This is a genomic window from Paenibacillus marchantiophytorum (assembly GCF_014640555.1).
Taxonomy (GTDB): Bacteria; Bacillota; Bacilli; order Paenibacillales; family NBRC-103111; genus Paenibacillus_E; species Paenibacillus_E marchantiophytorum.
In genome coordinates, this window is record NZ_BMHE01000008.1 from 179158 (window position 1) to 230141 (window position 50984).

General features: G+C 41.2%; 46 protein-coding genes, 6 pseudogenes and 1 riboswitch. Of the genes and pseudogenes, 6 read left to right on the plus strand and 46 right to left on the minus strand.

From position 1 onward, the window contains the following. The 9 genes and pseudogenes from IEY34_RS10805 to IEY34_RS10845 form a co-directional block, all read right to left on the minus strand. Nucleotides 1–423 (minus strand): ABC transporter ATP-binding protein (locus tag IEY34_RS10805; RefSeq protein WP_189011242.1); only part of this gene is annotated, 423 nt, incomplete at its 3' end. A 95-nt stretch (nucleotides 424–518) separates the two neighbouring features. Next, a complete protein-coding gene (gene sigK, locus IEY34_RS10810; protein ID WP_373291224.1) occupies nucleotides 519–1088 on the minus strand; it encodes an RNA polymerase sporulation sigma factor SigK in 570 nt (189 codons plus the stop codon). A gap of 203 nt (nucleotides 1089–1291) precedes the next feature. Then, nucleotides 1292–1759: a GNAT family N-acetyltransferase gene (locus IEY34_RS10815; RefSeq protein WP_189011244.1), complete on the minus strand. Its 468-nt coding sequence runs from the start codon at nucleotides 1757–1759 to the stop codon at nucleotides 1292–1294. Nucleotides 1760–2468: 709 nt separating this feature from the next. After that, nucleotides 2469–2888, minus strand: coding sequence for a hypothetical protein (locus tag IEY34_RS10820; RefSeq protein ID WP_189011246.1), 420 nt, complete (start codon nucleotides 2886–2888; stop codon nucleotides 2469–2471). Between the two features lie 41 nt (nucleotides 2889–2929). Further along, a complete protein-coding gene (locus IEY34_RS10825; protein WP_189011248.1) occupies nucleotides 2930–3607 on the minus strand; it encodes a hypothetical protein in 678 nt (225 codons plus the stop codon). Between the two features lie 9 nt (nucleotides 3608–3616). Further along, nucleotides 3617–3844: a hypothetical protein gene (locus IEY34_RS10830; RefSeq protein ID WP_189011250.1), complete on the minus strand. Its 228-nt coding sequence runs from the start codon at nucleotides 3842–3844 to the stop codon at nucleotides 3617–3619. Between the two features lie 31 nt (nucleotides 3845–3875). Continuing rightward, nucleotides 3876–4472: a hypothetical protein gene (locus IEY34_RS10835; RefSeq protein WP_189011252.1), complete on the minus strand. Its 597-nt coding sequence runs from the start codon at nucleotides 4470–4472 to the stop codon at nucleotides 3876–3878. Between the two features lie 273 nt (nucleotides 4473–4745). Continuing rightward, nucleotides 4746–5027 (minus strand): annotated as a pseudogene (locus IEY34_RS37795) (chorismate mutase). A gap of 133 nt (nucleotides 5028–5160) precedes the next feature. Then, nucleotides 5161–5652 (minus strand): annotated as a pseudogene (locus tag IEY34_RS10845) (GrpB family protein). Between the two features lie 266 nt (nucleotides 5653–5918). Here IEY34_RS10845 and IEY34_RS10850 point away from each other — a divergent pair. Further along, the gene (locus tag IEY34_RS10850; RefSeq protein WP_373291220.1) at nucleotides 5919–7310 is read left to right on the plus strand and encodes an IS4 family transposase; all 1392 of its coding nucleotides are present in this window, start codon (nucleotides 5919–5921) and stop codon (nucleotides 7308–7310) included. 25 nt (nucleotides 7311–7335) lie between these two features. Here the strand turns inward: IEY34_RS10850 and IEY34_RS10855 are convergent, their stop codons facing one another. The 14 genes and pseudogenes from IEY34_RS10855 to IEY34_RS10920 all read right to left on the minus strand — a co-directional run bounded on the left by IEY34_RS10855 (nucleotide 7336) and on the right by IEY34_RS10920 (nucleotide 20347). After that, nucleotides 7336–7857 carry a GNAT family N-acetyltransferase gene (locus tag IEY34_RS10855; protein WP_229757574.1) on the minus strand — a complete coding sequence of 174 codons (522 nt, stop codon included), beginning with the start codon at nucleotides 7855–7857 and terminating at the stop codon, nucleotides 7336–7338. A 150-nt stretch (nucleotides 7858–8007) separates the two neighbouring features. Then, nucleotides 8008–9036 (minus strand): aminoglycoside phosphotransferase family protein, encoded by a 1029-nt coding sequence (locus IEY34_RS10860; protein WP_189011256.1) that lies wholly within the window; start codon nucleotides 9034–9036, stop codon nucleotides 8008–8010. 289 nt (nucleotides 9037–9325) lie between these two features. Next, complete coding sequence (locus IEY34_RS10865; protein WP_189011258.1) at nucleotides 9326–9727, minus strand: hypothetical protein; 402 nt, start codon at nucleotides 9725–9727, stop codon at nucleotides 9326–9328. A gap of 132 nt (nucleotides 9728–9859) precedes the next feature. Then, the gene (locus tag IEY34_RS10870) at nucleotides 9860–11335 is read right to left on the minus strand and encodes an amidase family protein (protein WP_189011260.1); all 1476 of its coding nucleotides are present in this window, start codon (nucleotides 11333–11335) and stop codon (nucleotides 9860–9862) included. A gap of 294 nt (nucleotides 11336–11629) precedes the next feature. Continuing rightward, nucleotides 11630–12107: pseudogene (locus IEY34_RS10875) on the minus strand (GNAT family N-acetyltransferase). A 209-nt stretch (nucleotides 12108–12316) separates the two neighbouring features. After that, nucleotides 12317–13618: a serine hydrolase domain-containing protein gene (locus tag IEY34_RS10880; protein WP_189011355.1), complete on the minus strand. Its 1302-nt coding sequence runs from the start codon at nucleotides 13616–13618 to the stop codon at nucleotides 12317–12319. Between the two features lie 371 nt (nucleotides 13619–13989). Then, nucleotides 13990–14238, minus strand: coding sequence for a CPCC family cysteine-rich protein (locus IEY34_RS10885; RefSeq protein ID WP_229757584.1), 249 nt, complete (start codon nucleotides 14236–14238; stop codon nucleotides 13990–13992). Nucleotides 14239–14338: 100 nt separating this feature from the next. After that, entirely contained in the window at nucleotides 14339–14887 is a 549-nt protein-coding gene (locus tag IEY34_RS10890; RefSeq protein WP_229757576.1) for a VOC family protein, read from the minus strand. 64 nt (nucleotides 14888–14951) lie between these two features. Beyond that, nucleotides 14952–15314 (minus strand): VOC family protein, encoded by a 363-nt coding sequence (locus IEY34_RS10895; RefSeq protein WP_189011262.1) that lies wholly within the window; start codon nucleotides 15312–15314, stop codon nucleotides 14952–14954. Between the two features lie 181 nt (nucleotides 15315–15495). Then, on the minus strand, nucleotides 15496–15975 hold the full coding sequence (locus IEY34_RS10900) for a DinB family protein (RefSeq protein ID WP_189011264.1): 480 nt from the start codon (nucleotides 15973–15975) through the stop codon (nucleotides 15496–15498). 512 nt (nucleotides 15976–16487) lie between these two features. Then, on the minus strand, nucleotides 16488–17207 hold the full coding sequence (locus IEY34_RS10905; RefSeq protein ID WP_189011267.1) for a Stf0 family sulfotransferase: 720 nt from the start codon (nucleotides 17205–17207) through the stop codon (nucleotides 16488–16490). Between the two features lie 13 nt (nucleotides 17208–17220). After that, nucleotides 17221–17790, minus strand: a complete 570-nt coding sequence (gene cysC / locus IEY34_RS10910) for an adenylyl-sulfate kinase (protein WP_189011269.1) — start codon at nucleotides 17788–17790, stop codon at nucleotides 17221–17223. A 776-nt stretch (nucleotides 17791–18566) separates the two neighbouring features. Next, nucleotides 18567–19367, minus strand: a complete 801-nt coding sequence (locus IEY34_RS10915; protein ID WP_189011271.1) for a class I SAM-dependent methyltransferase — start codon at nucleotides 19365–19367, stop codon at nucleotides 18567–18569. A 380-nt stretch (nucleotides 19368–19747) separates the two neighbouring features. Next, nucleotides 19748–20347, minus strand: coding sequence for a DJ-1/PfpI family protein (locus IEY34_RS10920; RefSeq protein ID WP_189011273.1), 600 nt, complete (start codon nucleotides 20345–20347; stop codon nucleotides 19748–19750). Between the two features lie 58 nt (nucleotides 20348–20405). After that, nucleotides 20406–20485, minus strand: a riboswitch (ZMP/ZTP riboswitch). Nucleotides 20486–21621: 1136 nt separating this feature from the next. Here IEY34_RS10920 and IEY34_RS10925 point away from each other — a divergent pair. Beyond that, nucleotides 21622–23766: an alginate lyase family protein gene (locus tag IEY34_RS10925; RefSeq protein WP_189011275.1), complete on the plus strand. Its 2145-nt coding sequence runs from the start codon at nucleotides 21622–21624 to the stop codon at nucleotides 23764–23766. A 455-nt stretch (nucleotides 23767–24221) separates the two neighbouring features. Further along, nucleotides 24222–24614, plus strand: a complete 393-nt coding sequence (locus tag IEY34_RS10930) for a hypothetical protein (protein ID WP_189011277.1) — start codon at nucleotides 24222–24224, stop codon at nucleotides 24612–24614. 186 nt (nucleotides 24615–24800) lie between these two features. On the opposite strand, the gene IEY34_RS10935 is transcribed toward IEY34_RS10930, so the two are convergent. The 12 genes and pseudogenes from IEY34_RS10935 to IEY34_RS10990 all read right to left on the minus strand — a co-directional run bounded on the left by IEY34_RS10935 (nucleotide 24801) and on the right by IEY34_RS10990 (nucleotide 38549). Then, nucleotides 24801–25382 carry an HIT family protein gene (locus IEY34_RS10935; RefSeq protein ID WP_229757577.1) on the minus strand — a complete coding sequence of 194 codons (582 nt, stop codon included), beginning with the start codon at nucleotides 25380–25382 and terminating at the stop codon, nucleotides 24801–24803. Nucleotides 25383–25535: 153 nt separating this feature from the next. Next, nucleotides 25536–25946, minus strand: coding sequence for a GNAT family N-acetyltransferase (locus IEY34_RS10940; RefSeq protein WP_189011279.1), 411 nt, complete (start codon nucleotides 25944–25946; stop codon nucleotides 25536–25538). A gap of 139 nt (nucleotides 25947–26085) precedes the next feature. Then, entirely contained in the window at nucleotides 26086–26544 is a 459-nt protein-coding gene (locus tag IEY34_RS10945; RefSeq protein ID WP_229757578.1) for a GNAT family N-acetyltransferase, read from the minus strand. A gap of 130 nt (nucleotides 26545–26674) precedes the next feature. Beyond that, nucleotides 26675–27391, minus strand: coding sequence for an SGNH/GDSL hydrolase family protein (locus IEY34_RS10950; RefSeq protein ID WP_189011283.1), 717 nt, complete (start codon nucleotides 27389–27391; stop codon nucleotides 26675–26677). A 208-nt stretch (nucleotides 27392–27599) separates the two neighbouring features. Further along, nucleotides 27600–27851, minus strand: a complete 252-nt coding sequence (locus tag IEY34_RS10955; RefSeq protein ID WP_189011285.1) for a hypothetical protein — start codon at nucleotides 27849–27851, stop codon at nucleotides 27600–27602. 499 nt (nucleotides 27852–28350) lie between these two features. Continuing rightward, entirely contained in the window at nucleotides 28351–29637 is a 1287-nt protein-coding gene (locus IEY34_RS10960) for an IS110 family RNA-guided transposase (protein WP_189011286.1), read from the minus strand. 120 nt (nucleotides 29638–29757) lie between these two features. After that, complete coding sequence (locus IEY34_RS10965; protein WP_189011287.1) at nucleotides 29758–30264, minus strand: DinB family protein; 507 nt, start codon at nucleotides 30262–30264, stop codon at nucleotides 29758–29760. Between the two features lie 175 nt (nucleotides 30265–30439). Further along, nucleotides 30440–30895 (minus strand): DinB family protein, encoded by a 456-nt coding sequence (locus IEY34_RS10970; RefSeq protein WP_189011288.1) that lies wholly within the window; start codon nucleotides 30893–30895, stop codon nucleotides 30440–30442. A gap of 115 nt (nucleotides 30896–31010) precedes the next feature. Further along, nucleotides 31011–31478 (minus strand): GNAT family N-acetyltransferase, encoded by a 468-nt coding sequence (locus IEY34_RS10975; protein WP_189011289.1) that lies wholly within the window; start codon nucleotides 31476–31478, stop codon nucleotides 31011–31013. Nucleotides 31479–31957: 479 nt separating this feature from the next. After that, nucleotides 31958–32696, minus strand: a pseudogene (locus IEY34_RS10980) (IS6 family transposase). 90 nt (nucleotides 32697–32786) lie between these two features. Continuing rightward, nucleotides 32787–35825 carry an InlB B-repeat-containing protein gene (locus IEY34_RS10985; RefSeq protein WP_189011290.1) on the minus strand — a complete coding sequence of 1013 codons (3039 nt, stop codon included), beginning with the start codon at nucleotides 35823–35825 and terminating at the stop codon, nucleotides 32787–32789. A 165-nt stretch (nucleotides 35826–35990) separates the two neighbouring features. After that, nucleotides 35991–38549, minus strand: a complete 2559-nt coding sequence (locus IEY34_RS10990) for a winged helix-turn-helix domain-containing protein (protein ID WP_189011292.1) — start codon at nucleotides 38547–38549, stop codon at nucleotides 35991–35993. A gap of 464 nt (nucleotides 38550–39013) precedes the next feature. Here IEY34_RS10990 and IEY34_RS10995 point away from each other — a divergent pair. Both IEY34_RS10995 and IEY34_RS11000 read left to right on the plus strand, forming a co-directional pair. Beyond that, nucleotides 39014–39604 (plus strand): annotated as a pseudogene (locus IEY34_RS10995) (IS6 family transposase); the annotation flags it as partial. 38 nt (nucleotides 39605–39642) lie between these two features. Then, on the plus strand, nucleotides 39643–40344 hold the full coding sequence (locus IEY34_RS11000) for an IS6 family transposase (RefSeq protein WP_189011294.1): 702 nt from the start codon (nucleotides 39643–39645) through the stop codon (nucleotides 40342–40344). A gap of 301 nt (nucleotides 40345–40645) precedes the next feature. Here IEY34_RS11000 and IEY34_RS11005 read toward each other — a convergent pair whose 3' ends face one another. The 5 genes and pseudogenes from IEY34_RS11005 to IEY34_RS11025 form a co-directional block, all read right to left on the minus strand. Then, nucleotides 40646–41719: a hypothetical protein gene (locus IEY34_RS11005; protein ID WP_189011296.1), complete on the minus strand. Its 1074-nt coding sequence runs from the start codon at nucleotides 41717–41719 to the stop codon at nucleotides 40646–40648. Between the two features lie 852 nt (nucleotides 41720–42571). Then, a pseudogene (locus tag IEY34_RS11010) lies at nucleotides 42572–43003 on the minus strand (glutamate ligase domain-containing protein); the annotation flags it as partial. Further along, entirely contained in the window at nucleotides 42985–43188 is a 204-nt protein-coding gene (locus tag IEY34_RS37800; protein ID WP_189011298.1) for an Imm53 family immunity protein, read from the minus strand. The gene IEY34_RS37800 and the pseudogene IEY34_RS11010, both read right to left, overlap by 19 nt. A 278-nt stretch (nucleotides 43189–43466) precedes the next feature. Further along, nucleotides 43467–44111 carry a phospholipase D-like domain-containing protein gene (locus tag IEY34_RS11020; protein WP_189011300.1) on the minus strand — a complete coding sequence of 215 codons (645 nt, stop codon included), beginning with the start codon at nucleotides 44109–44111 and terminating at the stop codon, nucleotides 43467–43469. Nucleotides 44112–44340: 229 nt separating this feature from the next. After that, the gene (locus IEY34_RS11025) at nucleotides 44341–45207 is read right to left on the minus strand and encodes a LysR family transcriptional regulator (protein WP_189011302.1); all 867 of its coding nucleotides are present in this window, start codon (nucleotides 45205–45207) and stop codon (nucleotides 44341–44343) included. Nucleotides 45208–45365: 158 nt separating this feature from the next. Between IEY34_RS11025 and IEY34_RS11030 the strand changes: the two genes are divergently transcribed. Beyond that, entirely contained in the window at nucleotides 45366–46457 is a 1092-nt protein-coding gene (locus IEY34_RS11030; RefSeq protein ID WP_189011304.1) for an oxidoreductase, read from the plus strand. 202 nt (nucleotides 46458–46659) lie between these two features. Here the strand turns inward: IEY34_RS11030 and IEY34_RS11035 are convergent, their stop codons facing one another. From IEY34_RS11035 to IEY34_RS11060, 6 genes are all read right to left on the minus strand, one after another. After that, the gene (locus IEY34_RS11035; protein WP_189011306.1) at nucleotides 46660–47016 is read right to left on the minus strand and encodes a hypothetical protein; all 357 of its coding nucleotides are present in this window, start codon (nucleotides 47014–47016) and stop codon (nucleotides 46660–46662) included. Between the two features lie 139 nt (nucleotides 47017–47155). Beyond that, on the minus strand, nucleotides 47156–47620 hold the full coding sequence (locus IEY34_RS11040) for a hypothetical protein (protein WP_189011308.1): 465 nt from the start codon (nucleotides 47618–47620) through the stop codon (nucleotides 47156–47158). 175 nt (nucleotides 47621–47795) lie between these two features. Beyond that, the gene (locus IEY34_RS11045) at nucleotides 47796–48647 is read right to left on the minus strand and encodes a phosphotransferase (protein ID WP_189011310.1); all 852 of its coding nucleotides are present in this window, start codon (nucleotides 48645–48647) and stop codon (nucleotides 47796–47798) included. Between the two features lie 147 nt (nucleotides 48648–48794). Continuing rightward, entirely contained in the window at nucleotides 48795–49619 is an 825-nt protein-coding gene (locus tag IEY34_RS11050; RefSeq protein ID WP_189011312.1) for a protein kinase family protein, read from the minus strand. A 247-nt stretch (nucleotides 49620–49866) separates the two neighbouring features. After that, a complete protein-coding gene (locus IEY34_RS11055) occupies nucleotides 49867–50529 on the minus strand; it encodes a 3'-5' exonuclease (protein WP_189011314.1) in 663 nt (220 codons plus the stop codon). 240 nt (nucleotides 50530–50769) lie between these two features. Then, nucleotides 50770–50984: GrpB family protein (locus IEY34_RS11060; protein WP_189011316.1), on the minus strand; the 215-nt coding region annotated here is incomplete at its 5' end.

Below are 50984 nucleotides of genomic sequence, written 5' to 3' on the forward strand. Positions count from 1 at the left end.
AGGCAAATGCTTCCTGCGATCCACCAAATCGACGGCTTCCAAAGCTTTCAAAGCAAGTGGCTCTCGTTCTTTCCGCGTCATCCCCCGATAAATTAAAGGCAACTCCACGTTCTCATATGCACTTAATCGGGGTAGTAAATTAAAGTTTTGAAACACGAATCCAATTTTCCGATTCCGTATCTCGGCCAGCTGCCAATCCTTCATCTGGTTAATCGCTTTGCCGTCAAGAACGTACGATCCCGTGTCAGACATATCCAAACACCCTATAATGTTCATCAGTGTCGACTTCCCCGAACCTGATGGCCCCATAATCGCGACAAATTCTCCTTGTTCAATTACTAATGACACATCATCCAACGCGCGGATCGTTTCCCCACCCATCACATATTGCTTACAGACATGATCAATTTGAATTAGGCTCATATCCTTCGCCTCCATTCTGCGATCCCAAGATCCCTAACAATGAAGAATGCGACTATACGAAACGTGTTGAAAATGATAATCCTAACCTAGCAGTCTTAACGTTTGGCCTTATAAAATTCATGATATAGCTTCATCAAGGCCCGCTTCTCAATCCGCGACACATACGAACGCGAAATCCCCAGCTCCTTCGCGATCTCCCGCTGCGTCCGTTCTTCGCCGCCAAGCTCCAAACCAAACCGACCGACAACAACTTCCTTCTCGCGGTCATCCAAAATCTCTAAATTTTTATATATCTTCGACTTCTCAATCTTTAACTGTACCGCATCCACCACATCGTCAGCCTCGCTCCCGAGGATGTCGATGAGCGTAATCTCGTTCCCCTCTTTGTCTGTTCCGATCGGGTCGTGCAAGGATACGTCTTTACGTGTTTTCTTCAAGGAGCGCAGATGCATCAAGATCTCATTTTCGATGCAACGTGCAGCAAAAGTCGCCAGCTTCGTGCCCTTATTCGGTGAAAAAGATTCGATAGCTTTAATCAGACCAATCGTGCCGATGGAGATCAAATCTTCCAAATCTTCACCTGTGTTGTCGAATTTTTTGAGGTTATGGACACGAAGCAACGTAAATTTCTTCAGATAATAAAATGTTAGACTGATTCTCCATATTTAAAAACGGCAGCCATGGACTAAAAAATGAAGTCTAGACTGCCGCTTGTATTAAACTATTGTTTCCGTTAGAGCTCAACGAGTTAGTCATTCTTAAATTTAGAACGATGCTACTCATTAATTGAGAAGGCAACCGACCAATTTACGTCAGTAGCAATTTCATATATAAGATATAGGTTCTCATGATTACGGAAACGTGGTAATTATATCGCTTTCTTCATTACTACAGTCTTTACTGGGAAACCATTTGGATTATCTACTACTTCTTCTTTTGTAACAATAAATCCAACTGATTTATATAACTGTATGTTTTGTGGCATAGACATCCGAACCCTGCATGTAATCTCTGATTTTCCATGCTTTTCAGCGTATTCTTCGAGCCAATTTATTATTGATTTAGCAATGCCTATCCCTCTTGCTTCAGGAGAGACGGAAAGACGTGAGAAATAAAGTGATTTCTCCTCAGTTTTAAATCTAACAGAACCCAAAGGAATCTCATCACTAAAATAAAGCAACGCTTTTTCAGTTCCATTTTTTAATGACTCTTCAATTGAAACAATCGTCTCATTAAGAGCACTTGAAGGAACATCAATATTTCTAAATTCCTCGAACGCAAGTAACATAATTTTATGGACCAAATAAGCATCTTTCTCTTCCGCCAGTCGAATCATCGGTTATCCTCCAAAAAATATTATTTCATAATTATTCCATTTCCAATTCTGGAATTCCTCCATGGTTACTTCAGTATTCTGCCCGTTACTTGAACGAACAAAAAATAGGAGCCCCGCGAGGCAAGCTCCTTCACTATCGGTTTGCGTTAGCGGAATAAGCTACTCATATTACCTTTTACCCTAGCCAAGCCTCTTTTGGTGATGTCAGTAAATAATACTTCCAAATTATTCCCCAGTAATTTGGAGGCCACTGAAAAAGTCCGTTTTTTTAAAGAAAATAAAATATCAGAAAAAAACGAGCCTCCAGAATCGCTTCTAAGGCTCGTTTCGTATTTAGGGAGACATTTTTGATCCCCCTAATTTCTTAGTTTTTTCAAAAACATTGGTTTTTCAGTGGCCTCAGTAATTTGACATCCTCTTTTTGTTTTATTCATTACTGTAACGGTTTTTCTGGCACCCACACGATGCCGCTGTAAGTTGAAATATGATACCAATTGCCCCCTTGTGGGGAAACCCCACTTTGCAAAAGACATGGCATCTTGATCTTTAAGTTATGCTTTAACATATCTTTCCTCCGGTAATCTGCAATTTAGCTCAACAAGGCCGCCGTTGCGCCGGCAGCCTCATCCTGTTTGTTTATTAAAATCTCGTTCCTGTTAACTAATCAACTTATCCATGGCGTAGAGCTGAGCAAGTAAGCTACGCCCCATCACTCTTCTTTCACCGAGATCGTCTGCTTCCAAACGATCCGCTCACCGACACTCACAACCACGTCCACCTGGTGCTGACCAGGCGGTAGTGGACGTGATGCGGTCAGCCGAAACAGCGACGTTACCGCATCCGGACCGCGGTTCGACCCGGATACGACGGCATCCTCGAGCGATATGAGGCTGTCTCCTCCGTGGTCGCCATCGACCTCGAGCGACATCAGCATCGGGATGCGCCCGGCCGCTTTTTCCGACGGGCTAAGCCATTCGTACAAGAACGCCTGCAGGTTAATGTGCCCGCCGCTTATGGGGTCCGAGAGCGTCCCCAGCTCCACCTTATAGTCTTTCTCATACAAATAGAAAATGTTCGCATTGTCCGGTACGGTTTGCTCGAGTCCGAACAATGTGCGCGCATCGCGCAAGCTGACGTACCAGTCGTTGTCTGTATGCCGAGGGAAGTCCTTCAATTGGGCGATGCGCTGTATGGAGCCGTGCCAATACACCGTGGCGGTGCGAAAGCCGACTCCAGCATGAACGAATAGTCTCCCTGACTGTAGGTGACGGCATCTGCATAAGGCACCTTAACCGCTTCAAAACGAAGCTCATTTGCAAGCAGGCCAGCTTCCAAATAATGTGTTCCATCTTCGGTATACCCGATCTTCTTTTCATTAAAGACCTTCAGTTTGCCTTCAATGTCCTTCACTATGCCAACTCCGAGTATAGTGCCGGGCAAAACCTGAATGGCCGTATTCGCGTCCTCATCCCATATTCGTAATTGCTCGCCATATGAAGGCGAGATCCAGCCCGTGCGACCATCAACACTTACCCTCAGCCATTTGATTCCACTTGGATCATCCCATGCCTCCGCCGCTTCCACTGTCTGCTGTCGCAGTAGCAGTGTAGAGCCAGTAAACGGCACGCCAGGATAACGCTCTAGCTCGTACTGATCCTTCAGAGCTACCTTCCAATGTACGGGCACCGCCGACTCAGGTTCGGCATACCCCTTGTTGATCCACCCCGTCCCTTTTGAACTGTGCACATGGTACCATGTCCCTGCAGGCCAGTTTGAATAGTATCCGAAGCCTACCCACAGCGGCTCCTCTATTTTTTCGAAAGTCGTGACTTCCTCGTCTTTCAGCAAGGCAAGCTCCTACAATTTCTCATCCCAAATGTCAGCGATGAGCGGAGTCTCACTTGTCAACCGCACCGTCTCGCCTTTCGAGATCATCTCTATGCCTTTGTCGCGAGTCCATACCTGACCGCCGTCAGTTTGGATTTCGTAACCCCGGTCGTACACCGTCGAATACTCGCCGATGACGGTGTAGTCACCCTTAAGAGCAACCGCTTTGGTGTCGTCAGGAGAGTAGACCCCCAGCAAGCCGGTAGTATCGCGTTTTGCGTACTGCCCGTTATAATGTATTTTCCGTTGCACCTTCTGTACCGAACCCAATTCGATTGATCGGAATATGCGCCCATAGATCGCCGAGCCATGTCGTATGAATTTGAATCCAGGCCTTGCTCTTCGGATCGTTCGTGTAAAACCACTGTTTCTCCGCACCTACGACCTGAACTGCTTGCGGAGAGAGTGTTGCTACCGAGCCGCCGTCTTCGCTTTGGCTCTCATACAGCGGCGTCTCCTCCAGAAGCGTGACGCTCTCAGGCGGAGCGATGTCGATGTCCCACGGTTTCGGGATAATCCAGCGTGGTCCGAACATCGTCTCGATTTGCCACGTGGTTCCGCTGACCGACCACGAGGGCTCAGTCTTCAGCACTTTGACCATCTGCGGTGCGAATACTCCCTCCGGTTTGTCGTCCGACCGATTGGGGGGACTAGCATAATAGGGCGTATCGGATAGCAGCTCAATCTCCGCTGGAATGCGAAGTCCGTCCGGAGCGTAAGGGCCGCCGAGCAATGCCTCGGCATGTACTCTCGGTATTCCGCAGGTAAAGCTGACACCGGCGATCAGCATCGCTGTGGCAATGACAAGCATTGAATTTCTAATCATTGAGATTTCCATCCTCGCTTCATGATTTTTCCAATAAATAGACTTCGGGAACCGACCAACTCCTAAATGTTTATCTAAAATAATGCCAATTAACTTTCATTTCTCTTCTCTAAACGTTTCTCGATCAAAACACACGAAAAATTATCGCCTAAAATTTGGAATATAGTATTAGACGTTATTCTGTTACAAAAGTTTCAATAACAACTTAAAAGGAACAGTTACCAATCGGCAAACTACTCCTTTTTGTTAAAACTATTGTACTCGTTAGCGCAATCATCTTTCCATTGTTAATAACTCTTGATGCCGAGAAATTACCATATCTATAATACGTCTATATATTTCAGATGAGTAATCAGGATTTAAACCATTCTGATTCGAAAGCTGAATGATCCTCTGAAACTGTTGAGATTCACGGTTAGTATCTTAGGCATTTAGATGATTCTTCGATTTATATATTCCAACTTCTTCTGTATATTTAAACCTTTGAGCTAATAAAGTAATTATTTTTTGGTCAATTTCGTCAATGTTCTTCCTCAGTTCATCTAGCTGTGTCATAAAATGCACCTCCCTTTACAGAAAACTCTGTAATACAATTTATTCCATGCTAAATTGCCTTATCCTGCCCGTTACATCAAAAAACACAAATAAGGATCTGACGTGAAGCAGATCCTTAACTATCGTTCTTTCGTTAGCTTAACAACTGATTCCTTCTGCGTTCTCCCCAAGTTAATGCTTCTTCAACCAATTTATCTATTTTCTTTTCTTTCTCTTGTTGATATTCTTCATTTGGTAATGATTCTAATATTTTCAACTTTAGTTGACCGTATTTTTCAGCTTCTTGAGGATGTGCTAATAAGTATGCTTTAAAAAGTACATGATGTGTTCGTGGAAAATCCCCTTTTGTGAAATATCTCCTATTAGGTATTCCATTTTCTCCTCTTACTCGCTAACCCGCTTTTATCATTTGTTCGTTATACAAATTCACTTGCTCGATATCTTTTACTATTATCAAAATGTCGATGATTGGTTTTGCATAAACAATTGATGGAACAGAGGTACTACCAACATGGTGTATTTCAAATATTTCTGCTTGAAAAATATCCGTTAAAGCTTTTGACTCAATCTCATATTGATGCTTCCATTCGTTTGTCCAAGGTGTAATTTCCCATTTTCTTTTCATGGTTTACTCCCTCCATAGGTCAACAATACCACTTAAATCTTTATGGCTACAAGATTACCTTTTTATTTCGCATAACGGCCCGTTAGCAGAACGCAGCTGCCGAATCTACGCCGGCAGCCGCGTTTTAATTAATTATTGACTCAACTTTCTCACTTTAAAATGCTCAATGAACCCTTGATCTAACAAGGAATTGTCACGAAAAAGAACAGAAAAACACCCATTCCTTTGGTAAAATTAAGATACCACTCTAAACCCACCAAGGAAGGATGTTTTCCATGTCTATCGTATCAAATCCCTCGGCTTCTGAACAGCAGTTAACTTCACAAGTAGATCAATTTTTCGTACAGCACCGAATTAGCAAATTACTCAAGCAATCTAATTTTTTCAAAGAATGTGGATTTACATGCTTTGAACTCTTTAAATTCATCTTTCTGTTGGTCTTTGGCAACAAGAATCTGTATCAAACTTTGAAAAAGGAAGATGACACAGCACGTCCAGGAAAAGATAGTCTCTACCGTTTTCTGAATTCAAGTCGGTTCAACTGGCGTAAATTCTTGCTGCGTTTAAGCTGTGGACTCATTCAAACCAAGTTAAGTCCCTTATCATCGGGCGAATGTGTGAAGGTACTTATTCTCGATGATTCGCTCTTTTCACGCGCACGTAGTAAAGCCGTTGAATTACTTGCTAACGTACATGACCATACAACTGGCAAGTTTGTTCGTGGATTTCGCATGCTGACCCTAGGCTGGTCAGATGGAAATACATTTGTTCCGCTTTGTTTTTCGCTGCTGAGCTCACATAAGCAAGAGAATCGCTATGTTGAAATGAGCACGGACAACGACAAACGAACGGTTGGTTACAAACGCCGTGAAGAAAGTATGATGAAATCCTCGGTGGCTTTATTGGAGTTGTTAGAGCAGGCACTTGCTGCTGGCGTTCAGGCTTCCTATTTACTTTTTGACAGTTGGTTCAGCTTTCCATCCACCATCATGAATGTTTTAAAGCAAGGCATTCACGTTATTTGTATGCTTAAAGCAATGCCCAAAGTGTTCTATACCTACAATGGAGCCAAATTCAACTTGAATGGGCTGTACAAAGAAGTGCGCAAAAAGCGAGGAAAGGCAAAGATATTAGCCTCCGTCGTCGTCATTCTTGGAGTCGACGAGAGCGATCAAGAAGTCAACGCTAGGATCGTATTTGTTCGAGACCGAAATCGGTCGAAACAATGGCTAGCCCTGCTCTCCACCGACATCAACCTGACTGATGAAGAAATAGTTCGCATCTACGGTAAACGCTGGGATATCGAGGTTTTCTTCAAGATGAACAAATCCTATTTGCGACTGGCTAAAGAATTTCAAGGGCGTTCCTACGATATGATGTTTGCTCATACGACCCTTGTTTTTACACGCTATCTTTTTCTTGCGATGGAAACCAGAGAGAACAAAGATCAACGCACTTTAGGTCATTTATTCTATGTATGCTGTGACGAACTTGAGGATATCAAGCTAGCCACAACTTTAATGCTCTTAGTTGATTTGTTAAAACAAGCCATTCAAGAAGTTCTTTTGCTCACTGAAGAACAATTTCAGGAGATATTTGATAGGTTTACAGCCAGTTTGCCCAAGTTCTACAAGGGTTTATTAGGTATTTCAGGGTGAGAAAGTTGAGTTATTGAGCTATCGTTCACCGTCCCCAATGTTCTCGAAGCAAGAAATAATATATCAACTGGTCTCTTAATTCTATTTCTCTTTCAAAATTTAGTTTTCGAAGTAAGTTTATTGATCTGTCATTTTCTTGCTCCACCGTAGCTTCAATTATATTCAAGCTCATCTCTTTGAAACCAAACTCTATTACAGGCTTCAATGCTTCTTGCATAATTCCTTTTCCCCAATATCCTCTTGCTAGATCAAACCCGATTTCAGCTCTAGGTTGTTCTCCCTGAAACCAGCAATGGAAGCCACAAGTTCCAATAAACTCAGCATCACTCTTGCTATAAATCCCCCAGCGACAACCCGAATCTTCTATGTGAAATCTTATGATTTCTTCAGCTTCGTTTCTATCTTTACATGGACTTATATCCATAAATCTTGTAACATTTTCATCTGAAAAGTGATTAAAGACGGATTCGATGTCGTCTAAAGTAAGAATAGCCAGTTTCAACCTGTCTGTCTCAATATCAGGAAATATAAGATTTGAATTGGACAATCTTTTGCCCTCCATTAAGTAAATTTTGTTATCTAAATAATACCACATTTTGGAACTTACCAGGCAATTTACTTCAACGGACAACGGCAGCCGATAGTATGCCGGCTGCCGTCGTGTTGTGATTGAACTATCGTTTTGCGTTAGTTCAGGCTATGTAACCAGATGTGACCATCCAGGGTTGGTCTTCATTTCATAGATTTTTTGGAGAGTATGGACATGCTTCGTCTTCTCGTCATCAGCTTCTGTGTGGAGATACCCCTCTACAAGCCTGTACCCGAATACGAGAAGAATTATCTCATAGACACAATGATCGGCGATTCGGGATACATGTGCATACTCCGAAAAGCCTTTGTAATACGCGGGGGCGCATCGCTGGTAGTATTCGACCATGTGATCGATATCCGGTTCATCCGCGATCAGGCTTGCGAGATCCTCGCCCAGGTAGCCCCATCCGCTGGTATCCCAGTCGATGAGCGCGATATTCCCTTCAGCATAGATCAGGTTGGTTACCCAGAAGTCCCGGTGGCATAGCACGAGGGGCAATTTTTCGATACGGGCGAATATCTCGTCTGCTTGTTCATCGATGTCGATGAGCATTTGCCGCACGTGCAGCGGGAATTCGCAGTCCTCCGAGCGTATATAATCGTAGACGACCGGCCATGACCGATAATGCAGGTACGTATTCTTCATGAGATCCGCATGGCTCAGGTTGGTCAGGCTCTGCAGCACGGCGGGCTGCTCCGCATACAACTTGCCTTGAAAGCGCCCTAACTCCAGCGCGGCCTTTTCATACATGTCACCGGTCAAGTCTAAACCGGTTACGCCATCGATATATTCCAGCCACAGCTGGTATTCATTTTCTTCGGCATTGAGCTCGGCGTGATAACATGTCGGCCAGCGGAGGGCTTGCGAGAACGTCGCTCCCAAGTCAGACGAATAGAGATCATATTCCCGACGCCATGAGCCCGGATCGCCGTAACGCTCCCATTTATTCTGGATTTTCAGCACTATACGGTACGGCAATCTTTTGCCATCCACGCTTTCGGCGATCCCCGTTACTAGGTACACATTTCCCACAGTTCCGCCCTGTAACGGCATAGTTTGGCAGTCGGCAGAGATGATATCCGTCTTGAACCGTTGGTTTAAAGCGTAAATCAGCTTTTCAAGTTCAATATTCATTTATTCCTCCGTTTGCATACTCCACATGGCGAGAGTTTTGTTTCGAGTTCTCTTGTCGATGAGGTAGCTCGTATTATCCTGGATATACTCGTTATCATGCTGCGGGGCATAGAAACCCATCTATTGAGAAGAAAACAGCCGTTAAACCAGCTGCTTAGATGATTATATCAAATGTAATCCCTAATTTTGGGAAGACTTTAGTTATAACTATTCTGCCCGTTAACGTAATGGAGACTGCCATTTGTGCCGGCAGCCTCGTTTCTGTATTGAGCTATAGTTATCCGTTAGTTTAGTAAACGTACTTGGAAAAAAGCCCCCAGTAGGCATAATCATAGGTCTTTGGTTGCTGAATAAGGTACTTAGAGCGTTTGATCCAGTCATTTAGTTTTACCGATTTAGCTGTCATTTCCACTTTTTCTAATAACACAGATAGCCTCGCTGTTTCTTTAATTTCTCCTGACTTAACGATATCTCCTGTGAAAACGTAGAGGCTGCTAAGAAAAAATGAAGTGTGATATTCATTGCAGTTCTCGTCGTCAATAAATGAACAGATCATCGGTATATTTTCAAAACTATTTACAGCCAACTCCCAATCTTGATCTGGAATCTTCTCATCACTGTATGCCCATGCTCTTATTTCTTCCGGAGTAGGATTCCAGGCATGTTGTGCGTCTCTAAAAATAATCTCCATCCCCTTTCATTTTCCTTATTTGTGTAAATAACCAATATTACCATAATTGGTTATTGTTCATTACGATACTTGAACAGGCTAAGGAATATGCCGGCAAGCTGTTTTATTATTGAGCTATAGTTCCTCGTTAGCTTAGCCCATTTCTGGCTGAAGACGGAATAGTGTTGCCTGCTCAAAACTATAAGCGATGCTGATTAGCGTGGGCTCACTGAAAGCCCTCCCGGAAAAGACAACACCAAATGGACCCTGCGTCGAATCGCCATCAGCATCAATTGTTCCTTTTGCTGAATAACCGGCGGGCACCGTGATAAGGGGATACCCTAACCGGGCAGCAATGTACATGCCATCAATGTCACCGGGTAACATTAAAGCATCTAAGCCGTGTTGATCGAGTACATAGTCAATCCCTTGCGTTACAGCCGGATGGTTATATTCTTGTCGTTTAAGTTGATATGTTATCTCGTTTAGCGCATTTTGTTCCGAGCGAATCAGATTATCTTGGCCAAACTTCAATGCGGATGCAGCGTGTTTCTGATTATAAGCTATTAGATCTTGAAGAGAGTGCACGGGCATATCCGAGTTCAACTTAGATAAATAGCGATTCAGGCCTGTTTTGAATTCGTAGCAGATAACATCATTGTTCCATGGATGCTGTTCCAAATGGAGGTCCACAAGATCGATAACTGTAGCACCTTGCTCACGCAGAACATTAATGGCGGATTCCATGATGGAAAGTCTTTCTTCATCCAACGACCGATAGTAATGTCTGGGAATCCCAATACGAGTTTTACGCAGAAAGTCTCGGTCGAGATAAGTTGTGTAATCATGAAAAGTACGATGCGGGTTAGTCCAAGTTGCCTTATCGTTTTCGTCAATCCCGACGATTGCCCCAAGTAGAATCGCTGCATCTGTGACTGTCTTTGAAATCGGTCCTGGCGTATCCTGACTTATAGAGATTGGGATAATGCCGCTGCGGCTCGCAAGCCCTACAGTAGGTTTTATTCCGACGAGAAAGTGTTGGCTGGCCGGCCCAATAATCGAACCTGCGGTTTCTGTTCCGATCGCTGCTGCTGTCAAGCTCGCCGCTACGGCTGCAGCCGAGCCTGAACTTGATCCGCTGACGAAGAGCTTGCCAGGTCCATATGGATTCAAAACATATCCTCCTCTGGAACTGTATCCAGCTGGCATACGATTGGACATAAAATTCGACCACTCGGTCATATTGGCCTTACCTAGAAGAACAGCACCTGCAGCCCGGATTTTTGCGGCTACGAACGCATCTTCAGGAGCAAACGACTCAGCTAATGCGATTGAACCAGCGCTCGTATGCAACCGGTCGTGCGTGTCGATGTTATCCTTGAGCAGGATAGGAATTCCGTGCAGAGGCCCCCTACTACCTGTTGTATTTCGCTCAAGATCAAGATTCCTTGCTATTTCAAGAGCATCTGGATTGATCTCTAATATGGCATTTATCAGAGGATTATACCTATGAATGCGTTCGATATATGCAAGCACGAGGGCTTCGGATGTACATTCACCCGATGACATTGCCTTTTGCATACTCACCAAATCGGCTTCATGTATCCAATCTTGTAAGTTGATACCCATATATTAAAATACCTCCGGTACTGGTAAATTTTCGGACAACAGTAATATGGTAACATGCTGCCTTGCCAAGAGTATAGGTAAAGTTTTGATTAGATAAGAATGTATCGGTTGAGCATCGTAGTAAAGCTTGTATTTTGCCGAACGTCAATGTTGTAACTAAAGTAATCTGCCCGTTACTTCAATGAAACAAGGGACAGCTGCCTGCCGCGGCGATCTGTCCCTTGTTTTTGCACTACAGTTCCTCGTTAGCGGAATGGCCCTTCCTTTGAGCTCGCTTAATGGTGTGACAGCAAATTAGAGGCACAAAACGGTTATTGATTCGTAGTTGAAGACTTCACCGTTGTCACGGAAGCCGAAACTTTCATAAAGCCTTTTGGCAGCGACGTTTTCGGATTTATAAGGGATCCAGCAGTAATGTGCTGGCCCTGCTGGAAAGGTGCGAATAAATTCCAAGATTTTTTTCATAGCTTCCCGACCATAACCCCGGTTCTGGTATTGCTTGTCAATCATCAGTCGCATGATGCAATAGTTATCTTCTGCGATTGACGGTTCTTCGTATCCAGTGATTCCATAAGCCAACATAACAAACCCGACCGGCTGTTCATCCGGCGTAAATGACAAATGGGAATGGATGTCCTCCATTGGTTACAAGGACATAACAAGAAGCAACGCTTGACAGATTAGACGCAACAAAGTGTCGTTGGTCCTCTGAAACTTCCAATTTAAACATGGCACGCCGATTTTCCAGTGTGATTTTTCTGAGCGTAATCATGCAGGACTTCTCCCTTCTTCCCTTTTATTGTAATTCAAACTTTTGCCAACAACTCGCATACGGAATTTAAGACAAATATCTACTTCTGTAAATATAAAGATTGCTGCGCGATGGAAGCTGCTCAACTATCGTTCCTCGTTAGAATTCCTGTATAGTGATATGTCTTATAGCAGGGATCGGGGGAAGTTCCCCTGAGAGGGACTTCCATGTTAAATTGTTCCTTCCGCTAAATTATCTTTCCTTGCACGATCCTGCAATGTATACCCGAAGAACTGCGGCTTGTTATTTTGATCAAATGTTATCTGGTAAGGCTTAAACTGGTCGTAATATCTTCTTGCAAATTGATCTTCCCCTACCGGGTATATTTCAATATGCAAATTGCCTTTAAATCTAGTAAAATAAAACTTTCCGTTAATGAGCTCGATCTGAATTTTGTTTTTCAAATAAGTGCCGCAATAATGTTCCTGCTTATTTTGACTTAGCGAGATTTCTTGAAACTTGGCAGGAGCATCCACTTCAACACCATGTAAAATATCTGAAATGACATTGCCCAACTTGTACTGATTGATGCATTCGTTATTGGAAAGAATGATGATGCAAAGATCCTCATCGAAGAAGCTTTGCATGTAGGTTGTAATCCCCATATTATCCCCTCCATGCGAAAACTTGTCTGTACCGTACATATATGAATGTTCTAGGCCATAACAGTAATGATTGAGATTTTCCCTGAAAAATCGGTTGTGAGCTTCTTCCGATAACATTTTTCGGTCCCTCAAACATTGATACCACTTAAATAGGTCTTCGCAGTTTGACACTATTGCACCTGCACCAATACTGAATTTTTCGTTGCTATATGGTGCTTTGATATAACGATCATAATCTATGACATAGTTAAATGATCTGCCGTCAATAATTTTATCCCCATCATCAACAGTTGTATGGGCCATATGTAATGGCTCAAATATGTTCCTGCTCAGAAATTCGTCATAGCTCATATCGGACACATGCTCAATAATCCAAGCAAGCAAATGATAGTTGGAATTATTGTAGTCATATCGTTCACTCGGATTGTGTGTTGGCTGCCTATTAATATACTTTGCGAAAAACTCATCCTTCGAATAACTCAACCGATTCTCTTCGCCAAAAAAATTACTTTCAAAGTTTATATAATTATAAAGGCCGGAGGTATGCGAGAGAAGATGATGGACGGTAATTTGGTCTGAAATCTTCATGTTCGGTGGAAGGTACCGATTGGCGGGCTGATCAATGTCCAGCTGTTTCCTGTCATGCAAGAGCATTATGGCAAAAGCGGTAAATTGCTTTGACACAGAAGCTAGGGAAAACCGCGACTCCACATGATTTGTGATACCAAGCTCGAGGCAGGCATAGCCGCCGCTTCTTTCGAACACTACTTCCCCTTTCTGAATCACCTGGATCACTCCAAAAAAGTCCCACGAATCCAAGTATTGATTGACATACTTCTGGAGTTTATCAATGTATGACTTGTTCATTAAATTCACCTCACATTTTAGTGTTTGGATTGTTACCCCAACCCAATGTAAGGATACTGGTTTTTGCAATAAAGATATAGACTTATGTTTTTCTGTCGTTTATAATATTATTGTAAGGGGCTGGAAATTGCCCCCTTGCTTAAATTATGTCTAAAAAAGATCGCGCCACAATTTATGTGGCGTTTTTTGTTAATTTTTGTTACGTAGACATATTTCATCAGAATAGTACTTAATCCACTTTGTTCGCACTAACCTGCCAGTTACTTGAATGATCAAAAAAAGGAGCTGCCCCGATGCAAGCTCCTTCACTATCGTTTTTCGTTAGCGCAACAGGTAGTAAATTATAATTTGCTACCGTACTCTTAGCTGAATTACTTTATGTTGTTTATAGGAAGTTCTTCTAAAGGTTCTCTTACCACTCCTTTGAATTGTTCCTTACAAACGCCAAATTTATTGAAGTTTACTCTTGCTTGGTTCAAAGAAATGCGATTTGCACCACTTATTTTTTCAGGCTTATCATGCGCTACTCCATCATACTGCCAGAAGCATACCCCACAGATTTCAAAGAAAGCCTCTTCCATGCTAGCGAAAGTAAAATAGTCGCAACAAGGACATTGCACTCTCAATATTCTTGCCCCTTCCTCATTAGTACAACTTAGTTTTACTTACAATTTTTCGTTCACATTTAGCTATCGTATCCGTTAGTTCAATACGACCTTCTTAAAAAGTTAACTCGCAATCTCTATTTTCCCATACATCAAATAAGTTTCCATCTAAGTCCTCAAAGACAAAAAACTTACCGTAGATACCTTCATCACAGATATTCCTTACAGTAACTCCTTCTAAAGATAATCGATTATGTATTGATGCAATGTCATCAGTAAAGAATGTAATAACCCATCTAGTTCGCCCTTTTACTTCAAAAACAGCTCTTGTGTCATTATCCGTTTCAGTCAAAACAAGTATTGGGCGGTTCTCTTTGAATAAACTTAAATCAGTACCTCTATCATTTCTGATATTAAAGCCAAAATGATTTACAAACCATTCCCCTGATTTTTTGACATCCGCAACAGGAACTACATTATAGGCAATTCCCATAATTCTCCCATTCTCCATATAATCACTCCTTAAAAGTTCTAGAGCAATTAATTTCAGCAATCGCGTCAATTTGAACCATGAAACCCATATCCGAATGAGCAATAGTCCTTGCAGGGTACGGCTGCTTAAAATACTTCTTAATAATACTCTGCCCGTTACTTCAACAGACAAGACAACGGCTCTTGGTTGTGTGCCGACTGCCATCGTGTCGTGATTGAACTATAGTTTCCGTTAGTTACAATTGAATGACACTGATCATATTTCCGTTATTATCAGTAAGATCAAACCGTTTAGGTTCACCGTTCCTTACCTCTGAAACCGTCACTCCATCTTTCTCGAGTCTAGCTCGCACTTCTTCTACATCCTTCACAACAAAATTGAATGGAGTGTATTTATTAATTGGTTCAAAGTCTGAGATTTGCACTAAATGAAATCCGCAGTTAGGGGCTATTGCTAATCCAGCCATTCTTTCATTACTCCAACGCAAACCGAACCCAAACATGGTTTGGTACCACACTAACGAATCCTGAAGATTCTTCACAGGTAAAAAGACTGCATCAATACGGTCAACAAACTGTTCAACAACTTGTTTACTCACTGAAAAACCACCTTATATAGAAAGTATGTTTCCTCATCATAATACAGCACATTTGTTCCTATGTAAATTTTTCCCTTTTTGTAATTAAACTGCCCGTTAGTTGAGAAAAGGCAGCCGATTCATATGGCCGGCTGCCTCGTGTTTTATTGATTGAACTACCATTCCTCGTTAGTGGAAAGAGTTATAATACCGTTAAAATTTGATTTTTATGATGATTGTCGTGATCGTTAAATTCATGAATGATGTAAAGCAGAGAATAGGGTGTGCCGGTGTGCGGGCAAGTTTCTATTCCGTTCGCGGTAACATGTTTAGCAACAACGTCAGGCTCGGTTAACAGGATTTCAACCAGCTTAGTACGAGTTTGCTTAAATTCATCGAGCAGAAAATTTCCAGAAATTCCCGATCTGGCATATTCATAAGCTATTTTGTTAAACGAATCGAAATCTGGAAATACCATTCCTTCTCCATTTTTAATCGCAGGTATAATCGTAGAGATGAGATAAGTATCCCAATTTTTAAGATGCGAAATAATTTCTCCTACTGATGCTTTTCCTTCAGCAATCGGTTGTAACCAGATTTTTTCGTGTATATTATGTAAGGTATCCGTCCACTCTGTAAATTCATTATACCGAAGAATCGTATTTTCACCTAAGCTAATCATATTGGAACCTCCAATTATATAGATAAAAATTTGGTAATCAATCCTGTTTGGAATTCTAACCCATTTCAATAATACCGAATATACGTTCGATTGTATAGGTGGAATTTTTGAACTATACTGCCCGTCCCTCGGTTTAGCTTAACGCCCACCAGTACATCTGTACAAAAACCGTTATTTGGTGAAGATCTATAAAAAGCAGAAAGAGACCCACATCAACGGGATGTGGGTCTTAATTTTTATATTTTAAAAGGGGGTCGGGTTCTATTATATGCTTGATTCATTAACGCCAGATGAAAACTAGATTTCATTTTGATTACAAATGCCACAGCTCACATGTACACAAAACCTGATGTTTTTGTGTACATGTCTTGTTATGGAACTAACGATCCCAAAATAGTTTGAAGTCGCTGTTGCAGCAGGTTATGTTGTTTCAATAACGCTCCCCAGTAGCTCAACTTTCTCAATATCCGAGCCCCATCCCAGTTTAACGGTAGCTCAGATATCGAACATAATTACCATCCAAGGTTCTCCCAACCGGCTTGCCGTTCTTTCCGGAAACGTTGAACCCAACTTTCAGCAACATCGTCAGCTATTTGATCAAAGAACGGGGGAGCCACATCAACTTCTTCTGCAGGTATACTTAAGTAATCTAATACTTGCCGGACAGTAGTCTCATATTTTTGCACAAAATCTTCATACACGATCGTAAGCGGCACGATGTCTTCCTCTGAAAAAAAATCTTCCATCGCTGCCTCCCGAAAGTTACATTCCACCAGCAAATGATTGATAGCGTTGAAATTATAATTGTCTATAATGTCCTCCTGTTGCGGTTTTTCCCCATGGACACGATGCCATTCTCCCGATACTATCGCTCTCCACCAAGATACGGCAAGCCTTACTTTGTTACGCCTAGTCATATAGATATGTTTGCACTCGGGAAAAGCCGATTCCCAGATGCGCGGTCGAGACAAACCTTGTGGCAACTGTAATTCTTTTTGCAATATCTCAATCCATACCTGATTTAAAGAACATTTCATTCCAAACACACCATTTGGTGTCGTCCCTTCTCCCCAAATTCGCTGGATTTGTTGGATATTGATTACTTTTGGATCAAGATCATTCATCCATTCTCTTGGAACACCTGCGACTCCGGTTGATTCGAGTGCTTTATATAACAAGGTGCTTCCTGTTCTTTGTGCAAACCATATCGTGTAGCAACGTTTGGGTTTCATTCAACATTCTCCTCTATTGTGGGTTTATTATCTTTCTCATCTTTAAATAATTAACGAGGTTGCTTACGCAATACCGTAAATCGCCGCTCTCTGTATCCAGAATTAAATCAGGGTTTACTGGCGGCTCATAAGGGGCTGAAATACCAGTGAAAAATGGAATATCACCTGCTTTTGCCAAATGGTACATTCCTTTAGGATCACGACGCTCACATTCCGCTAATGAACATCTTACATATAACTCCACATAATCTTGCCTACTAAATCGCTGTCTGACTATTGCGCGACTGGTTTCAGTAGGGGATATCATCGGTACCAAAACGAGAAAACCTGCTTCGATGAACATAAAAGCCACTTCCGCAGCGCGGCGCAAGTTCTCCTTTCGATGTTCATCGCTAAAACCGAGATCTCGGTTTAACCCTTTTCTTAAACTATCCCCGTCTAATACAAAGCATCTAATGCCACGTTGACATAGCTCTTTTTCCACTTCTAACGCCAATGTGGTTTTACCGGAACCAGGTAGACCCGAAAACCAAACAACACCGCTCGAATGTCCATTTATAGTCTCACGGTCAGCCCTTTGCATTGAAACATCTCCTCTAATTAATTATTTTTTGAAATAGAAAAAAGCCGCTGAATGAACATAGTTCACCCACGGCTTCTATAAACGATAACCACAAATAGACGCACTTCATTTGCGGTATTGTATACGGGAGCAATGATGATGATTTGGTTCATGACAGATTAAACATGAACGAAGACATAGCAAAGCTTACCCCTCTAAACAGAGTAAGGTTCATTGGTCAGGTTCACGCGTTATTCAGTTAATTGATTAACCGAAAACTACTGTCAGGAACACATTCATCATCATCAAAACACTAATCCCACCTAATCATATAATTTTTTCCATTATAGCCCATTTGAGGAGATAATCAAAGAGAAATTTTATTATTCTGACTATTCAGCTATACTTCCCATTAGCGGAGTGAAAATAAATTTGATAAAGTATCAGCTTTAAATGAGGACATATGTATAAAATCGCTTATTATGTGAACATGTAAAAAGGAGCTGCCGTGGCAGCTCCTTCATCGTTTGTATAGAATCCTTTATTCAACTAACGTTCTCCATTAGCGTAGTGAGTTGAGTTTTCTCTGTGATACGGTTCTCCGTATATCGCTCACTGGTACAGCAGAATACTCTTTCTGTCTGCCTCCATATGGATTTCCTTTATCAACGCCCTTAGCAACGTGCCTTGTACACCTATCACCCAACATTTCTTAAGCGAAAATGCCACATCCCATTATAATTTCGAATCATCAATATTGAGCACTCCACATGTATTTACATATTCAATAAAGGTGACTATGCTTTTTTCCCAATCATAGTGTAGCTCATGGGGAGCTTCGCTTCTTTTTCCAAATGGGTAAAAATACAAGAAATATCATGGTTATGTTCCTCATATTCAGTGATATGGATGCCACTTTTAATGACTGCATTGAAAATGGAAGCCAGTGTATGACTGAAGCTGTAATTGGTTGCAGATTCGTAGGTCGTGTTTCCAACATAATCAATACCGATATTGTTAATCCACGGCTCGCTTTTGAAATAAGAAAAGGCGATTTTCATGGGATCTTCAAATTCAGGCTCATCTTCCATAGCCAGCATGTTCAACATTGGATGCATTTCATAAATAACGAGCAAACCGCCTTTTTTAAGCAAGGTAGAGGCAATCTTAAAAAATTTGTTCAAATCAGGAAGCCACGTCAGAGCTCCGATAGATATGTATATCAGATCATATTGATTACTATGTACACTATCAATGTCGTAAACATCCATACGGACGAATGTGCAGGGCAAGCCGGAAGTTGTGGCAAGCCCCTTGGCTTCCTCAATGGCGTGATCAGAAATGTCAAACCCAGTGCCGCTTTGTGCACCTAGGTTGACCAGAGACAATACTTCCCTACCGTTGTTGCAGCAGAGCTGCGCCACGTTACGTCCTTGCAACCCTAGTCGGAGAAATGTACGAGTGATGTGTTCATCAAGCGTGGAGTAGCCTTTTGCTTGAAAAGCCTCACTTAATTGAATCGGGTTATGCTTCTGATGAATGGGATTTACTTCATTCCAAGCTTCACGGTTGGATTCTGTATATGTTTTGATGTTCAATCGAGCCACTCCTTGATTATTAGGTTTATTGCTTCTCCTGTAATTTCATATACTTCAGTAAAAAAGCTAATATTATCCATTGATACGCACCTGACCTTAAAAAGTTCCAATTATAGAATCATTCGACAAAAATGGACTCAATGTCTTGAGCCGTACTGTCACATCTCATTTATTGATTCAGAACCATCAATATTAAGCACTCCGCTTGTGTCATTACGGTACTAAACTATTAATTGAACACTAGTGATTCTATACATATTCAATTTTTCGCTGTATCAGTATGTGCGATACGCATCTCCGCGCTGTCTGTAACGGCAAGTTTTAAAAAAGGCCATCCGCTAAAAGGATGGCCTACAGTCTATAGAAAGTTAATGTATCTGTTATTCGTACGGCATGAAAACATTGGATAAATTGCCCGAGCGATAGTAAGGGTAGTCCATCATGTTCTGGACCTTTTTCGCCATATCCGCATTCGTTAATGATTCAACAAGGTACAAACCTAAATCAATAGAAGCTGAAACACCGCCACCCGTAAAAGTATCCCCGTCCCGTACAATACGGGCTTTAATAACCTCTGAGCAATAAGGAGTCAACAATTCGTAAGCATTTGGGTTCGTTGTCGCCATTTTCCCACTTAAGAATCCTGCGGCCCCTAAAAGCAATGCTCCTGTACAGACAGATACTTTGTACTGTACATCGCGTGCCCTTTGGATCCATGAAACAAATTCCGTATCATATCTCAGTTCTCTAGTAGGCATACCACCAGGAATAAATATCAAATCATATCCGGATAAATCTGGGCAAACATGCTTTATTTTTATTGTCATACCTCGATCGTCTGTAATCTCCTCTTTGTTTGCACAGAGATCCCACGATACTCCTTCTTTGGCCTTTAGAATTCTTAACCAAGATACCGCATTGTAAAAACCAACAAAATCTAATGTTGTCATCTTGTCAAACAGAATGTAAGCCATCTTCATCCCTGAGCACCTAACCTTTCATTATTTGAAATAAAAAAAGCATCTGATCTAAGATCAAATACTTTGCCCAGGCGTACGGCTATTTATCTGTGTGCTCCCTCATGGTTCTCCATGTTTACGCCAGTCACACACAGTATTGAGTTAAGAATAATCATGCTTAAAAATTCCAATATTTACAAGACATATCATTGTGTATATTAAGTAAACTACTCCATTATCCTGCCCAATAGCTTAATGACAAAAAGAGCAGCTGCCGCGGCGTTCTGCTCTCAAGTTTGTTTCAACTAACGTACCCGCGTAACGAACTTTCTTATTCCGAGGAGGATGCTTTGCGATGAAATGCTTTTATCAATGAGTAATATTTTTCAGCGCCGAACGCTCAGGTTGAAATAATGTCCCGATAAAAAAAGGATGTCGATCCAGTTACATAATACGAACTTTGCCAATTCAAACCGTAATTACAAATTCCATACTGTTTAACAATTTCAGGAGAGCCATAAAAACCCTATCGTTTTTGAACCGGGGGTCAGCTTAAACGCATGCGTTTTTTCGCTGACCGAACAAGAGAGCGGAGCAACTAAAATCAACGAGGCGTCAGGATTTTCCTCGGCATGAGAAATGAACTGACTTCATCAGATGGGCGTCGATATTCTTCAATTGTGAAACACTCAATAAGGAAGTCCATTTTTTAAATGTACAGATAGATTTACAAACTGTTCCTTACATATATTCAACAATTTCACCACCTATAACTTCTAACGCTACCATCTGATTGTATACCAATACCCCTATATAAACATTACATATTTTTGTAACACAGATATTCCCGTATATCTCACCGTTAGTAAAATAATTGCCGATTCATATTGCTTCCATTTAAATAAATCCAATTTCGTTTCCAAAGCACTTTGCTACGTTATCATGAATTAGAACTTTGCACCACAACCCTCAATTTCACTCCTTCATATATTGCTGTTCAATTTGATGGCTCTAATATCATGATTATGAAATTTATACGGCACAACGAGGTATGGATTTTACCGGAGTGAAAAGCCAATTCGAATTACACCATTTGTGTGAAGCAGCGTGCCTTTGAGCTTCAATCCTACTACAAGCAGATCGAAGCTTCCAAATTTAAGGCCATCTATATCAAATCCGCTCCCGCTGTTAGGTGGTTTGACGCTCATCAAGAAATTAATGTAGAATATTCAAAATAGATGGACACTTTCTTTGTTTGGTATATAAAAGTGTATTTATAGGGGGCAATGGAGTAAATGAATGGTGATTATGATAAATTGATAGAATTGCTTGAACTTGGGCATCCCGGGTTACAAGAAGTGCGAGAAGCGGCTTCGAACCGTGACACCGAGAGGGCGATTGAAGCATTAAAGCGGCATTTCTTGCTTAGATCGTCACCAGTGCTGTTCATACGTGACGAAGATAAGCCGGAATTAATTGAGTACGTTAATCGAAATTGTCAGCACGACGTTACCGAAACACTGCAGATTGCAGACGAAGTCGTCCGCCAAACATTCCTATTTCGTTATCGTTGGGATATGGAGCGGACGCATGTTCCCGTTACATTTGAAGGCCCTATTCAATGGGACCATGTTCCTGCATACGACGAAGAATGGGCGTACATGCTGAACCGTCATCGATATTGGTTATCGCTCGGCCAAGCATACTGGCTTACCGGCGATGAGATTTATGCGGAAACATTCTCCCGTCAACTGGAGGACTGGATTGATCGCACCCCGCTGACGCCTGAGGCGCAGGCGATCACATGGCGTACGATCGAGGCCGGCATCCGCTGCGAGAACTGGATCAAAGCTTTTCAATATTTCAAACATAGCCCCCATTTCACGTCCAAGCTTTTTGCCAAAATGTTGTTGTCGCTATATGAGCACGGCTCGTACATTGCAGCACACAATGATGGATGGCGAAACATTAGCAATTGGGGCGTGCTGGAAAACCATGGCTTGTTCGAATTGTCTGTTTTTGCGCCTGAGTTCAAGCATAGTATGGAATGGCGCGAGCTTGCCGTTCGCAGGCTGAAAGAGATGGCCCGCCTGCAGGTGGCTGCAGACGGTATGCATTGGGAGCAGTCGCCGATGTACCATAACGAGGTTTTTCACTGCTTGCTCGATAATTTAATTTTATCGCAAAAAAATAACATTCCTTTCGATAAATCCGTCAGCGCAACGGCACACAGAATGGCCTACGCCGATCTGTATATGGCGAAACCAAACGGCCATCAGCCGATGCAGGGCGACAGCGATAATACCGATGTGCGGGATTTGCTAACATTAGCAGCTATATATTTTAACGATGGCGCACTAAAATTTGGCGCGTATCCGCGTGTCGATTTCGATAGCGTATGGAGCTTCGGGCCGGAAAGCATTCAGGCTTATGAGCGGCTGAAGGCAGAGACCCCCCCGCATGCTTCGCATGCTTTCAAGCAATCCGGCAATTTCGTTATGCGTTCGGGTTGGGACGAGGAAGCGCTGTACTTATATTTCCACTGCGGTCACCTCGGTGGTGGTCACGGGCATGCCGATATGCTGCATATCGATCTGTACGCTTATGGAAGGGATCTGCTCACCGATCTCGGCCGATATACCTACAGTAATCATTTCGAGCTGCGCAACTATCTCAAAGCGAATAGCAGCCACAATACGACGCAAGTGGACGGTATAGATTTTACCGAATGCAAGGATTCTTGGACGTTCGGCCGCATCGCCAGACCTGTCGGTGCCGATTGGATTTCGAGCCCGAAGTTCGATTATGCGGAAGGCAGTCACGATGGCTATCATCACTTGAATGATCCTGTCTATCCGCTGCGCCGCATTTTGTTCGTCAAGCCTGGATACTGGGTGCTATCGGACAGTTTTGACAGCAAGGAAGAGCATACCTTCGCGCAATTCTTCCATTTCGCACCGGGTGAGATCGTCGTCGATCCCTCAAGCAAAACGTGCTTCACGAATGAGAAAAAAGCGACCAACCTCTGCATCATCCCTGTGCATCCCGATCCACTTCAAGCACACTTGCAGGAAGGGTACATTTCCTATTCGTACAACTCGGTTGAAACCAACAAATCGGTAGCCTATGAAACCCGAGCCAAAGGTTTTGCTTCGATGATGTGCGTGCTATATCCGCAAAAACCAGGCGAAACGGAAGCCCCCTTCGTCGAATCGCTAAGCGTGCACAAGTATAACGGCGATACCGTCAATCCAACTTATGCGCAAGCATGTAAAATAAAGTCGCCTGGATCCGACGAGGAACATATCGTCGTCATCTGCCACCGCAGGCCGTCCGTTCATTTGGAATCTTACCTTGTCGATGGCATTCAAATTTTCGGCGAGGTCGTACTGATCAAAAAACGAGGAGAAACAGATGTGGAAGTGATGGTTGTTAAGTAGGTACAAGCCTAGAGGGATTCATGATTTTTTCTACCTAAAATGATTGAATGTCCCTTTTAGTTTATGTAACAGCTTCTTCGCTGTTACATCGCTTTTTATAATGCCAGTTTATTTCAATATATCGCAATTGATTCCGTAATTCCTTAAGAGATATTGTCAAGAAAAGTCGAACAAAAATAAACTTATATCAATTTTTGCGAATGACAAACAACCCTCTCCACAACGAAGAGGGTTGTTTGTCATTCGCCTATTTTACTGGGCTTTTTCTCTATATCCTTACCACGCACTCCACATGTGTCGAGACCGTGAAAGGGATATAAGTGATGCCTTATGAAATCTTGTTTTCATTCGCTTCACTTTCATTCTGACCTTGATAATCGATAGAGGAATTTGTAATTATATGTCGAAAATACCTATCAGGGTAAACATACTGACACAAGAAAGGATTAATAAAAATGAATACTATACATTCAGACCACAACGTCCTCCAGTACGACGAAAGTTTAAAAACCGTGATACTCACAAGAAAAATATTTGTAACTGGTGATCAATACCGCGATCCTCTTTTGAAAGGTTTGCAGCTTATGGAAGATAATAATTCTTGCAAATTCATTTCAGATATCCACGATCTAGGAGTAATATCGCAAGATGACCAAGATTGGTTTGTAAAAAATTGGATTACTTTGGCAACGAAATCAGGTTTAAAATATTTTGCAGTGGTACACCCGGCGAAAATGATTGGTCAAATCTCTGTTCGTAAAATGGAAAGCAATGCAGGCGAATTTCCTTTCCAGTATCTACAATTTCATGATATCGATGAAGCAAAAACATGGATCTCTTCCATATAATCGTCCATATAGGACGATTTTTTAATATAGTTTAAAATCATCGTTTTAATATTCGTCCTCTTCCATTCAAACGATGGTTCATGTACTTTCTTGTATTGCCAAGTCTATCATGGTCAACAATAGAACTAAACAATTCAAGCAGTTCACCCCTATGAAACTTCTCTTTTATTGAGCTATAGTTCTCCGTTAGCGTAATGAATCTTGATTAGAATCCTTGTCATTAGCAATTACTTTATTCAATTCAAGTAGTATTTTTTTCTTTAATTCCTCCAATGCACCTTTACTAGGTTTTACACTTTCAGAGTACATTGTTTCTCTTGGAGTAGCCCAAACAGGATAACGAGGGAAAGGTTCCGTTAAGCGTCTAGGGAAGATATGCCAATGCATGTGAGAATCTCCATTTCCAAGAAGTTCATAATTAAGTTTATCTGGTTTAAACGCTCTATAAACTGCTTCGGAGACATAGCTCATTTCAAGTAGAAATTTCTGCTTATATTCACTATCAAGTTCATGAAGCTCATGTTTATGTTCTTTACATATAAACATTGTATAACCTTCAAAATACTGGTAACGTCCCATCACAACATAACCAGTCTCGAGTTCAGTTATAAAACGATCATTTGTTCCTTCTTTAATCATTCTAATATGGTTACAGATTGAGCAGTTTTCCATATTTGCCTCCCTAAAATGCTTTCTATGAGCAATACCTAAATGAGGTTTTAAAGCATTGATATCCGATATTTTTTTACTTACTTCGTAAATCACCATGCCTAAGGAGTTCGGCGAAATGATTGAACTATCCTCCCTTTAGTTTAATGTAAAAGGAGCAGTCACCGCGGCGGCAAACTGCTCCTGTATTGCTGAACTAACGTTCCCCGTTAGCGGAATGCTACTGCCCAAACTGGTTCTTCTATAAGTTGATTAAGGTCTATTAAACATAAATTTATAACAATCCTCTTCTTTAAATCCACTCTTTAAATATAATTCTTCAGCATATTTTGTCCAAAGAACTTTGGTAGTTTCTTTTAATCTTGGATGATTATTAATAAATTCAATTAGCTTCTTTCCCAAGCCATTACCTCTATACTTTTCATCAATGATTACGTCTAATATTAAACTATAAACAGCATAATCACTTACAACCCTCGCAAATCCAATTTGTTTATCATTGTGAAAAACCAAAAAACAATGTGAAGTTTCAATTGTTTTAGCAATAATTTCGATAGGACGGTTTTTAGCCCAATGTGATTGCTTCAACAAATTGTAAACTTCATCTAATTTAATTTGCTTAGTATTATCCGTAAACGTGTACTCATTGTCTATGAAATCCATAAAAGCTTCTATACCCCCGCCCCCATTTTAGGTGTATCTACTGTGTATTGATTCGAGAAATTACTACGCAATCCTGCCCGTTAGCTTAAAGACTGCCGATTGATTCAGCAGTCTGTTGTCGTTATGCTATCGTTCTGCGTTAGTTCAGTAATGACCACTCGAAAATACATTTCGCCCTCTCTCCCTCAAGGTACATGTCATTATGTGAAGGGAGGTCAACAATTACATTCAATTTTGCTCCTATGTGCTCACAAGTTTTTCTCGAAGGGAAATTATCTGGGTTACATGTAATTATTAATTTCTCCATACCATGTGCTTGTGCTACTTGCTTTACTAATAAGCAAGCCTTTGCAGCGTAATGGTTACCTCTAAATTTCTCTGTTATCGAATAACCTATATGCCCACCATAATAAAGATTTTCATTGCTACCAATCCGTACATCTATTTTACCTATGATTTCGTTGGAACCAGCAAGAACGATGTTGTATTTATAAGCAGGAACAAATCCCTTCTCTTCATTACCTGGAACTTTCTCAGAGATAACTAAGCTAACTTCATTACCAGGGATAAAATCTAAATCCAAGAATGCAAAGCCCACAATAATCTCTCCTTCCTTATCCACTAAAATATACCATAAATATTCATTAGACAGTTGCATTAACCTGCCAGTTACTTCAACGGACAACGACGGCAAAGCGTGTGCCGGCTGCCCATGCGGTAGTTAAAATTTATTTTTTCATAATTCCAATTATTCTTTTTGATATTACTTCATGACCTAACTCGTTTGGATGAACATCTCCAATCACCGGTAGAAAATCTCTGTAGTTATCTTTAAAAACCTCTTCTGTTCTTACAAATTTCGCCTCTTTCTTTAAAGCTATTTTTTCTAAATTCATATTAAGTTCTGGATAATCATGATTAAATTTTTCGCTAACATCGTTTATTTTCATTGGTAGTAAGTTGTAGTATCCGACAATGTAAATTTCAACGTATGGATTTATCATTTTAATTTCATCAATTATATCAGTCAGATTTACACTAATTGTTTTCATTACGTTTTGTGTCTCTAACACTTTTCGATTATAGCTTTGAAAAAGGTCATTAGCTCCTATTCCGATTGTAACTACATTTGCTTTCTGTAATCTATTTCTAATAGGTTCATTCTCTTTGCTAGTATTATTTCTAATATCATTTAATAAATCTAACGTTGTACTCCCTGGAACTGCATATTTTTTGGTATATTCTATTTTCTCTTTTTGTCCTAAATACTCTGAAAGATAATCAGGATAGCTTTTTTCATATTTAATTGATGATGTATCTGAGTATGGGGAAATTCCTGCTGGAATTGAATCCCCTAGAGCAAGATAATTTATCTTATTATCCTGTTTATAGTTGAAAATTAATGCAATTGCTGCGACTACAGAAAAAGAAATAAATATGAGCACATAGAATCTGATTCTCTTTATATTCTTCAGCTCTTTTCACGTCCTTTTAAATTTCCTATTAATAAATATTACCAGTCATTCTTCTAACCAATAATTAACATGATATGGTTTTCTACTCGGATATTCAATCCTGTAAAAGGCTGCCAGTAAGCTGGTAGCCATCTGTTTTTATACTATCGTTACGTTAGAGTTTAAACGCTTGTTGCACTTATTTTCCGTATTCAGTTATTTTAAATGCCTGCTTTAAGCAAGCAAGTTGATCTAATTTTACTCCCATTTTTTCGTTGAACACACTGTAAATAAGTATCGCTAAGTCTGTTTCAGACTTACACGACGAGAATTTCTGAGAGATTTCTCTTACTTCAATGCTATATTCGTTTTCTGGAGCACCTCCTGCTAAAAGACCAACAGGGTCCCAGTCGTTTATTACTTGGGTTAGAAACTCTTTATCTATATTCACCTATTTATCACCTTCGATTTTGGTTATATGTTCTAATTATCCCGCCCGATATCATAACGCGGCTACCAATCCATTTCAGCAGCCGCGTCTTAGTTGTATATTAAGCTATAGTTCTCCGTCCCTCGGTTTTAAGGGTTTATCTCACGTATACTCACTCATTCGCAGGATTTCATTACCTTAAAAATCAGTATTGTTCAGAAAGTAAGTTGAATAGAACCATTGATTCATATTTTGGGCGTGCGGGAATAGAGGAACATATGGAACATTTCCCCAGATCCTACTCTAATGCACGCATGCTCCACAAAATCCTTGGAGGTTCACCCTCCCACGGCTCAACGGGTCTATGCCCTTACATTCCTTCGTTATACCTGACCAAGGTGTGGAGGCCGATAGCGTTTAGCGGATGGGTCTGTGCCCTTTTGGAAAACGAACTCGGTCCTCCGTGCTTTCTTTTTGAAAATCCTGCGAATGAGTCAATCTACGTTATCTATTACAAGTCCTAAGCAGCCTGAGCGTAGTTGGGAGCAGCTTTTTCAGGTAAAAATGATTCCCCTCTTTGAACAATGCCAATCAGGATTCGAGCTAATTTTCCAAGCAACTTAAAAATGGACTGTTGTTTCTTCATTTGCTTGATTTGAACATTATTCTCATGCATCTGTCGAAATACTGGATTCGTTCCTACGAGTGTGATCGTCGCCAGATACAAATATTTGCGCAGCGTAGCATCTCCCCGTTTCGAAAGTTTGATTTGCCCCTTGTGTTTCCCTGACATTCTTTCAGCCAAGTTTAGACCTGCTTTACGCAATAACTGACGTCCGTGCGCATACTGTCTAAGGTCGCCAGCACATGATAGAATGGCTGCTGCGAAGATTGTGCCCAGACCTTTGATCGATCGAAGCTGATTGGCCATAGGAATTTCACTAAGCAATGCTAGAATGTCCTTTTCAATCTTTTCTAGTATTTCAACGATACGTTCAAACTCTTCTAATAACCGCCCTAAATCTTGCTTGGCTTCATGAAGAGCTGTTTTATCTCCTACACTCTGCTTGGCTTGCGAAATAAGCTGCGCAGCTTTCTGAGTACCCGTAGAACCGCCCGCTCGTTTCATATGCCTTCTCCAACTTGTAATTACCTCGGATACGGACAGGGACTGAATATCTAGCGGTGAGGGTAAATCTTTAAGAGTAGCCAAGGAACGTTTGCAGGTCCAGTCTTTGAACACTGAGGTATACTCGGGGAACCGAATATCTAACCAACGGATGATCCGGTTCTGCAGCCGGACACTATTCGTCACCCAAAATTCCCGATCACTCATCATGGTACGTAACCTTTGAAAGACGGTAGCCTGTCTTGTGTATTCATAGTAATAGCCTCGACAGACAACGTCTGCGATAACAAGGGCATCCTTAGGATCACTCTTGGACGGACAATTATCGCGGTTCTCCTTATTTCGTTTGGTGGTAGCAGGATTCACCATGACAACGTTTATGCCTTTGTCAGCAAGCCAATTAGCCAGGTTAAACCAATAGTGTCCGGTTGGCTCCATACCGATGATTAGGGTATTCAATCGGTGCTTTTGTTGCAATTCATCCATCCAACGTTGTAATCTTTCGAATCCTTCTAAGTCGTTTGTAAATGATAGATGTCGCTTGGCAAGAACGATACCCCGAAAGTTAGTAGCCTGCGCGACATGAATTTCCTTCGCCATGTCGATGCCTACTACAAGATGAGAGGTGGAAATTCGTTCAATACGTTGATTTTGTCCATCGTTTTGTTTAAACTTCATAGTAAGAGCGCCTCCTTGATGGTATTGGGTTTCTAACCCGTGCACAAACCCATCATACCGAGGCGCTCCTTTTTTGACAAAGTCCAAATCCTAGTCCTTACAGGAATGTTTAGCTTAATGTTAGTCTCTATAAATAAGATCTTTTAAACTTCTTTCATTGATTCCATTTTGAACAAACTGAAAATTTTTGTCCATCAATCTTTGTGTTCGGTCGATTATTTGACCTAAATGATATCCCGTATGTTCGACTAAATGATAAATATCAAACATATCGAGGTTCTTCTCATCCTTGTAGCCTTCTATATAATCAGTCATGACTTCTCTCCATGAATTAAAACGTTCAGTTATGAATTGAATTAAGTCCGTTGAGGAAGTAGCAACCTCATCAGGAAAGTAATTTTCTATTCCGCCCTCGACTTTCCCACTATTTGAATATTTGATGACATGACGTTGAATATGCTGTCCTATATGTAACACGATTCCGCCAATTGAACTAAGCGATTCTTTCTCATGTTTCCAAAGAACTTCTATATCCACGCCATCCAAAGCTATTTTCAATTTAGGAAGGTAGTTCTCGCACATTCTATATACCGAAATCCGAGTAAATTCAAGTAGTTCATTACGCATGAACATCACTCCTTTTTATCATTATTTATTCAACTTTCCGTCGAAGTATCCTGCCCGTTCGTGAGCAGAGGCTACCGATTATGCCGGCAGCCTCTGAAGGTGTGTCTATTGTGCAAAAGTTCTGCGTTAGTTCAATGCCAATCCCATTCCGAGTAATGGTGATTATTAGGCCCTGTTAGAGCCTCGCGAACGTGATGTAATCGTCTTGGACAGGCTCTGCCGATTCGATCCGAAGTGCCCGGTTGATCTGTCCCCGGTGATATTGCCCATGTAAGAGGACCTGCAACAGGATGTCCCGGACGGACGTTCGGAACGGAACCCCGCTCTGGTTTGCATAGTCGATCATCTCGTCCAACTCGGATTCCTCAAGCCCTTCGATATAGACGCGATATTGCTCGGCGTTTTCTTCGAACATCGTCCGGATCGCCGTCAGGTCTTCCGCTTCCTCCCACAACGAATATTGCGCGCTGCCCTTGCCCTGCAATCGGGAAAGCCAGACTCGTTCCGCAACCGCGACGTGCCGAACCAGCTTCAGAAGGTCCTTGTTCTTCGTCTCACTCTCCTCGAGCGTGTCCAAGATGCGTCCGTCCGCCCAATACAGGTGGTCCATCATGCACTTGATCGTCTTCATTTCGGTTTCCCCCTCTTCGTCTCATCGATTACTTGAACCTACTGTTACCCGTTAGCATAGCGATCAGACGTAGATGCCAAAGAAGAACCATTGTCTCACCCGCTATAATCTTGATTTATAAACGCTTAATCAGTAAGGACACCTTTTTCGTGTTGTAATAGTAATCATAAACAGCATCTTTTTGACTAAACTGCTCTAAATCATTGTTTTTTTCGTAACCTTGCCTTTGGTAGTATTCGATATTCTCATTCTTACCTGTTAATAAAGTTACAATAGTACAACCTTTTTTTGAAGTGGCTATCTCAAATTGTTCCAATAATCTTTTACCTATTCCTGTTTTCCTGTAGTCCTCTTTGACAAATAAATAGTTAAGATAAGCATGTGACGTTGAAGACTGGTCAATCATTCCTAATGCAAAACCTACAACTTCACCATCAATTACAGCCACCAAAGATGTATCACGAAACAAACGATAAAAATTGAGATAAATTGAATCTCTTTCCTTTGGTAGTGGTGAACAATCCATTTCAGCAATTTGAAGTGCAGTTACATCATTAATCTCTTGTATAATTATTTCACCCATATACTCAGCTCACTCTTCTCTTCTCAGCTCTTCTAATCTTAGCAATGTACATTCCAATAATATCATATTTTCCGCCCGTTACTTCAACAGACAACGGCAGCCGATTATGTGGCCCCTTGCCGTCATCTCGTGTTGAGCTATCGTTTCTCGTTTGGACTAATAACAAATACTTTACAATGTCATTATATTAAGTCAATTCACGTATCTTATGGTCTCAATACCTATACCGTCCAATCTTAGTTTTTACATTCTCAAGTAAAGGAGCAGCCAAAGCTCTTGCCTTCTTTGCTCCTTCAAACAGGATACTGTCAATTGTTTCGGGTGATGCCATTAAGTCATTGTATTTTTTTCGTGGTTCTTCCAGGTATTCATTCATGACCTGAAACAGCTCTTGCTTTGCTTCTCCCCAACTAATACCTTTTTGGGTTTTGGTGCAACAATTAAAATTGATCAAAGATATCCGCGATTTCGTTGTTTGATTATGCTGTCAAACCAAACAATTTGTTGATTAATTCAACTGAAGAAAGGACAGACGAATGAATGCATTCGACCTGCCCTTTCCTTAGCATATGCATGACTTCGATTCCCGCGATTGTATATTCTGCAGTTTCAAAAGACTTGAATCCCAGCATTGGTTTTATGATTTTCTTAATAAACCGATGATCTTTCGTTCAATAATGTTGTTAAGATATTTCTTTTGTCGTAGTAATGTTTCTTGTTTTATAGCCTTCTCGTCCTTTAATTGCTGAACTGCGATAGGGTAAGATGGGTTCTTATCGACAGTGATCACGCGAGGCGAGTGATTGTGTGTCGAAGTCAATGCTTTCTTGAAAAATCGTTTGGCAGCGGGAGCGTCTCGATTCTAGATAACATGAAATCAATCGTGTTTCCTTTTGAATCTACTGCTCTGTAAAGATATTTCCACTGTCCTTTAACTTTAATATAGGTTTCATCAGTTCAGAAGGAATCATTTGTCGGCTTTAAATAGGGACGAATTCGCTTGTCTAATTCCGGTCCAAACTCATGAACCCATCTCATGATGGTTGTATGAGCCATCCTAAGACCTCGTTCTTCCATCATCTCCACTAGATCACGATAACTTAGGCTATATTTCAAATACCATGTTACTGTTAGCAAGATAACTTCTGATTCATACTGCTTCCACTTAAACAAATCTAATTCCGTTTCCAACGTAATTGCTCCATCCCATGAATTCATTTCAATCATGGTATCATGGATTAGAACTTTGCACCACAACCGCAGATACTTTATTACCAGTACCTACCGTATTTAAGTAACTTGGAACGACTACTCTATGTCTAACGAAAGACCAAGACTGATATTTAGCATACGTAAGACCATGAGTAACGACTCGAATCTCGTAGCACTAGCATTTGGTTTGAATGAACCATCCGCTGCAACTTTTACAATACCCATATCGGATAACGTATCAATCTCAGCTTCTGCCCAGTGACCCGCAACATCATTGAACTTAGCACTTTTTACAAAAGGAGTGTTGATTACTTTTGAAAGCATAGCCACTATTTCCGCTCTGGAGATCGTCTGATTCGGTTTGAACGTTCCATCCAAGTAACCGTAAATAATGCCACTTGCTTTTAATGTAGCAATTGCATCTGCCGCCCAGTGACCTTTGGTGTCCTTAAAGCTGGAATCACCTTCAGACGTTAAGCCAAGCGCTTTTACTAGCATAGTCGCAAATTCTGCTCTAGTTATCGTAGCATTTGTATGAAATGAAGCATCCGCATACCCCTTAACGATCCCAAGCTTAGTTGCTAACTCTATTGCTTTAGCAGTTGGGGAATCTTTGGGTACATCCTTGAATGTTAATGCAGGTGCAGATTTTGCTTTTTCTACCAGAGCCTTGATTACATCGACATTTACCTTTTCCTTGTAGAATGACTTAGGTGTTGGTGTTGGTATTACAGTTGGTACAGATGTTGGAGTTGGAACTACTGTTGGTATCGCTACTATTGGTGTTGTTGAACCGTCACCGCTTCCACCATTTGATGGTGCTGCATTCACACTCACAGTATACGTTACCTTCGTTAATCCATCTTGCGCTGTAACAATGACTTTCTTACCCGACGCTAATACTGTAGCTACGGTTGTTCCGTCTGCTTCGTAGATTTCAAACGTTGCATTCGTTGCTTGCGTGATCGCTGTCTTCAGTGCGGCTAAAGTTGTTCCGTATGGAATGTTCGTAATGGCCTCATTGGATGTTCCACCAGTACTTACTGTTCCTATTGTGGATGTCAACGTCGCAATTGTACTTTTCCACTTCGCATATAGCGTCGTAGCACCAAGCACCTTGTCTGTGGTAAAATCCCACGTTTTCATTAGCGTGGATTCCTTATACCAGCCGCCAAAGCTGTAATTCGCTTTCGTTGGTGCAGTTGGTGATATGATCGCAGTATTATAGTCAGCTTTCACATCTGATACTATGCTGCCTCCATCTACTAGAAAGCTGACCGTGTAGTTATTAAGCGTCCACTTCGCATATAGCGTCGTAGCACCAAGCACCTTGTCTGTGGTAAAATCCCACGTATTCGTTAGCGTGGATTCCTTATACCAGCCGCCAAAGCTGTAATTCGCTTTCGTTGGTGCAGTTGGTGCTGTGATCGCAGTATTATAGTCAGCTTTCACATCGGATACATCGCTGCCTCCGTTTACTTCAAAACTGACGGTGTACTTATTAAGCGTCCACTTCGCATATAGCGTCGTAGCGCCAAGCACCTTGTCTGTGGTAAAGTCCCACGTAGTCGTTAGCGTGGATTCCTTATACCAGCCGCCAAAGCTGTAATTCGCTTTCGTTGGTGCAGTTGGTGCTATGATCGCAGTATTATAGTCAGCTTTCACATCTGATACTACGCTGCCTCCATCTACTACAAAGCTGACCGTATAGTTAATAGGCTTCCACTTCGCATATAACGTTTTATTGCTTGTCATCGTAAATGTTTCTGCTGCTTTATAGCTCTTACCCCTGCCATTCGCTAATGTGTTCCATCCATCGAAGGTGTAATTCGTTTTGACTAAATTTACTGTACCACTATAAACGCTAGCCGTTACTCCTGACGAGTATAAATGGCCATCAATCGGAGCATCCCCACCGGTGTTTCCGTTCCCATCATAGTTCAAATTGACTTGAAAAACTTGCAAATAAGGATATCCGTTATTATGCAATGAATCTATCGCCCATACGTCTGGAAATCTCCAATTCACATATTTGCTTTGCAATTTCATATCTTCAGTTATAAGGCCCATACCTTTTCCCGAATCATGTTGCCCAGTTGTAGTTAAGTCGTAGAAGCTACCGCTGATTATTCCTTTACCATTGGAACCAATCAAGCCGCCTACATTATAATTTCCTCTCACACTCCCTGTTGCATAGCTGTTGCTAATACCTCCTTGATAATTGTAACCAAGCAAGCCACCTACATAACCACGATTTCCACTTCCACTCACACTCCCTGTGGCATAACTGTTGCTAATATCTCCTATTGTATTGTAACCAACCATGCCACCTACAAAATCATACCTTCCACTCACACTCCCTGTAGTGTAGCTGTTGCTGATATCTCCTCCATTATTGTTTCCTGCCATGCCGCCTACAACGCTTCCCCCACTCACATCCCCTGTGAAGTAGCAGTTGCTGATATCTCCTTTATAATTGGAACCAACCAAGCCACCTGCATAATAATTTCCACCTATTACACTCCCTGTAACGTAGCTGTCGTTGATATCTCCTCCATTATTGCTTCCTACCAAGCCGCCTACCTGCTCCGCTCCAGTCACACTTCCTGTAACGTAGCTGTTGCTGATATCTCCTCCATTATTGCTTCCTACCAAGCCGCCTGAAAAATGTTGACCTTTAATAATTACATCTTTCAGTTTCATATTTTTGATAGAGCTACCCGCACCTGTTTGACCAAATAACCCCACAAAATCGGTAGACCTATTCATTGTTAGCCCCGTAATTGTGTGATCGTTGCCGTCTATGATTCCGTAAAATGGTGAAAGATCAGTACCTATCGGCTCCCAGCCCTTACCCGCGTCGGTGGTTGAGTATGCGCTCAAATCAACATCATCTACCAGCTTAAAATAAGTAACCGCGCTTACCGTGCCTAGATGATTCCTCACCGCATTGAGTTGGTCAGCCGTTTTAATCTCAAAAGCGGTAGCCTCTGTTATACCATCTCCTCCTGCAAACTCAGCTACCGCAGCAGCATGGGCTATTCCTCCACCAGGCACCATAATCCCCGACAATCCACCCATCACCATTACTATAATCAAGATCATTGCCATTGCATTATTAATCCTAATACCCATTCTTCTTCCTCCATATCTCCTTCGTTTATTACAATCAACAGTAAATAGAGGAATTCACAACTCCATTCTTGTCGACTTTCTGCTCAATTATTTCACTATACAACTATTCCCAACATAAAAAAATCCCCCATAGGGGGAGGTAGGTTGGAAAAATAGGGGGGGCTTTCAACCATGTATCATTAATTCTTTGGCAATTTGTAGCGCTTGAAATCTATTGTTTACTCCAAGCTTTCTGTACACATTTTTAAGATGAAACTTTACGGTTTCACCTGTGATGTTCAGGCGATGGGCTATTCCCTTGTTCGACAATCCATCTGCGATCAACCGTAAAACCTTCGTTTCCTGCTTTGTTAGTATTTCATTAAGAGACACTCCATCTTCCGACGGGATATGCAAAGCTTGAAGCAACTGTTTGACATAGGCCGATGAAACCAAGGAGGCATTCCTTAAACGACTCTTTTGCTGTACCTTCCAATAAGCAGATAGCAGTTCCACCATAATAGCACCTTCGTCCACAAAGCTCCGGATGTATCCTTCTGGTTCTGCCAAGTGTAAGGCAGTCTCCAACTGAAGGAGCGCTGTTTCTCTTTGACCTAAGCGCTGAAGTGTCACACTTTGTATAATGAATACCTGAATTCGATCCCGGAGGCGATCTCCCTTGCTTAATAAATGATTCAACCGTTCCAATAGATCCAACGCTTCATCCATCCGTCCGCATGCTGCAAGCACTCTGGCCAAAGTGAGATGCTCTACTATACGATTCAATGAAACCTCATCTGTATGCGCCAGACCGCATTTTTGCAACCATTCAAGAGCATCCTCTAGCGAGCCTTGCCGCAGGGATAGACAAGCTTGTTCCGCTTCGATTTTCAACATAAACCATTCATAATCGGGGGAGTCAATCTGCAACTTCAACTGTTTGAGTAGCTCTGATGCCCGGTATGGATTTCCTTTAGCTTGCTGAATCCGCGAAGCGCTAATAGCAATTTGTATCATAATCCTCGCAAAGGGCTGCATGTCCTGGCGTCCAAGAACCTGACTTGCATACAGCTCTGCCTCATCCAAACGATTCCATTCGTACAGTAATTTGCTATAAGAAGCATACAAGAAACCGATAAAAGGATATTCTCGCTTGTTTTCCCAAGTTGTAATCCATTTCAACAGGAATGCGTCCGCTGCATGAAGATCGTTGATAAGTGCCAAAAGATCATCAAACGAATCATAACCTTGATACCTGTTGCGCCCCACCGTTTGAAAGAAACTTCCCTCTGGCATATATCGTTCTACCAGCTCGAAGTAGTCCGACGTTCGCACCAAATCTTTTTGAAGATAGGAAGTGATCGCACTAAAAAAGTAGATATTACCCATGGCTTGGTTCCATTCCAATTCGGTACGTTTCACCTGCAGTGCTTGAAAACGGATTTTGGCTTGCTCCACTCTTCTGAAGGCTGTTTCTAAATCTCCGACTCCCAGCAATACGGCTATATAAAACAGTTCGATCATGGGCTTATCAGCAAAGGAGTTTTCTGGTAAAACAGATACCCATCTGAACAACGCAACACTTTTCGATTGCACTAACGTTGGAAGATTTATCTCAATCAACCGAACGGCATCCTGGGCCTGTTTTCCCTCTAAATAGTGCTCTACCGCTTCTTCATCAAATCCATGTTCCTCCAGCCAATTCGCCGCACGAATATTTACTTGCATCCATTTGTCAGGATCTGTTCTAAACAATATTTGCTGCAAAAAGTCGGAAAGCAAATGATGATATCGATACCACTCTCTCTGATCGTCCAAAGGGAAGATAAACAAATTCATTTGCTCTAGCCTTTCCAATTGCTCCTGACAGTTTTTTTGACCTGTTATGGCCTGACACAATGAACGATTCATTCGGCTTAAAGTGGACGTTTCTAATAAAAAAGCACGCATGGGCTCTGATTGATGCTGAAACACTTCTTCTAATAAATAATCGGATATATGATGCTGATGACCGCTGAATTGCTGAATGGTCTCGGCTATATTATTACTCTGCTTCAGAGAGATCGCAGCTAGCTGCAAGCCGCTGATCCACCCTTCTGTCTGATGGAACAGCTCCGTCACATGCTCTTCTGTTAATAATAAATCGGTCGTATCCCGAAAAAAGACAAGCACCTCATCCAGTTGAAACCGCAAATCCTGCATGAAGATTCGATTTAACTCACCTTTTACCAGAAGCCTGGAGGTAGGTATCGTCAAATCGGTACGACTTGCGATATACAGATGAATATGTGGAGGTAGATGCTCAAGCAGAAAGGTTAATGAATGGTGAATATCGGGAAGCTCAATGACATGATAATCGTCGAGAATGATCACCAGCTCGCTGGTTAATCGATTCAGCTCATTCAGTAATGTCGTAATCGCAGGCTCTAGAGACACCGAAGGCCCTCTCTCAAGAAGAGACCAGACCACCAAGCCAAAGCCGGGAACTCTCTCCTGAATGGAAGCTGTGACATAACTCCAAAACTGAATCCAATCATTATCCTGTTTATCTAGCGAAACCCACGCTACAAGACTACTACATTGTTTCACCCATTCACTTAACGCTGTTGTTTTTCCGTAACCGGCCTGCGCGGAAACCAGCGTCAACTTGGCTTCCATCCCTTCATTAAGCTTACGCATCAGTCTCGGCCGAAATACCAAAGAGTTACGTACATTGGGGATATGAAGCTTTGTACTTATAATCAATGAAAACCCCTCCGTATACACATATTGAGTTGAATTTTGGAAAGTCAAGCATTGCCCTTGAAGCCGAACCATATAGTAGAAAAAACAGTCATAACAGAGGATACTCTGCGATAACTGCTTTCTCAGTTAGAAGAATATACCGGAATCATATTTAAGTCTTATCTAGTAATCATAGTATATCAGGTAAGACAGCATTAAAATATAGAAGGACCTCGCGGGGACTACACCACTGACCTATTCACTGACAGCGATGGACCCTGCCTGCAGAATTTAGTTAATTTTGTAATCCTTACGGACATACGCGTTCCGCTATATCGCTTAAATGATGCGTTAAAGGGGTGTTTAAACACATATAACGTACTTGTATGTCCTTAAGCGGCTAGTTTTTGGCTTATATGCTGATTTAGCGGGTTGTGGTGCAAAGCTCTAATTCATGATAACGTAATCGATAATGAAGTCATGGGATGGAGCAACTTACTTTGGAAACCAAATTGGATTTATTTAAATGGAAGCAATATGAATCAGCAATCATTTTACTAACCGTGAGATGGTATTTAAAATATAGTTTAAGCTATCGAGACATCGTAGAAATGATGAGCGAGCGGGGTTTAAAGATATCCCATACAACGATCATGAGATGGGTCCATGAGCTTGGACCCGAAATAGATAAACGAATCCGCAGCTATTTGAAACCCTCAAACGATTCGTGGCGTACGGACGAAACCTACATCAAAGTCAAAGGTCAATGGAAGTATTTATATCGGGCAGTTGATTCTATGGGGAAAACGATTGATTTCATGTTATCTGAAAATCGTGATATGACGGCAGCCAAGCGTTTCTTTACAAAGGCTTTGTCCTCGCCACATAATCAAATACCTCGTGTGATCACTTTGGATAAAAACCCGGCATATCCACCAGCCATACAAGAATTAATAAATGAAAAAGCCTTACCAAAAGAAACCTTGATTAGACAGACAAAGTATCTAAACAACATTGTGGAGCAAGATCACCGGTTCATAAAGAAAATCACAAAACCAAGGTTGTGGTGCAAAGCTCTAATTCATGATAACGTAATTGATAATGAAGTCATGGGATGGAATTGGATATATTTAAATGGAAGCAATATGAATCAGCAATCATTTTACTAACAGTAAGATGGTATTTGAAATATAGTTTAAGCTATCGAGATATAGTTGAAATGATGAGTGATCGAGGATTAAGGATTTCCCATACGACGATCATGAGATGGGTGCATGAATTTGGACCCGAAATCGACAAACGAATCCGCCCCTATTTGAAACCTACCAACGACTCGTGGAGGACTGACGAAACCTACATCAAAGTTAAAGGTCAGTGGAAGTATTTATACAGAGCCGTTGATTCTATGGGGAAAACCATTGATTTCATGTTATCTGAAAATCGGGATATGCAGGCAGCTAAGCGATTCTTTACAAAGGCTTTGTCCTCTCCACATACTCAAATCCCACGTGTAATCACCTTGGATAACAATCCAGCATATCCACCAGCAATACAAGAATTAATAAATGAGAAATCCCTACCAAAAGAAACCTTGATTAGACAGACAAAGTATCTAAACAACATTGTGGAGCAAGATCATCGGTTCATAAAGAAAATCACAAAACCAATGCTTGGTTTCAAATCGTTTCTTACAGCGGATCAGACGTTAAAGGGAATTGAGGCTTTACATATTATAAGGAAAGGACAGGCCGATGATAATTCGACTGTCCTCACTGCTGTTGAATGGCTAAATAAGATATTTGGTTTAGTGGCATAGACAAAGTAAAGTTTGTAGGGTAACTGCGAGCTTTTTAAATCCTTGCACCAGAACCTTCTCTCTTGATGTCTATTCAGCTATATGTTCTGCGTTACCAAAACTTATTCGTACATATTCGCCGATTTTCATTTCTATTGTCATCACTTAAATCACCCACCAAGTTTGATTTTTTATCAGTATACAATAAAAAATGCAACCTGCTTTATCAATTTAAAGTGTTAAACACTCATCTTTAACTTATCGCGATAAAATACTTGCTGCAACCGTAAAAAAACAGATATTTATTGTTCAAACCCAACTCTCAAAAAGCAACGCATTGGTTTCGAAAACATTCAGTTGAATATGCTTGAAATTTATAGTGATAGCTGTAGCCTTTCAAATCAACGGTTATGTCGTTCTCACCTTCTACTGCCACAAACTCAATCCACGTTTTTTTAATACCTTTTTCAGTTGATGTTGCCTGTACTTCTTTTGAATTCAACTTAAAGCTGGCTCCGCTATCCTTTGGCAGTTCAAATTCAATTTCTACTGTTTGACCTAACAATATACCTACGGATTCACCCTCATTGATTTTCAACATCTCCTCATTACCATCTAAAGAATACACTGTACCTTCTAATTTATATATTTTAGCAGTCGGAGCACTTGTCTTTTCGGCGACACTCTTAGTAGTCACACTTTGCTTGTTTGTTTGAGTGGTGGAGTCAGATGAATCGTACCCACTTTTTCCACCATTTCCAAATCCAACTTGTTTAGAGCCATCTTTTACCTGAGGGGCATCGGAAACAGACTTATTCGATGAATTACCACCTGAAACACCTCCCTGTCCGAATGTATTATTGCTTCTTGTCACCACCGTTTGATGACTATTTGAGTTATCATCAATAAAGGCTTTCCAAAGTTGAACTGGAATCCACCCAAAAAAGACACTGAACAAAACTAAGCCAATTATTAAATCACCACTCTTTTCCCAAAAAGTAGGCTTTGGTTTTTCAGGTAATTCTTCGTTAATAAAATGTCGTATTCCTTTGTAATCAGCATGTGTATAGTCAAAGTATAATTGTTGTTCAGCTTCGCGTTTTATCTTTAACGGATAGTTGGTCGCACCAATTTTATGCATTAAATTCGAATATTCTTCAGTCATTGGAGCACTAGCTCGCAATTTGTCTGGTATTTGTTCAGAGCTCTCAAGATTAAGGAAATGGCGAATAGCATTAGTCTGTGCCATACGAAAAAAGATATTTTCTTTATCTATGCGAGATGTAGTACGTTTTACTATTCCGAATTCAGCAATTAGCTTTTCATTTTCTTTAATTGTCCTTTTTAATGCTGCTTGCATATCTGTTTTAGCAAGTTCTTTTATTTCTGTATTCAATAAACTACGCCCCTGTCGGTTTTCTGTATTTCTCATTAAAGCAAATATCTGCTAGTCATTCGTGAAGTTTATTGAACTATCCTGCTAGGTGTGCAGCAATAATCATGAATCCACTCAGACACCTACGTTTTCCGAGACCTTCCCTTAATAATTATGGCTAAATACAAGTTCCAAGCCCATGACCCGCGAGGGGGCCTGTTCTAAAAGATTTCTCTTTTTTACAAGGCTCTGTTATTGTATATTGTTGATTTCATCCAAAAGAAAAACCGCCATTAGCGGCGGTTATTTGAACTATCGTTTTCCGTTAGATGAGCGATCCAAAAGATATCTGTTAGTTGAATCAAAATGCCCCCTATTTAGGGGATAAGCATTTATGGAACGCTCTAATAATTTCGATTATGTTTCAACAAATATCTTAATAAAGTTGCCGTTAGAATAAGTGATGTAATTGCAATAATAAATAAACTAATTACTTCAATTAAACTTTGAATTTGTAATCGCACATTTAAGTGATCCAATATTAAAAAGCGTATAGTTATTAAAGTAAGGTAATAAATAGATCCAAACAATAAAATGGATACTATCATTTTTATGAACTTATACATGAGAAACACCCTCTTTCAAAAAATGATAGGTGCGGGGGGAAATTCCCCTGCAATTACTTACTTAATTCCATTTTTTACATATATAGACGTAACAAGTTCTATTTAGTTACTAAATTGGTTCAAAGTATGAAATTCATTACACAAAACTAACATCGATTTGTTCTACTCTACTGCCCAATAGCTTAATGACAAATGGAGCAGCTGCCGCAGCGATCTGCTCCCAGGTTCTTTGAACAAACGTTTCCTGTTAGTTGAATGATTTCCTCTTACGAATTGCTTCTTTCGCTTCTTCACGATCATCGAAGTGTATGGTATGGTCTTTGAGAATTTGGTAAGTTTCATGTCCTTTCCCCGCGATAATGACAATGTCTCCCGGACCTGCCATCTCAACAGCACGATTGATCGCTTGCTTTCGATCAATAATCAGTTCACACGAGCCAACGGAAAATTGATAATCACGTACACCACGCTCAATGTCCTTAAGTATGCTGTATGGGTCTTCAGAACGTGGGTTATCCGATGTAATGATTACAAAATCACTATACTTGGCAGCCAACTTCCCCATAATTGGACGCTTTGTTCGATCTCGGTCTCCGCCACAACCAAAAACAGTAATGATATTCTTTTCAGCAAACTCACGTAAAGTGGACAGTGCATTGTCTAGTCCATCCGGTGTATGACAAGATCAGAACGATCCACCTTAAATGTTTGGAAATTGATATCCTTAAGATGTGTTCCTTCCAATCGGATGTCAATAGCCCATCCAGGGTTATCAAGAGTTGTAATTTTAATTCCGTAACAATGCTCCCAATCTCCGTCACAATTATCTGTATACCAGTTTTCCAACCATTTTAATACATTCATCCATAAACCTCCCTTAAAGTATCTCCTATGGCTCTGTGCTCTTACCCGACCCGGAGTTATTGAGTCATTTACTTATGGATTACCATTACATAATTATTACTTCTATTCGGTGAATTACTCAGGAAACTTGCTCGTTTGCTTAATGACACGTCGTTAAACTAGGACTGATTTTCCTAATATACAACTTTATTCAATCTAAAACTTTATTTTCTCACGACAAATGAAGATGACCAACATCAGCAGGCAAACTGGTGTGGTCATCTTCATTTGTTATCGTACTATTGAGCAATTTTCTTATCAATGCTTTCAAAGCCTTTAGTATCATTCCACATACGCTCAAATTGCTCAGAAAAGGATTTTGCAGCATCTTCGGTATGTATCACCATCAATACTTCATCATTTGTAGTACTTGCTGCTTTACTGTAGTTATAGGAGCCTGTAGTGACCACTTTTTTATCCGCAATTGTTACTTTTAAGTGCATAAGGCCGCTATGCTTGTTGATCTTCATTGGAATCCCCGCACTTCCTAACAGCTTAAGTGCTTCTTCCTGTGCTTTTCCACTGGATTGAATTTTATCAGAAATTATCCTAACTGCAACACCACGCTTCTTTGCTTCTTTGATAGCTGCTACAATATCCGGATGCGTCAAGCTATAGATGGCGATATCTAGCGTCTGGGTTGATGAGTTAATAACATCAATTAATGCTTTCTCCGGGTGTTGATTGGCTTGCGTGAAATAATATTCGTCATTCACCTGCTGTTGCTTCACTGCTACCACTTCAGTTGGTTTTGGAGAGGTTAAGGACTTCGCCGTTTGACTGAAATCTGGCTTTACCGATTCTAGGGTAGTCTTAGATGGAGCGCCGCAGCCTGTTAGTGCTAAAACGCTCGCTAATGTAATGAGTCCAATTAATTTGTGCATAATACATCTCCTTGAATTTATATCGTTTATAGCAACAGTATTACACGAACATGCATTTGCATGCAAACAAATCCCTCAATCCCTCCGCCTACCGAGTTTCAAAAATTACAAATTCGACAGCCTTCTTAAAATAAGTTTTAGACCAACAATAATAAATAAAACAGCGGCAGCCTTGGACGAGAAAATATAATCCTAGACTACCACTGTTTTCATGAGCTATCGTTCTTCGTTAGCGTAATTCTGCCTTCACGCATTTCGCGAATGCGGCGAAAGCTTTGCTGCGGAATTGCTCTCTGCGGCGAACCAGCCGCGTAGTCGCGTACTGGTACCGTTTCGGGACCGGATAAACGCACAGCCGATTATCAGCCCTGGAAATGACCGATTCAGGTACGAGCGCAAAGCCGAGTCCTGCCTGTACGCAGTTCAGCATCATTTCCATAGTGCTGATTTCGATCAAGTTCGCGTTCAGTGTACCCTCGCTGCGAAGCCATTCCTCGCTTGCTGTCCTAAACGGGCATCCCTTCGGAAATACGACCCAAGCAGCATTCGCGATACTTGGGATCTCTGATGAATCTTGTCCTTCAGCTGCCGTTAGCAGAACGACTTTATCCCGAATCTCAACTTCTATTTCAAGTAGGGACATATCGAAGTCACCCGTGAAAAAAGCTCCGTCCAACTGACGGTTCAACACTTTCTCGTAATTTTGCGGCGATGTTCCGTTGATTAGCGATAACGCGACTTCTGGGTAATGACGTTGAAATTCAGACAGCGCCTTGATAAACGGGTCCGAGGAAGCAAAAGTCTCCACGATGCCAATGGCAAGCGGTCCTGACGGATAATCCGGCTCCCTCACCGCCATGACGGCTTCCTCGGCCATTCGAATAATGTCCAATGCATACTTGCTGAATGCGAGCCCCTTCTCAGTTGGCGTTACACCCTTAGGATGTCTGTTGAACAATTGAATGCCTAGCTCCGATTCCAGCTTGCGGACACGTGCTGTGACATTCGACTGCACGTAATCCAGCCTCTGTGCGGCGCGCGATATGCTGCCTTCCTCCATGATCGCCATCACTACTTTCAAATCCGTTAATTCCATGAGAACCCCTTTGCTTGGAGCATCATTTTTTTTGATATATATATCAATAACAATCATTTTACAGTATGAATACACCGGATTACAATTATGTCATGAAAACAATACTTCCGGCAGCCAATAAAATTACTGCCCTTTGTACATTTGAGGAGGATATCGATATGAGTACGTATACCAAGCTTTTGTCCGCATTTCAGTTAGGTTCCCTGCCACTGCCCAATCGGGCGGCGCTTTCACCGATGACACGTACGAGCGCAGAATCAAATGGCCTGGCAAACGACCGGATGGCGCGGTATTATGCAAGGTTCGCGAAAGGCGGGTTCGGTCTTATCATTACAGAAGGCATTTATCCGGACTTGTTGAACAGCCAAAGCTATAAGAACCAGCCTGGCATTGCCAATGAAGAGCAGGCCGAGTCTTGGAGGCCTGTCATACAGGCAGTACATCGCGAAGGCGGACGAATAATCGCGCAGCTGATGCATGCGGGTGCCCTCGTTCAGCACGATGGATTTACACCGGTAGCGCCTTCAGCTGTTAAGCCGGTCGGCACGATGTTAGAAGATCACGGAGGCAGCGGGGAATTTACCGTCCCGAAAGCGATGACGATATCGGAGATCCGGAAGGCGATCGATAATTTCGCCCAAGCCGCCCTTCGCGCCAAGCTGGTCGGATTCGATGGGGTTGAAGTACATGCCGCCAACGGCTATTTGCTCGATCAATTCATTACCAATTACACGAACCTCAGAACCGATGATTACGGCGGTTCTACGGAGAGACGCATCCGAATCGTCGTGGAAGTATTGGGAGCAATCCGCGACGTTGTAGGCCCGGAATATACAGTAGGCGTGCGCATCTCGCAAGGCAAAGTGAACGATATCCACCATAAGTGGGCAAACGGAATCGAAGATGCCAAAATCATTTTCCAGAAACTGAGCAATGCTTACCCGACCTACATTCATACAACCGAATACAAAGCGTTTGCGCCCGCATTCGCAGACGGCGGCCCCACACTGGCAGAACTCGCCGCAAAGTACGGCGGCTTGCCAGTCATCGCGAACGGCAAACTAGGCGAGCCTGAAAAGGCGGAACAGCTCTTGACAGCGAATAATGCTAACCTTGTCGCGATCGGCACAAGTGCATTAGTGAATTCAGATTGGGTGAATAAATTGAAGGAAGGAACCGCGCTGAACCATTTCGACCATCGTTTCCTGCACCCCATCGCGACGCTGCGGGATGATGAAGTAGTCGAATAAAAACGGCTCTGGCAAACCGTCATTACTATAGTGAGAAAAGGAGCCTGCCGAATAGCAAGCTCCTTCAATACAGGTTCCCAAAAATTAATAATAATTGTGATACCAATTCCATCCATTTATTGTTGATATATTCAACTATGCTGCCCGTTACTTCAATGAACCAAAAAAGGAGCTTGCCGCGAAGCAAGTCCCTCAACTATAGTTACCCATTAGTCCGATCGTTCAATCCATGGTCTTCATCAATTATCCATGAAAACTCTTTGACAATAGCGTTTGTGATGTCCGTTATTGCTAATTCTACGGTGTCATCAAGTTTCATTGGTACATCAATTTCAATTAAATTAATTTCTTCTACACCCTCAAGTGTGTATATGGAATAATTCCCATTTGAATTAGCAGAAATTCCTGTTATCCTGATAAACTCCCCACTGACTTTTTTGATAAATACGAGATGGCTCACTGTTGCGAATCCGAACATGGAAGTTAAGTATTGTTCCAAAACTTTCGACTTAATTTTCTTCGAGTAATCTTCAGAATGGATGCTTATATAAGCGTACATAAAGCCCCCCCATTTAGTAACCTGATTTTTTGGTGCATTTTATTATTCAAGAAAAATCTCCTGAAAGTCAGGGTGTATAAGACTTAATTTTGTTTGCTTTCGCTATTGTTCCCAGTTAGCGGAATACCTTGCTTATCTTTTAGTCCCAAAAATTAAAAATGACATCTCCAACGGTTTTAGGTTTCCAATGAAAAATCTGGCTTAATTCCGCCTCGTTTAGGCTATTTTCGGTAAATAAGGAATTAGTTCTTTCATCAAGTTCTAATTGTTGATTTGTTTCGATAGCAGACAGTACCCTAAATCCGTCATTAATAACACAAACCATATTAGAAAGTGTATGATCAATAAACTCAATCTCGAAGTATTGCACTGAAGAAGCGAACGCTACGAAGGGGTATGAACTGTTTAACAAAATGAAAATGCTTTCGTTATGTAAACCAAGCTCTGTTTTATAGAAATTTTGCGATGCATGTGGTTCTTCAAAGGACAGAATCTTCCCGTTAGAATAGTTTGCCAACCAGTAACAGAGTCTTTTGAATTGTAAAGAATCGACCTCTGGCAAAGCATCGACATGAAATCCAGTGATGCCATTCAGAAGTAACATAGCGGTCACCTACCTCTTTATTCGTCATCCTACACGCTACAGCACTAACAATTTAATTTTAACACATATTGGAAATATTCTGCCCTATAGCTTAATGACAAAAGGAGCAGCAGCCGCGGAAACTGCTCCTCCTGATCGCTCAACTAACGTTCCTCCGTTAGCGGAATATTCCATTCTATATCCAACTTTCGAAATGCTCAGTTACAAAACGAATCTCACTCTCATAATGCGCCAAGTGACCCTCATCAACCATTTTTTGAAAGGCAGGATTCCCATCGGCTGCACCATTTCTCAACGTATCACACAGTACCATCAAACGTTGAATAATCCACTCCCGCAGATTATTAGGGATGGGAATTCCATAAGATTCAAAAAATAAATGAATTCGCCGACGGCGCTCTGCCGCGTGTATTTCATATTGGTATGCTACCGTTGTTCCAGAAGAATCTTCAGGTGCGAAACTCGCAAGCGGAACCGATGTGTAAAGGAAGTAAGCAATGTCCCACATACGCGGACCTGGTCCTGCCATGTCAAAATCAATCAGCGCCACAGGAGCCCCCTTTTGAAAGACAACATTATACAACGCTGCGTCATTATGACAGACCACTTCGTGTTCGGCATCGTCGGCATAGATAAGCTGCCATCTGTCCTCCGTATTGGGAGTGAACGCTTTAGTCGCATCATGGAAACGATGCAAAAGCCGTGCCAAATCCACAAGCGTTTCGTCCGACCACATGTAAGGTTCAAGTTTTGGATAATTGTTACCTGGAACTTCTCCAGAAATAAATGTCAATATTTCACGACCAGAGTCATCGATTCCGAGAAATCTTGGTGCTCCCTCAAAGCCTTGTTGTTCCAAATGTTTGAGTAGTTCATGAACACTCGCACTCCAATAACCTATAGGGCGGCGAACTGTGTTTGCTATACGAACTATGTGATTTACATTACCGCCTTTTAACACTTCTTCCTGAGTCACTTGGTTATATTCCTCTCTTTTCTGTACGTTATCTATTACAGATTTTTGCATGTTAGTTATAGGTGCTACTCAGCTAATATTAACAAAAAGTTACAAGTAATTGCTTATATAGAACAATTATAACTAAACTGCCCGTTAGCGGAGTGAAGGGCTGCTACACGGTAGCCCTTCAGATGTTTAACTATCTTTCTCGTTAGCTTAAACTATACGGGCGTTGTTCCAGGCTTCAAAATATTCATCGATGGTTTGATAGCGATTTTCTTTCTCAATATTGATAGCTTTTAATGCAATATAATAAAGTTTTTCACCTGCTTCCCATTTTTCCATAGAACGATCACTCCCTCCTCCGAATAGCTGAAATGCAGTAGCCCCCATAAGAAAAACATTTGACCTTTCATCAATTTCTGTGCCTAATTGAAATTCTTCAGGCGACATATACCGACTTGATCCCGGCATTCGTCCAACATTGTTCATTACCGGTTTTTTGCTGTAAAATTCTATATCGCAGATCATGGTTTGTTTTGAAGTAATATTATACATGATACATCCATCATAAAAATCAATCGCGATATATCCTCGTTGATTAGCATGTTGATGAAACAAAAGGATATCTTTATAAATATTGAATTTAGCCTCTAGTGGAAAATCTATAAATTTATCAAATGCACCATACTGTTTTCCCATACATTCGCCTTCAAACCACTCAAAAACAGTAAGATATCCTTCTTTGATTTCCATATTTTCAATTATTTCAATGAGCTTGGGATGACGTAAATCTTGGTAAATGGATACGGTTGATTTAAGTCGGTTTATTGCTACATCTGAACTGACATTACTTCCTACAGTTGGGGCTCCTGCTACCTTCAAAAACAATTTTTTATTTCCGTTTTGAACACCGAAGCATATGTAACCAGAATCCTGCTTGTCGAATACTGTAAAGATCTGCCCATACTCTGACAGAAAATCAAAACTAAAATCTTCTTTCAACTCAAAAGATACTCCATCGATTATTTTCGTTACCATAATTCCCTCCGAAATACGAACAATATGTTAAGCGTGGAATATTGTACCATTAAATAGTGAGTTTTGTTGCGTTAATCTGAGGGAGCGGAGAAAGCTACCGATCCATTGCTGTCGGTAGCTTTCTGCTGATGTTCATTAAGCTATAGTTTCTGCGTTAGTTCAATGGTCAACTACTTACTCTTACAATTAGTTTCCTACTAAAGTTGTTCCGTACCAATAAAACTATTTAATTTTGCTTTAATCTAATCTATGATAACGGAGTTAGCTGTACTTTCTTTACTATTATGGGTTCGTTAATAATTACATCATTAATTTTCCTTTGTTTGAATTCATCTAACAATTTCATGAAAATTCTAGCTATCAATACACTATCGCCTAATGCGTCATGCCTCTTGATATCTGAATCATCAACTTTATAAAAGTTAATTAGGAAATTTGTAGATATCCTTTCCTGTACTTCAGGATGTAAGTATGAAAACAAAACTTTCGTATCTAAAATTGTGTTCGTAATCATAGGCAAATTGTTTCGTTCACACTCTGTTCTTAATAATAGCCAATCAAATTCATAGCCAGCTTGAGTTATGAGGACATTCTGTTTAATAAACTCATTAAATTTCTTATACACTTCTGGAAAACTAGGTGCTCTTTCGATATCAGAATTCTTTATTCCAGTAAGTTTTTCAATTAGCTCTGGATTACTTTTTGGCGACTTGACAAAACAACTAAATCCTTTGTCAACGAGTATTTGGTTATTTTCAATTATTACTGCACCGATCTGTGTAATGTGTTCTTCTTCTTGATTCGCACCTGTAGCTTCAAAGTCAAAGGCACAATATCCTTTATTCAGTAAATCACTTAAGTATATACCTTTGATAGAGTATTCCGTCTCTGATATATGTGAAATTTCCATAGACCCACCTCCAAAATTTAGCAATAAAAAAATATTCGAGTTGGAGATGTATTTCCCCTCTTATGTAAATCAAATATTCCATTATTCTGCCCGTTAACAATAGGCTGCACGCGGCAGCCTGTTTAGGTTTGTTCAACTATCGTTCCCAGTTAGTGTAGTCCTTTATCCTGCGGTAGCCGATTCGAAATTTATTGAGCTATCGTTCTTACGTTAGTGTACTAACTTAGGCTGAACTATTTATCATTTAAAACCCGCACGTTGTAGTATCTCTCTGACAAAGTCGCCTTTGGCATTCGTGTAAGCCAAACGGTCGTTCTGGTATCGTTGTACAAGTTCCACCTTTAAGTCACCATATTGTTTAGCATCCTCTGGATGGCTTCTTAAATAGTCTCGAAATAGGATATGACGCTTATACTCTACGTTATCCAGGGTGCAGACATATAGATGATGCCAAG

Bases quoted from the DNA above. Each gene is read 5' to 3' on its own strand.
- IEY34_RS10815 (WP_189011244.1), bottom strand. From the start codon at position 1,759: ATGATTCGACTGGCGGAAGAGAAAGATGCTTATTTGGTCCATAAAATT.
- IEY34_RS10835 (WP_189011252.1), bottom strand. From the start codon at position 4,472: ATGATTAGAAATTCAATGCTTGTCATTGCCACAGCGATGCTGATCGCC.
- IEY34_RS10850 (WP_373291220.1), top strand. From the start codon at position 5,919: ATGTTTTCCATGTCTATCGTATCAAATCCCTCGGCTTCTGAACAGCAG.
- IEY34_RS10860 (WP_189011256.1), bottom strand. From the start codon at position 9,036: ATGAATATTGAACTTGAAAAGCTGATTTACGCTTTAAACCAACGGTTC.
- IEY34_RS10865 (WP_189011258.1), bottom strand. From the start codon at position 9,727: ATGGAGATTATTTTTAGAGACGCACAACATGCCTGGAATCCTACTCCG.
- IEY34_RS10870 (WP_189011260.1), bottom strand. From the start codon at position 11,335: ATGGGTATCAACTTACAAGATTGGATACATGAAGCCGATTTGGTGAGT.
- IEY34_RS10880 (WP_189011355.1), bottom strand. From the start codon at position 13,618: ATGAACAAGTCATACATTGATAAACTCCAGAAGTATGTCAATCAATAC.
- IEY34_RS10900 (WP_189011264.1), bottom strand. From the start codon at position 15,975: ATGATTAGCTTAGGTGAAAATACGATTCTTCGGTATAATGAATTTACA.
- IEY34_RS10905 (WP_189011267.1), bottom strand. From the start codon at position 17,207: ATGAAACCCAAACGTTGCTACACGATATGGTTTGCACAAAGAACAGGA.
- cysC (WP_189011269.1), bottom strand. From the start codon at position 17,790: ATGCAAAGGGCTGACCGTGAGACTATAAATGGACATTCGAGCGGTGTT.
- IEY34_RS10920 (WP_189011273.1), bottom strand. From the start codon at position 20,347: ATGAAGATGGCTTACATTCTGTTTGACAAGATGACAACATTAGATTTT.
- IEY34_RS10925 (WP_189011275.1), top strand. From the start codon at position 21,622: ATGAATGGTGATTATGATAAATTGATAGAATTGCTTGAACTTGGGCAT.
- IEY34_RS10930 (WP_189011277.1), top strand. From the start codon at position 24,222: ATGAATACTATACATTCAGACCACAACGTCCTCCAGTACGACGAAAGT.
- IEY34_RS10935 (WP_229757577.1), bottom strand. From the start codon at position 25,382: ATGGTGATTTACGAAGTAAGTAAAAAAATATCGGATATCAATGCTTTA.
- IEY34_RS10940 (WP_189011279.1), bottom strand. From the start codon at position 25,946: ATGGATTTCATAGACAATGAGTACACGTTTACGGATAATACTAAGCAA.
- IEY34_RS10960 (WP_189011286.1), bottom strand. From the start codon at position 29,637: ATGAAGTTTAAACAAAACGATGGACAAAATCAACGTATTGAACGAATT.
- IEY34_RS10965 (WP_189011287.1), bottom strand. From the start codon at position 30,264: ATGCGTAATGAACTACTTGAATTTACTCGGATTTCGGTATATAGAATG.
- IEY34_RS10970 (WP_189011288.1), bottom strand. From the start codon at position 30,895: ATGAAGACGATCAAGTGCATGATGGACCACCTGTATTGGGCGGACGGA.
- IEY34_RS10975 (WP_189011289.1), bottom strand. From the start codon at position 31,478: ATGGGTGAAATAATTATACAAGAGATTAATGATGTAACTGCACTTCAA.
- IEY34_RS10985 (WP_189011290.1), bottom strand. From the start codon at position 35,825: ATGGGTATTAGGATTAATAATGCAATGGCAATGATCTTGATTATAGTA.
- IEY34_RS11000 (WP_189011294.1), top strand. From the start codon at position 39,643: ATGGAATTGGATATATTTAAATGGAAGCAATATGAATCAGCAATCATT.
- IEY34_RS37800 (WP_189011298.1), bottom strand. From the start codon at position 43,188: ATGAATGTATTAAAATGGTTGGAAAACTGGTATACAGATAATTGTGAC.
- IEY34_RS11020 (WP_189011300.1), bottom strand. From the start codon at position 44,111: ATGCACAAATTAATTGGACTCATTACATTAGCGAGCGTTTTAGCACTA.
- IEY34_RS11025 (WP_189011302.1), bottom strand. From the start codon at position 45,207: ATGGAATTAACGGATTTGAAAGTAGTGATGGCGATCATGGAGGAAGGC.
- IEY34_RS11030 (WP_189011304.1), top strand. From the start codon at position 45,366: ATGAGTACGTATACCAAGCTTTTGTCCGCATTTCAGTTAGGTTCCCTG.
- IEY34_RS11035 (WP_189011306.1), bottom strand. From the start codon at position 47,016: ATGTACGCTTATATAAGCATCCATTCTGAAGATTACTCGAAGAAAATT.
- IEY34_RS11040 (WP_189011308.1), bottom strand. From the start codon at position 47,620: ATGTTACTTCTGAATGGCATCACTGGATTTCATGTCGATGCTTTGCCA.
- IEY34_RS11045 (WP_189011310.1), bottom strand. From the start codon at position 48,647: ATGCAAAAATCTGTAATAGATAACGTACAGAAAAGAGAGGAATATAAC.
- IEY34_RS11050 (WP_189011312.1), bottom strand. From the start codon at position 49,619: ATGGTAACGAAAATAATCGATGGAGTATCTTTTGAGTTGAAAGAAGAT.
- IEY34_RS11055 (WP_189011314.1), bottom strand. From the start codon at position 50,529: ATGGAAATTTCACATATATCAGAGACGGAATACTCTATCAAAGGTATA.